At 55.3% G+C, this 57,301-nt stretch carries 54 protein-coding genes, 1 tRNA gene and 2 pseudogenes (1 of these 57 running past the window's edge); 28 read left to right on the plus strand and 29 right to left on the minus strand.

All coding sequences use genetic code 11. The annotated features are described in order from the left end of the window. Positions 1-145: 145 nt before the first annotated feature. Positions 146-802, minus strand: a complete 657-nt coding sequence (gene lipB / locus DK510_RS10520; RefSeq protein WP_109312033.1) for a lipoyl(octanoyl) transferase LipB — start codon at positions 800-802, stop codon at positions 146-148. Positions 803-841: 39 nt separating this feature from the next. Further along, positions 842-1,501: a DsbA family oxidoreductase gene (locus DK510_RS10525; protein WP_109312034.1), complete on the minus strand. Its 660-nt coding sequence runs from the start codon at positions 1,499-1,501 to the stop codon at positions 842-844. Positions 1,502-1,645: 144 nt separating this feature from the next. On the opposite strand from DK510_RS10525, the gene DK510_RS10535 reads away from it, so the two are divergent. The 3 genes from DK510_RS10535 to DK510_RS10545 all read left to right on the plus strand — a co-directional run bounded on the left by DK510_RS10535 (position 1,646) and on the right by DK510_RS10545 (position 3,525). After that, positions 1,646-1,732: transfer RNA gene (locus tag DK510_RS10535), tRNA-Leu, on the plus strand. Between the two features lie 100 nt (positions 1,733-1,832). Next, the gene (locus tag DK510_RS10540; protein WP_109312036.1) at positions 1,833-2,348 is read left to right on the plus strand and encodes a hypothetical protein; all 516 of its coding nucleotides are present in this window, start codon (positions 1,833-1,835) and stop codon (positions 2,346-2,348) included. Positions 2,349-2,736: 388 nt separating this feature from the next. Next, entirely contained in the window at positions 2,737-3,525 is a 789-nt protein-coding gene (locus DK510_RS10545; RefSeq protein WP_109312037.1) for a nuclease-related domain-containing protein, read from the plus strand. Positions 3,526-3,786: 261 nt separating this feature from the next. On the opposite strand, the gene DK510_RS10550 is transcribed toward DK510_RS10545, so the two are convergent. Both DK510_RS10550 and DK510_RS10555 read right to left on the minus strand, forming a co-directional pair. Then, a complete protein-coding gene (locus DK510_RS10550; protein WP_109312038.1) occupies positions 3,787-4,587 on the minus strand; it encodes a hypothetical protein in 801 nt (266 codons plus the stop codon). Positions 4,588-5,315: 728 nt separating this feature from the next. Then, the gene (locus DK510_RS10555) at positions 5,316-6,749 is read right to left on the minus strand and encodes a cell wall metabolism sensor histidine kinase WalK (RefSeq protein ID WP_109312039.1); all 1,434 of its coding nucleotides are present in this window, start codon (positions 6,747-6,749) and stop codon (positions 5,316-5,318) included. 383 nt (positions 6,750-7,132) lie between these two features. Between DK510_RS10555 and DK510_RS10560 the strand changes: the two genes are divergently transcribed. Further along, entirely contained in the window at positions 7,133-8,383 is a 1,251-nt protein-coding gene (locus DK510_RS10560) for a cytochrome P450 (protein ID WP_234999026.1), read from the plus strand. A 69-nt stretch (positions 8,384-8,452) separates the two neighbouring features. Here DK510_RS10560 and DK510_RS10565 read toward each other — a convergent pair whose 3' ends face one another. Together DK510_RS10565 and DK510_RS10570 are read right to left on the minus strand one after the other, a co-directional pair. Next, positions 8,453-9,622, minus strand: a complete 1,170-nt coding sequence (locus DK510_RS10565) for a two-component system response regulator (RefSeq protein ID WP_160116499.1) — start codon at positions 9,620-9,622, stop codon at positions 8,453-8,455. 352 nt (positions 9,623-9,974) lie between these two features. Beyond that, positions 9,975-10,715 (minus strand): acyl-homoserine-lactone synthase, encoded by a 741-nt coding sequence (locus DK510_RS10570; RefSeq protein ID WP_109312042.1) that lies wholly within the window; start codon positions 10,713-10,715, stop codon positions 9,975-9,977. 557 nt (positions 10,716-11,272) lie between these two features. Here DK510_RS10570 and DK510_RS10575 point away from each other — a divergent pair. Beyond that, entirely contained in the window at positions 11,273-12,214 is a 942-nt protein-coding gene (locus tag DK510_RS10575; RefSeq protein ID WP_109312043.1) for a two-component system response regulator, read from the plus strand. A 361-nt stretch (positions 12,215-12,575) separates the two neighbouring features. Here DK510_RS10575 and DK510_RS10580 read toward each other — a convergent pair whose 3' ends face one another. The 6 genes and pseudogenes from DK510_RS10580 to DK510_RS10595 all read right to left on the minus strand — a co-directional run bounded on the left by DK510_RS10580 (position 12,576) and on the right by DK510_RS10595 (position 15,184). Further along, positions 12,576-12,842 carry a MafI family immunity protein gene (locus DK510_RS10580; protein WP_109312044.1) on the minus strand — a complete coding sequence of 89 codons (267 nt, stop codon included), beginning with the start codon at positions 12,840-12,842 and terminating at the stop codon, positions 12,576-12,578. Next, positions 12,839-13,255: a transposase gene (locus tag DK510_RS23295; RefSeq protein WP_234999027.1), complete on the minus strand. Its 417-nt coding sequence runs from the start codon at positions 13,253-13,255 to the stop codon at positions 12,839-12,841. The genes DK510_RS10580 and DK510_RS23295 overlap by 4 nt, the downstream gene beginning before the upstream one ends. After that, positions 13,141-13,977, minus strand: a pseudogene (locus DK510_RS23630) (IS66 family transposase). Before DK510_RS23630 ends, DK510_RS23295 begins: the two are co-directional and overlap by 115 nt. A 24-nt stretch (positions 13,978-14,001) precedes the next feature. Beyond that, positions 14,002-14,364, minus strand: a complete 363-nt coding sequence (locus DK510_RS23310; RefSeq protein WP_234999031.1) for a transposase — start codon at positions 14,362-14,364, stop codon at positions 14,002-14,004. 72 nt (positions 14,365-14,436) lie between these two features. After that, a pseudogene (tnpB, locus tag DK510_RS10590) lies at positions 14,437-14,783 on the minus strand (IS66 family insertion sequence element accessory protein TnpB). Next, positions 14,780-15,184 carry a transposase gene (locus tag DK510_RS10595; RefSeq protein WP_109312045.1) on the minus strand — a complete coding sequence of 135 codons (405 nt, stop codon included), beginning with the start codon at positions 15,182-15,184 and terminating at the stop codon, positions 14,780-14,782. Before DK510_RS10595 ends, tnpB begins: the two are co-directional and overlap by 4 nt. 587 nt (positions 15,185-15,771) lie before the next feature. On the opposite strand from DK510_RS10595, the gene DK510_RS10600 reads away from it, so the two are divergent. The 5 genes from DK510_RS10600 to DK510_RS10620 all read left to right on the plus strand — a co-directional run bounded on the left by DK510_RS10600 (position 15,772) and on the right by DK510_RS10620 (position 21,887). Continuing rightward, on the plus strand, positions 15,772-16,755 hold the full coding sequence (locus tag DK510_RS10600; RefSeq protein ID WP_109312046.1) for a glycosyltransferase family 2 protein: 984 nt from the start codon (positions 15,772-15,774) through the stop codon (positions 16,753-16,755). Between the two features lie 5 nt (positions 16,756-16,760). After that, positions 16,761-17,705, plus strand: coding sequence for a hypothetical protein (locus tag DK510_RS10605; RefSeq protein WP_109312047.1), 945 nt, complete (start codon positions 16,761-16,763; stop codon positions 17,703-17,705). Then, positions 17,702-19,699, plus strand: coding sequence for a hypothetical protein (locus tag DK510_RS10610; protein ID WP_109312048.1), 1,998 nt, complete (start codon positions 17,702-17,704; stop codon positions 19,697-19,699). Before DK510_RS10605 ends, DK510_RS10610 begins: the two co-directional genes overlap by 4 nt. A gap of 174 nt (positions 19,700-19,873) precedes the next feature. Next, a complete protein-coding gene (locus DK510_RS10615; protein ID WP_109312049.1) occupies positions 19,874-20,872 on the plus strand; it encodes a glycosyltransferase family 2 protein in 999 nt (332 codons plus the stop codon). Between the two features lie 31 nt (positions 20,873-20,903). Next, positions 20,904-21,887, plus strand: coding sequence for a hypothetical protein (locus tag DK510_RS10620; RefSeq protein WP_109312050.1), 984 nt, complete (start codon positions 20,904-20,906; stop codon positions 21,885-21,887). A 3-nt stretch (positions 21,888-21,890) separates the two neighbouring features. On the opposite strand, the gene DK510_RS10625 is transcribed toward DK510_RS10620, so the two are convergent. After that, positions 21,891-22,196: a DUF6476 family protein gene (locus DK510_RS10625; RefSeq protein ID WP_058277654.1), complete on the minus strand. Its 306-nt coding sequence runs from the start codon at positions 22,194-22,196 to the stop codon at positions 21,891-21,893. Here DK510_RS10625 and DK510_RS10630 point away from each other — a divergent pair. Continuing rightward, positions 22,195-23,229: an RluA family pseudouridine synthase gene (locus tag DK510_RS10630; protein ID WP_109312051.1), complete on the plus strand. Its 1,035-nt coding sequence runs from the start codon at positions 22,195-22,197 to the stop codon at positions 23,227-23,229. The genes DK510_RS10625 and DK510_RS10630 overlap by 2 nt on opposite strands. 146 nt (positions 23,230-23,375) lie before the next feature. Further along, a complete protein-coding gene (gene rpoH, locus DK510_RS10635; RefSeq protein ID WP_058273882.1) occupies positions 23,376-24,272 on the plus strand; it encodes an RNA polymerase sigma factor RpoH in 897 nt (298 codons plus the stop codon). A gap of 41 nt (positions 24,273-24,313) precedes the next feature. Here the strand turns inward: rpoH and DK510_RS10640 are convergent, their stop codons facing one another. After that, complete coding sequence (locus DK510_RS10640) at positions 24,314-25,384, minus strand: fasciclin domain-containing protein (RefSeq protein WP_109312052.1); 1,071 nt, start codon at positions 25,382-25,384, stop codon at positions 24,314-24,316. Between the two features lie 224 nt (positions 25,385-25,608). On the opposite strand from DK510_RS10640, the gene DK510_RS10645 reads away from it, so the two are divergent. Genes DK510_RS10645 through DK510_RS10655 form a run of 3 tightly spaced genes read left to right on the plus strand, consistent with a single transcriptional unit; the run spans position 25,609 to position 27,812 of the window. Beyond that, positions 25,609-26,583: a Gfo/Idh/MocA family protein gene (locus DK510_RS10645; RefSeq protein WP_109312053.1), complete on the plus strand. Its 975-nt coding sequence runs from the start codon at positions 25,609-25,611 to the stop codon at positions 26,581-26,583. A 58-nt stretch (positions 26,584-26,641) separates the two neighbouring features. Continuing rightward, entirely contained in the window at positions 26,642-26,911 is a 270-nt protein-coding gene (locus tag DK510_RS10650) for a DksA/TraR family C4-type zinc finger protein (protein WP_108858884.1), read from the plus strand. 13 nt (positions 26,912-26,924) lie between these two features. After that, a complete protein-coding gene (locus DK510_RS10655) occupies positions 26,925-27,812 on the plus strand; it encodes a DMT family transporter (protein WP_109312054.1) in 888 nt (295 codons plus the stop codon). On the opposite strand, the gene DK510_RS10660 is transcribed toward DK510_RS10655, so the two are convergent. From DK510_RS10660 to DK510_RS10670, 3 genes are all read right to left on the minus strand, one after another. After that, complete coding sequence (locus DK510_RS10660) at positions 27,813-29,633, minus strand: M3 family oligoendopeptidase (RefSeq protein ID WP_109312055.1); 1,821 nt, start codon at positions 29,631-29,633, stop codon at positions 27,813-27,815. Positions 29,634-29,707: 74 nt separating this feature from the next. Further along, positions 29,708-30,685, minus strand: a complete 978-nt coding sequence (locus DK510_RS10665) for an alpha/beta fold hydrolase (protein WP_109312056.1) — start codon at positions 30,683-30,685, stop codon at positions 29,708-29,710. Then, positions 30,685-30,975, minus strand: coding sequence for an SCP2 sterol-binding domain-containing protein (locus DK510_RS10670; protein WP_058273875.1), 291 nt, complete (start codon positions 30,973-30,975; stop codon positions 30,685-30,687). Before DK510_RS10670 ends, DK510_RS10665 begins: the two co-directional genes overlap by 1 nt. A 69-nt stretch (positions 30,976-31,044) precedes the next feature. Between DK510_RS10670 and DK510_RS10675 the strand changes: the two genes are divergently transcribed. From DK510_RS10675 to DK510_RS10700, 6 genes are all read left to right on the plus strand, one after another. Continuing rightward, positions 31,045-31,614 (plus strand): tetratricopeptide repeat protein, encoded by a 570-nt coding sequence (locus DK510_RS10675; protein ID WP_233494683.1) that lies wholly within the window; start codon positions 31,045-31,047, stop codon positions 31,612-31,614. Between the two features lie 22 nt (positions 31,615-31,636). Beyond that, positions 31,637-34,435, plus strand: a complete 2,799-nt coding sequence (locus tag DK510_RS10680; protein WP_109312057.1) for a helicase-related protein — start codon at positions 31,637-31,639, stop codon at positions 34,433-34,435. A gap of 6 nt (positions 34,436-34,441) precedes the next feature. Further along, positions 34,442-34,807 (plus strand): RNA-binding S4 domain-containing protein, encoded by a 366-nt coding sequence (locus tag DK510_RS10685; RefSeq protein ID WP_109312058.1) that lies wholly within the window; start codon positions 34,442-34,444, stop codon positions 34,805-34,807. Positions 34,808-34,873: 66 nt separating this feature from the next. Continuing rightward, positions 34,874-35,212 carry a ferredoxin FdxA gene (gene fdxA / locus DK510_RS10690; protein WP_058273871.1) on the plus strand — a complete coding sequence of 113 codons (339 nt, stop codon included), beginning with the start codon at positions 34,874-34,876 and terminating at the stop codon, positions 35,210-35,212. A gap of 285 nt (positions 35,213-35,497) precedes the next feature. Next, on the plus strand, positions 35,498-36,016 hold the full coding sequence (locus DK510_RS10695; RefSeq protein ID WP_058277666.1) for a CarD family transcriptional regulator: 519 nt from the start codon (positions 35,498-35,500) through the stop codon (positions 36,014-36,016). 116 nt (positions 36,017-36,132) lie between these two features. Further along, positions 36,133-36,900, plus strand: coding sequence for a potassium channel family protein (locus tag DK510_RS10700; RefSeq protein ID WP_058277667.1), 768 nt, complete (start codon positions 36,133-36,135; stop codon positions 36,898-36,900). On the opposite strand, the gene cobS is transcribed toward DK510_RS10700, so the two are convergent. Next, positions 36,897-37,661, minus strand: a complete 765-nt coding sequence (gene cobS, locus DK510_RS10705; protein ID WP_109312183.1) for an adenosylcobinamide-GDP ribazoletransferase — start codon at positions 37,659-37,661, stop codon at positions 36,897-36,899. The two genes, DK510_RS10700 and cobS, sit on opposite strands and share 4 nt — an antisense overlap. A 79-nt stretch (positions 37,662-37,740) precedes the next feature. On the opposite strand from cobS, the gene cobT reads away from it, so the two are divergent. Next, positions 37,741-38,754, plus strand: coding sequence for a nicotinate-nucleotide--dimethylbenzimidazole phosphoribosyltransferase (gene cobT, locus DK510_RS10710; RefSeq protein ID WP_109312059.1), 1,014 nt, complete (start codon positions 37,741-37,743; stop codon positions 38,752-38,754). Between the two features lie 28 nt (positions 38,755-38,782). Here the strand turns inward: cobT and DK510_RS10715 are convergent, their stop codons facing one another. Both DK510_RS10715 and DK510_RS10720 read right to left on the minus strand, forming a co-directional pair. After that, positions 38,783-40,663, minus strand: coding sequence for a monovalent cation:proton antiporter-2 (CPA2) family protein (locus DK510_RS10715; protein ID WP_109312060.1), 1,881 nt, complete (start codon positions 40,661-40,663; stop codon positions 38,783-38,785). Positions 40,664-40,682: 19 nt separating this feature from the next. After that, a complete protein-coding gene (locus DK510_RS10720) occupies positions 40,683-41,138 on the minus strand; it encodes an Lrp/AsnC family transcriptional regulator (protein ID WP_109312061.1) in 456 nt (151 codons plus the stop codon). Positions 41,139-41,284: 146 nt separating this feature from the next. Between DK510_RS10720 and hppD the strand changes: the two genes are divergently transcribed. Beyond that, entirely contained in the window at positions 41,285-42,382 is a 1,098-nt protein-coding gene (gene hppD, locus DK510_RS10725; protein ID WP_109312062.1) for a 4-hydroxyphenylpyruvate dioxygenase, read from the plus strand. Between the two features lie 66 nt (positions 42,383-42,448). Here hppD and DK510_RS10730 read toward each other — a convergent pair whose 3' ends face one another. Further along, positions 42,449-44,605: a hypothetical protein gene (locus tag DK510_RS10730; RefSeq protein WP_109312063.1), complete on the minus strand. Its 2,157-nt coding sequence runs from the start codon at positions 44,603-44,605 to the stop codon at positions 42,449-42,451. A 164-nt stretch (positions 44,606-44,769) separates the two neighbouring features. On the opposite strand from DK510_RS10730, the gene DK510_RS10735 reads away from it, so the two are divergent. After that, positions 44,770-45,465: an SIMPL domain-containing protein gene (locus DK510_RS10735; protein ID WP_160116500.1), complete on the plus strand. Its 696-nt coding sequence runs from the start codon at positions 44,770-44,772 to the stop codon at positions 45,463-45,465. A 2-nt stretch (positions 45,466-45,467) separates the two neighbouring features. Here the strand turns inward: DK510_RS10735 and DK510_RS10740 are convergent, their stop codons facing one another. The 3 genes from DK510_RS10740 to DK510_RS10750 all read right to left on the minus strand — a co-directional run bounded on the left by DK510_RS10740 (position 45,468) and on the right by DK510_RS10750 (position 48,542). Next, complete coding sequence (locus DK510_RS10740; protein ID WP_109312066.1) at positions 45,468-46,178, minus strand: GNAT family N-acetyltransferase; 711 nt, start codon at positions 46,176-46,178, stop codon at positions 45,468-45,470. 3 nt (positions 46,179-46,181) lie between these two features. After that, entirely contained in the window at positions 46,182-47,474 is a 1,293-nt protein-coding gene (locus DK510_RS10745) for an O-acetylhomoserine aminocarboxypropyltransferase/cysteine synthase family protein (RefSeq protein ID WP_109312068.1), read from the minus strand. 72 nt (positions 47,475-47,546) lie between these two features. After that, positions 47,547-48,542: a hypothetical protein gene (locus tag DK510_RS10750; RefSeq protein WP_109312070.1), complete on the minus strand. Its 996-nt coding sequence runs from the start codon at positions 48,540-48,542 to the stop codon at positions 47,547-47,549. Positions 48,543-48,709: 167 nt separating this feature from the next. On the opposite strand from DK510_RS10750, the gene DK510_RS10755 reads away from it, so the two are divergent. From DK510_RS10755 to preA, 4 genes are all read left to right on the plus strand, one after another. Next, positions 48,710-49,342 carry a cupin domain-containing protein gene (locus DK510_RS10755; protein WP_109312072.1) on the plus strand — a complete coding sequence of 211 codons (633 nt, stop codon included), beginning with the start codon at positions 48,710-48,712 and terminating at the stop codon, positions 49,340-49,342. Positions 49,343-49,501: 159 nt separating this feature from the next. Then, a complete protein-coding gene (locus DK510_RS10760; protein WP_109312074.1) occupies positions 49,502-50,836 on the plus strand; it encodes an NAD(P)-dependent oxidoreductase in 1,335 nt (444 codons plus the stop codon). Between the two features lie 46 nt (positions 50,837-50,882). Then, a complete protein-coding gene (locus DK510_RS10765; RefSeq protein ID WP_109312076.1) occupies positions 50,883-51,719 on the plus strand; it encodes a methyltransferase domain-containing protein in 837 nt (278 codons plus the stop codon). A gap of 18 nt (positions 51,720-51,737) precedes the next feature. After that, positions 51,738-53,042: an NAD-dependent dihydropyrimidine dehydrogenase subunit PreA gene (gene preA / locus DK510_RS10770; RefSeq protein WP_058277679.1), complete on the plus strand. Its 1,305-nt coding sequence runs from the start codon at positions 51,738-51,740 to the stop codon at positions 53,040-53,042. 103 nt (positions 53,043-53,145) lie between these two features. On the opposite strand, the gene DK510_RS10775 is transcribed toward preA, so the two are convergent. The 5 genes from DK510_RS10775 to DK510_RS10795 form a co-directional block, all read right to left on the minus strand. Next, on the minus strand, positions 53,146-54,405 hold the full coding sequence (locus tag DK510_RS10775) for a TRAP transporter large permease (protein WP_109312077.1): 1,260 nt from the start codon (positions 54,403-54,405) through the stop codon (positions 53,146-53,148). Continuing rightward, positions 54,402-54,935, minus strand: coding sequence for a TRAP transporter small permease (locus tag DK510_RS10780; protein WP_109312079.1), 534 nt, complete (start codon positions 54,933-54,935; stop codon positions 54,402-54,404). The genes DK510_RS10775 and DK510_RS10780 overlap by 4 nt, the downstream gene beginning before the upstream one ends. A 63-nt stretch (positions 54,936-54,998) precedes the next feature. Further along, positions 54,999-55,973: a TRAP transporter substrate-binding protein gene (locus DK510_RS10785; protein ID WP_109312081.1), complete on the minus strand. Its 975-nt coding sequence runs from the start codon at positions 55,971-55,973 to the stop codon at positions 54,999-55,001. 24 nt (positions 55,974-55,997) lie between these two features. Continuing rightward, on the minus strand, positions 55,998-56,540 hold the full coding sequence (locus DK510_RS10790; protein WP_109312083.1) for a 3-hydroxyanthranilate 3,4-dioxygenase: 543 nt from the start codon (positions 56,538-56,540) through the stop codon (positions 55,998-56,000). Positions 56,541-56,635: 95 nt separating this feature from the next. Beyond that, on the minus strand, positions 56,636-57,301 hold the 3' portion of the coding sequence (locus tag DK510_RS10795; protein ID WP_109312084.1) for a dihydrodipicolinate synthase family protein. It continues 288 nt past the right edge of the window; only the last 666 of its 954 coding nucleotides appear in the window; its start codon lies off the right edge, out of view; it ends in the stop codon at positions 56,636-56,638.

Raw genomic sequence — 57,301 nt, forward strand, 5'->3', positions numbered from 1 at the left:
GTATCCATTTGAGTGAGTTTTTCACCCATTTGCCCTATTTGTACCGTAGCCATTGGGAAATTTTGGCTCAGTATGGAAACAGCGGGGTTAAAAATTAAGGGATTGTTAACAGCGCATTGATTCTGAACGATTCGCAGGTATCGATTTAGCCCCCATTGGGGGCAAAAACCTCTGAGAAGGTTTTGCGCAGGGCTGTGTCCACGTCCACCAAGGTAACCGGCAACCCTAGATCGACAAGCGACGTAACCCCATGTTCGGTGATGCCGCAGGGGACGATGCCCGAAAAATGTTCGAGGTCAGGTTCGACATTGATCGAGATGCCGTGGAAGCTGACCCATTTGCGCAAGCGCAATCCGATCGCGGCCACTTTATCCTCGGCAGGTTGGCCCGAAGGCGTCAGCGGTTTGTCATTGCGCCGCACCCAAACTCCAACGCGACCGTCACGGATTTCACCATGCACGTTGAACTCGGCAAGCGCTGCAATCACCCATTCTTCCAGTTGCTTGACGAAACGGCGCACATCCTTGCCGCGTTTGTTCAAGTCCAGCATCACGTAGGCCACGCGCTGGCCGGGGCCGTGATAGGTATATTCGCCACCACGCTTGGCCTCAAAGACCGGAAAGCGATCTGGGTCGGTCAGGTCTTCGATCCGGGCTGAGGTGCCGGCCGTGTAAAGCGGCGGATGCTCCAGCAGCCACACACATTCATCCGCTTCTCCGGCCGCAATTGCGGCCACGCGCGCCTCCATGAAGGCGACGGCATCTTTGTAATCGGTCAGCCCGTCAGTGATCTTCCATTCCATAAATGCTCCTTACCGCCGGGGCAGGGCGAAGAAAAGAGGTCACGCAGCCTCGGTCAGGCACCGTTGCAGCAGGTCAGAATAGGTTTCGGCCCCTTGCGCACCGGTCACCAGGTACTTGCCCTCAAACACCATTGACGGGACACCTGAAACACCACGGCTGGTCCAGAACTGCTGCTTTTGGCGAACCGGCGCAATGTGATCGCCCGAAGTCAGAGCCGCATGGGCAGCGTCCCAGTCCAGACCCGCCACTTGGGCCGCATTAAGCAGGACCTCGGATTGGGATACGTCCTGTTGATTGGTAAAGTAAGCCTCGAACAGGGCCATCTTCAACGGATGCTGGCGGCCTTGCGTTTCGGCCCAGTCCAGCAGTTGATGCGCGGCAAAAGTACTTACCATCCGGCTTTCGTCATTGAAATTGAACGTGAAGCCAAGCTCGGCGCCGATCTGGGTTAGCCGATCACGAGCCTGCTGGCTCTGCTCAGCCGTTGAGCCATACTTCTCCATGATATGTTCGCGCAGGTTCTGGCCCTCTGGCGGCATATTGGGGTTCAGCTCAAAAGGATGCCATCTGAGATTGGCGAGCACATTTTGTTCTTTCAAAGCCAGGTCCAGCTGGCGAAACCCCACGATGCACCAGGGGCACACAACGTCTGAGACGATATCAATCTGGACAATTGGGCGGGGATCTTGCGCGGTCATGGGCAGGCTCCGGGGAAGGGGGAAATATTCGCTATCTGCAGTACAGATAAGGATGGCACCGCGGAATTCAAATCCGCGTGTTTTTTGCCTCTTCACATCCTGTTCGCCACCGTCTATATGCCCCTCTACCAAGTCATTGGCAGTGCGGTCGTGGCGGAATTGGTAGACGCGCAGCGTTGAGGTCGCTGTGGGGTAACTCCCGTGGAAGTTCGAGTCTTCTCGACCGCACCAGAACTAACTTGATCCGTTAGTTTTTGGCCACATAAACAAGGGCATTCAGCATTTTCCGAGTGTGTCGCATAACGCAAACAGCACACACGGACAGCACACAATGGCCCTTAGAATGAAGATCAGTTACGTCGACGCAATCAGCGAAACTCAGTGGCGGTTCCGTAGAAGGTGGCCCAAGCGAGTGCTTGAAATTCGTGGTGAGGATGCCTATCAGAAGCACATTAAAGCGCGTGATGGGGCAGCTTTTCAGCGCGAGTACCAGTTTCACCTGAGGAATTTTGACGCCATCGTTGAGGATACCCTTAGGCGGAACCCTGAAGTGGACACTCGGTCAGCAACTCAGAAGTTCATCGACGCGCAGCGCCTTGCAGAACATTACGTAGCAGGTGTCCAAGGATTGGACCCCGACGACAGTTGGACGCGCGGGGTAGTGGGCCACAGTCTGGCTGCCCGTGGCGAGAACCCCGATGTCGTGGCTGCTGTCCTGAACCCCAACCTTGAACCCCCTAAGCCGTCGCTGGCCGACATGCGGAGCACCTATGCGAAGGACAAGGGTCTTGCCGAAAACCGAAAGGCGATGGTGAGAATTGACCGCACCTTTGAGGGAGTTCGCTAGGTGGGGCGTTAAGGGTGGGCTTTAAACCCTGCGACACAACAGACCTTCCACCTAATCGACGTGCTGACACGTCTGAGTTTGGATATTGAGGCGGTCCTTATAAGCGTCCAGCACACCAAAACTGGCTTGCAGGCCGAACAGCGCGGGCGACAGTATAGGGCATCTGCAGGGCAAGTAGAGTTGCAGCTTACACGTGCGTCATTTGGTTTATCCTGCCAATTCCTTTAGAAATTCAGCCAATGAATGGCGGAAAACTTGTATGTTGGACTGCTGGCGACATCGAACGGGAGCGGGCACTATCATTCACCACTGCTTAACCCAAGTGATTGGAGGTTGATGACAATATTACACTTCGCCCAAAAAACCGACGATAGCTTCGAGTGAGCCTATGTATAAGTATCTGCTGAAAACCGCGGTCCGGTCTGCAATTCGTGCTGCTGAAAACAGTTACAATACACCTGAAAGAAAGGGCGCCCGGGGCGAGCGTAAGGTGCACAACGCGTTGGCGTCCGTCCTTGATGAAGGAGAATATCGTGTATTGTCGGATTTGATATTGCCCATCTCCGGTGGGACTACTCAGCTAGATCATCTCGTGCTGTCCCGTTATGGGGTTTTCGTAATCGAAACCAAAAACATGTCAGGTTGGATTTTTGGAGACGTCGACCAGAGGCAATGGACGCAGGTTCAAAAGGGTGGCAAGAAGCGCAGCTTTCAGAACCCACTCAGACAGAACTACGCTCACGTTAAGGCTGTTCAGCAAACACTCGGCATCGACCAAAAGTTGCTACACAGTTTTGTAGTGTTCATTGGAACCGCAGAACCCAAGACAGCCCTACCGGAAAATGTTGCATGGGGGTTGCATGCGCTTGATAGACTGATCGGCGTACGCAAACAGCAGGTAATCTCGGATGTGCAAGTGAGCGCCTACGCACAAAAGCTGCAAAATCTGGCGTTGGAAAATACGAGGGCCGTGCGCGATGAGCATGTGCGGTATCTTGAAAACAAGGCTACAGCCAAACTTCTAGCGCCTGCGTCCAACCATGCAAATGTTGCAATTTCGGTTAAGTGCCCCAAATGCGGTGGGGAAATGGTCAAACGGAACAACAAAAAGTCGGGCGCTTCCTTCTGGGGATGTGCGAGTTTCCCGACCTGCAGGGGCAATAGAAAGATAGGATAGCCACCGCCTCAGGGGGCACTCTCATGCTGGCTCAGTGGCTGGGTCGGTCGGCCCAAGGGGCAAGCTGGTTATCAATCCAAACAAGACCCTGAAGGGTTCGTGCGGTTGACCTTAGGCGTATCGTGAACGCTTGTCGCTTGTTTTAGACGGCGAGCAACCTACGGGGCTTCTGATTGAACTTAACTGTACAATGGCGGTCACTGAACTGGTTGCCGAGTAAGATGGCCCCCCCGTTCTTGATAAGTTGACCAGCCGCCAAATTTATCGGCACGCGCGTCTGAAAATGAGTGATTTAGTGTGAAGTGCTGCGTCCTCGTCAAACATGTCCAAAGAGTCGAACAACTTTTCGTCGAACTTACTGTCAAACAAAAGAAACGGCGTCTCAGTAGCATCGATGATCACCGGTGTTTTTAGATGAGCCTGTGACAAGTGACGATAGTCGATGGCTGTGTCATTTTGCTCTCTGCGCCAATCAAGCCAATCTGCCCCAAGCTGTCTCAGATACTTTTGCCTTTCGGCCATTTTAGGGCGGTCACAAACTGCTTTGTCACCCTTCAGCACATTGACGGCATGCTTCAAAATCTCATCGTAGCTTGGCAATCCAGATTTAGAGAGTGCGCTGTTCACCCAATCAATCGGCGTTTTTTCATCGTCCCATTCAGGTGCGTTCATACAGATGCACATGAACGCAAACGGTCTACTCTGTGTTTTTGTGAATGCTGATACGCGCGCTCCCCAGACTTCAAGTATTTTGGGTGTGTTGAGTTTTCTGAAGTGAGAACCCACAAGGTTCAAGCATACCAAAGCAAGAAGTGACCCCAGGTGGTACGCTAGCACAGAATTCTTAACGTTTGCATAGTGCGCCAATAGGTGAACAGGCGCAGAGTACAACGATAACTCAGGCGTGTAGAGGCGCTCACCGTATTCTTTTTGCAAGAGAAATTCTTCGACCATCTTCTGGTCTGTATCTAGTGCCGACACAGTTTGGAACTGAGTTGAAAGTTCTGAAAAAGTTGCGGTTGTCTCCAGAAGTGCTGCTATGCTCAGAGGCTGGCGAACCAACTGCTGTTCCGTGTAGTGGTCGCCAAACTTTACAAAGATTATGGGTTTGTTCTCGTCAGGCCGCCCTGCAGAATAATACTCAACCCCACATGAGAAATTGATTTTCCACGGTGTTGTTAGCGAATGCTTGCACCATTATCTTCAACCGTCCGATAATAATCTGAATAGGAGAGGCGACGATCGCTGTCATGTAAATCAACGAAACGATGGAAGAACTGTCACGTCCATCCAATATGAGTTGGGCGGCAAAGTTTGCATGAATTAGTTCAAATAGAGTGTGCCGAATCGATGAAGAAGCCGAAACTGTTGACAGTTTGGTGGTGATTGGCTTCTTTGTTTCCGATTTCCATCATTTAGAGCAATTGAAACGAGCAAAATACAGGATATTCTCGGTGCTTGGATAGTTCATCCTTTAGAGTGGGTGTTGTGATATCGTGGCCTGCAAGTAGGAGGCCTTTTTGCCGAAAGTTGTAAATCTACTGCATCTTCGGAAGTGTTTTGGGTAACGAGTGTGCTGTTCTGATCGTATGATCGGGACAGCATTTTCTATTTTTGGAGTTGCATTGGCAATATGCAGGCTCCCTCTTTTTACCACAGGCGGTTTCGAGTTTGCCATGAGGGCATGTAATTTTGAGGCTAGCTTTACTGCGGAAGACCCGCTCTGAAACCGTGGGATTCCTTCGAAAAAGTATGGTGATATGCCATCGAACTTGCCCAGTGGGATTCGGCTAAAGTTGCTTGGATTGCATGGCACAGGGTGGTGAGGTGTGCTCGTCTCCGGCGGAACCTACTTCATGCCCGTTTATCGCGGGAAGCATAATAAAAAACTCTGTGCCTTCACCAAGTTTGCTTCTATAGTCTATTTCTCCTCCAAAATGCTCCACAATTTCCTTTGAAATGTGCATCCCGAGCCCTGTACCGCCTGCATGACGTTCATCGGAAGAGTCGATCTGGGAAAAGCGATCGAAGACTTTGTCCTGACACCCCTCGGGTATCCCGATGCCGTGGTCTTTGACGAAGAGGCGAATCTTCCCATCGACTTTTTCGCATCCGACGGTAATCTCGCCTCCATCAAGGGAAAATTTGGCTGCGTTGGAGATCATGTTGGCCAACACCTGAAGAAGGCGGGACGCATCACCTTTAACGAACAGATCTTCGTTTCCCCTTATGTCCTCCACAATTTCTACGTTGTGAGCACTGGTGTACCCAGTGTTAACGGAAATCGCTTCCTGAACTAGCGTATTTATATCAATAGTTCCTTCACGATAGTTCATTTCACCGGCCTCCATTTTTTGTATGTCCAGCACATCATTGATAAGTGACGCGAGCCGTTCGCTGTTTTTGCATGCTAAATGTATGAGGCTTTGCATTGAATCTGGAACTTCACCCAAAGCGCCTGTGTTGATTAGGTCAAGTGACCCCTTGATCGATGTAAGAGGCGTACGCAGCTCATGGCTGACTGTCGATATGAACTGAGTTTTCGCAATGTAAGCCGCTTTTGTTCTTTCGTGCTCTGCTTTGAGTTTTTCGAGTTGTTCCAAATTCCTGCGGTAGAGCTTCAGAAACACCATCGAACAGTCGATCAGAAAATACATTACAAAGATAACGGTGAAGAAGTGCAGCCAGAGTTCAGATGAAAGCTCGGGGCGTTCGATCCAGATATCCTTGACGACAATCAACATGAACGAAACGCCGTACATGGCCAAACGGACAATCATCGCCCACAGAAACTGATGGTTGTTCATTGCTGCAAACAACGCCGCAGCAAACAAGAAGAACATTGGCGTAAAGTGACCACCGGCGGGCTGTGCGAAAGCAACTGAAACTGCGTACAGGCAGATTGCGGCTGAGCTCAAGACCGTGTTCAACAGAATCCAAACAACCATCATACCTATTGCTTTGTGCTGGTCTGGCTTTAAGCGCGGTACGCGTTTGGCCAGCAATAAATCTTGCACTTCACAAATGAGGATCGTCCCATAGAACAGCATGGCGTTAAAGGGATCGAAGAAGAACGCAGTCAAAATGGTCGTGGCCAGATAAATAGCCTGCCGCTGCCACAGAAGCGCAAAGCTCATGGCAGTATAATCTATGATGTTTTGCAGAAGCCGGTTTTCCGTTTCACCGGAATCCCGGTCCGGCAGATTGGCGTCGATGGCTGTCATCCAAATGTCTTCGTTTTTCGCGCTTGGAAAGCACCAATACCAGTATAATGAGGACTTAGTTGGTCCAAATTGGGTTCACAGTTTGGCACCAATCCTTTGAAGCCTATCGCGATTGTTGGGCGATTCACGCAAGTTTTTGGTATAGGAGACCGCAAATTTTTTGCACAATTGCAGAGCAGGGTACCCAAAATAGAGGATCTCGTTGCTAAGTGGGAATTTTTTCACCTTAATGTGTCCGAAAGAAGGAATAATTCTAAAAGGGTTGGGGTTTGACTGCAGTTGAAATTACAAAGTTGAGGCAGAGTACTGTCGCTCCTGTTACCGCTAGGCTTGCGACAAAGCCGGTGACACTGCTTCAGTTTGCAAGGTCAGCTGGCCGCAACATGTTTGAAGTCATCCCGGCAGAAACTCTGCGTGAAACTTATGTTCGTGGGCCTTTGAACATACACTATATCTGCGATCCTGAAATGGTAACCGAATTACTCGTCGGCCAGGGCCGTTCGTTTCCCAAAGCCAAGTTCACCAAAGACATTATTGGATCGGCTGTAGGCAACGGTTTAATACTCTCAGAAGGGGAAAAATGGCGTCAGCAGAGGCGAAGGTATTCTCCATTGTTCGCCGCCAGAAACCTCCCGGTTCTGGCTCGGCATTTTGCAGAGACTGGTGTCGAGATTGCAGACTCATTGGCGGAACACGAAGGCCCTGTAGATATTGCACAAATTGCGCCTGCATCAACATTGACGAATATTTCTAGAGTGATTTTTTCAGATAATAAGGAAGTCAGTTCAGAGCAGGTACGAGCGGGGTTGATCAAGTATTTCGAGTACATTTCTGATCTGTCCCTTTTCGATTTAATGGGTTTGCCAAAGTGGTTGCCGCGCAAAAATTGGTTACGCAGCATGGCCCCGGTTACTAATATGCGGGACCTCGCCAGACAGGTCATAGATCAGCGTCGCACCGAAGGCCGCAGCGATCCATTGGACTTCCTCGATTTTATGATTGAGGCATTGAAAACCGATTTCGAGGATGAAGCGACGACCGTTGACAACCTTTTGACTTTTGTCGTCGCTGGTCATGAAACTTCCGCTAACGCTTTGGCCTGGGGATATTATCTGCTGGCATTGCACCAAGATATGCAAGCTAGGGTTAGACAAGAAATTCGATCTGTTCGCCCAGAAGGCTTAGTGGAATTTTCGGACTTGGAGGCAATGCCACTCTTGCGCGCGCATGTTAAAGAGACATTGCGGCTTTTCCCTTCCGCCGCGTTTTTTGCCAGAGACGCAACTGCGGACCTTGAAATTAAAGGGATTAAGATTGAAAAGGGCGACGCGTTGTTCTTCCCAGTTTACTCTTTACACAGAAATGAAAAATTATGGGATGCTCCTAACCACTATCGGCCGGAACGGTTCCTGGGATCTACGCTGCCTCGAGGTCAGTACATTCCGTTCGGAGATGGTCCCAGAATCTGCATTGGCGCTCAGTACGCTGAAACTGAGATCATGGTGCTTATGGCTTCGGTGCTCCGTAGAATAAATTTTTCGATTACTGAATCAGAAATGCCGGAACCAGTTTTGACGTTCACCATGCGTACCAGTGGCCCACTCATCCTCAATGCCGAACGGGTTCGCAGCTAAATTGAATATCTAAACTCTAGTGCTTGAACACTGGTCGAGGTCGGTATTTGCTAAAGACGGCAAAGCTTGCTACCGGCGAGTGAGGTAAGTGTCATCGCCGTACAGTTCACGCAGGACTGTATCAAACAATCTATTGTTGACCATTCTTTTGCGATGTGGCGTATGCTCTGAAAACGCGGGGCAGGTTGTAATCAGGCCCTTTCTGAGATTGGTCTCGCGAAAATTCACTATTTTGACAGCCATGTCCAAAGATGCGAATGCTCCAACCTTTGTAAATGAACGAAGCGATACCGGTGTACTCTTCACCGCTTTAAGGTGGACAGAGGCGCAACGGTTTCTGAGAACGGTCCTTAGTTCTTGGTTTAGAAAAGCTTCGGTTGGAATATTCTGGGTACGTTCCCGTCCATGTGTAATAACGAGAAAAACGCCGCTCCCTCGATAGGAATAGATTCCTCCGGCTGCCTGTGTTGTCTTTTGAATGCAAAATCCAATGTCGGAAACAGCGCGCCGAAAATCACCAAATTCCCTCAGATCAAAATGGTACTCCGCATCGCGAAATTTGAATGCTGTTACCCAGGAGTCAAATCGGCGCCCCCGTGAAAGCTGCTCCACATAGTTGTCGAACTCGACATACCCCAAGCATTGTTCCTGCTCGTCGATGGACAGGGGGTCTTCAAAACTGAATTTCTGATTAAAATCCAGTTTACAACGAAGATTTTCTATCGACGCTGAAGAGGATTGGGTTTTCTTTCTCTCCATCATAAGAAGATGGGCGGCGTTCATACGGCTACGCAATTCAAAGAAGTCGAAGGGCTTAGTTATATAGTCAAACGCGCCTTCTAAAAATGCCCTCTCTATGTTCTGCCTGTCATCTAGAGCAGTTAACATTATGACAGGGGTTTCCAGATTGTCCGGCAAGTTTCGGATTTGTGAAAGCAACTCAATCCCAGTGGTTCCGGGCATCTGAATGTCAACAAGCAGACAGTCGAACGGGGATTCCGCTGCTTCTATCTGCCGAAGTGCTTCATCAGCTGAACTGGCGGCAACCACTTTGCAGTTTTCGAGTTCAGGAAGTGCTGATTGGAGCAATTTCAGAATGTCAGGATCATCATCAACCGCCAGTACAGTAAGCGCGGTCTTTCTTTGTGCTCTAAGCTCCAATTTTTTTTGAAACCGATCACTTTCGAATGTAGAATGTCTCATAACTGGTGAACCGCCGATATCCTCATAACGGGTCAAACTTATGAGGCAAGTGGGTCGAAACAGCGGCAAAAATGGAGAAAATCGTCGAAGAAAGGGGTTTTTTCTTGACCTTTATTTGGCGCCAACGGCCTCAACGACGAACTACCAGTTATTGTTGTGAACTGCCGTCGCATTCTATAAGTGTTATCTTTCAGCATTTTTTTTGTGCCTAAGAGCAGTCTACGATCGCAAAATAACGGATGGAAGTCTGAGCATCAATTCTGGAACCCCGCTAGCATGCAAAACAGCCGCGGATTCCCAATAGTCTGGAAACCAATGTCGGTTGCAATGAAATCTGCGTCGGGCGTTCAAGAATACAACAGGCACTCTAGTGGCGGAGTTGTTCCATTTACTTGTGGACGTTGAACAAAACCGACTGACTGACGGTGCCATCGATGGAAAACTTTGCGCCGACAGGCGAGGCATTGATGCCCAATCGCCGTGACCACCGTGCCCAGACCGAGGGTACGATGCCCAGTATGCTAGAGGCACCACCTTCGGTCGCTACTCTAGTCATCTGGTGAAACAATTCCTGTTGAACCAGGAGCCTGCGTGACGATGCAACATCCTTCGCCACGAAGAAACGGGATGCTTCCCAAACAGCGGGTTTTACCGGGGCGTCAAAAAACAGAACGTCAGATGGAATTCCTTTGAGAATACCTCTTTGCGCGTCGCGCAACATATAACTGTATATTCCGCATTTTGCAGTACTGGGCAGAAGTCGCACACCTCCTAAAACTTCACCGAATTCATGCAACACAACCCATCGACAGGCTGGCGTGTCGTATTGGTCGAATTCCATTCCGTCAGCTTCGCCGACTTGCCAATTTAACTGGTCAATGAATATAGACTTTCTGGTTTCGAGGTATTTTGCCAGCAGTGTGCCATACTCGTAAATATTGCGAAAATTAAGTGTGGTCGCGCGAATATTGCCAATGTCACCACGTGGCGTTGGCAGGCTGCTTTTGACAGCAAAAATTTCTAGCCGCGCCAAAGTATTTGGTGCGCCTGAAGCACCGTTAGCAGGTGTCAGATCCGGAAATCCCTCCGGGACAGGGTATGTCTGCTTATACCTGAGTGGTTGGTCCATATTTTACTCATATTTTTGACACACTTATGGCAAGATTTGGCTCAACAAGTCCACAACCCTATGCGGTAGTTGTCCGAATAGATGGATAGGTGTGTCTAAATCTCCTCCCTCCCTTTGTTTGAGGTCGCTGACAGACCCAAAACTATAGAAAGTTCTTGGCTTTTATTTTCTCCGCAGCCTTCCTTCATGTTTCCGTGTCTGGCAACATTCTGAAAAAAGACAACTTCTTTTGCGTTTTCCGTTTGAATTCACGTTGGGTCAGGCGCAGCGTTGTTGTCCGATAACAGTTCGAGGCAGCCCTGACGGCAGATAGGAGGAACTTCAAAATGGCATCAAGAAATGCAGGGATTTACCTTTCTATATGCGCCTTCGCGCGGGGAAAACTGTACAATGTAAAAAAAACTGTTCAGACATAAGGAAGCCCGCCTTACGTCACCGTTTTGCCGCCTTCGTAAGAGAAGATGAGTAAATCCTAAGTGTTTTATGCGCCAGTTAACCGTTGCCTTGAGTCTGCAATGCCCAACGGTTGGTGAGGTGCAAAAGGTTGGTGAAAAGTTATGCGTATACTTGCTGTAGACGATGATCCGAGCATTCTGGAGTTGCTAGATAAAGTTCTGGGCGCGTTCGGTTATAAAGATGTCGTCACCGCCAGAAGTGGCCGGGAGGCCATTGAAATACTGTCGAGACCTAACGAAGCGTTCGACTGCTTGCTACTGGACGTGCAGATGCCGCAAATGAACGGCATTACTCTTTGCGAAGAAGTGCGAAAATTACCAGAACACACGTACACGCCCATTATCATGGTGACCGCCATGGTACAAAAAGAGTACATCGACGAAGCATTCGGAGTTGGGGCCACGGATTACGTTACAAAGCCCTTTGAGTTCTCTGATCTTAAGCATAGGTTGTCTAACGCTTATAGGATGGCAGCGGAACGCAGGGCCGCAATTGAGGTGCTCGAAGCTGAAGCGGATTTTGAGCTGTGTTTTGACAATAGTCCGGACGTTCGCTTGAGCGATCCGCAATGTTTCGGAGATTTGCCCGGTTTCATTGGGTTAGCTGAATTTGAGAACTACGTAATTCAGCTTTCAACGATGCACTCCATGGCTGCAAAACTTGTGGCCGTGAAATGCACAGGCGCCGAAAAAATCTATAAGACGAGCACGGTCAGTGAATTCCGTAGTGCCATGACTTTAGCTGGTACAGCGGTTCTGTCAGCTAATCAGGAAGGGCGTAAAGTAGCGACCTATTGGGGAAATGGCGTGTTCTTGGTGATCTACGACAATCAAATTAATTTGAGTGTGGACCAGTTGGGTGCCCCGCTTCCGGATGCAGTGAAAGATATTTCCGGTGACGCCATTTCAGACCGGTCAATTGGCTTCCAGGTGAGCGAAGAAGTCATTCTTAAAGCCAAAACCAAGATGGAGGCGGTGTTCTTGATAGACAAGGCCGTGGAAATGGCTGAAATGTCGGAAGGTCGAGCGGCGAGTATCGGTTGAAAAACTGGATAAATCGATGGTGATTAAGACCAGGCTAATGGCGGAAGGAGCACGTCAAAACGCCCTGAGTTCTTCATTTTGCGGGTTGAAGCAAACGCGCGCTTTCATTCATCAGACGGTCAACCTTTGTGCCTTTGGCCTACTTTGTCCGATCTCAGTGTCCACCCGGCGGCAACAATTCGGAGAAAGAACCCGTCAGCCTCTTCTCGAAATCTGATCTGATGCGATACTTGGAATCTTCGCCTTTCTTTCATTTCTTGAAGGTTTCATTCGCGACCACGGTCAAAGTGTGATCGGTTTTAGCAGCATCCTGGCGTGCATCCTTGTATCCGTCCGACGATCTCGCTGGTTTAGGGCTTGATCACTTTGCTTTCCAATGTTGCCAATATTTTGGGTTGATCCCGATGTCATGTCCCAGCCTAGCAATCGTGTTTAACTCTTCCTCGGTTGGAACAATGTCAAACTCAAATAATTGGTCACAGAGCATTTCGAACGCGACGCCCCATTCAAGATTGACTGCCAGATCCGCATAGTCGTCAAGCCACCGATCTTGCATACGCCCTCGGAAGACATTGATGAGAGTTACTGTTCGCTTTTCCAGGTCGCGTTGTTTCTTTAAGGAGATCATCGACCTGCATCCTCTGAACGGCCGAAGCACCACGGCATGAGTTCGTCAATACGATTGATCTTGTGATCTGGCAGGCGTTCGAGAACCCAAGCAAGCCATTCCTCTGGATCTACACCATTCGTCTTAACCGTTTCGATGAGGGTGTAGGCGATGGCGGCAACTTTGCCGCCACCGACGGATCTCATGAACAGGTAGTTCTTGCGGCCAAGCGCGATGGGGCGGATCGAGCGCTTACACATATTGTTGTCGAGTTCTAACCGTCCGTCATTGAGATAGGCGCGCGCTTTGGGCATGTGGCTCATTGCATGGCGAATGGCCCCGGCCAGTTTGGTTTTGCCCGAGATTTGGGGGGGTTGGGCTCGCAGCCACGCTTCCAGTTCATCAAATATCGGCTTGGCCTTGGCCTGCCGCAAGGCAACCCGTTCTTCGGGGGATTTTCTCGGGCTTCCTTCTCCACTGCACAAAGCTCTGCGATCTGCGCGATGGTATGTTTGGCGATATCCGCGCCGGTGCGTTCGAGCTCGTCTACAAACTTGCGGCGCACGTGCACCATGCAGGCCTGTCTGTCAGCTTTACCCTCACCATACAACCCATTGAAGCCTGCAAAGCCATCGGCATGCACGGTGCCAGTATAGCCGGAGAGATGATTGACCGGATGCTCGCCCTTGCGATCCGTGCTGAACTGGTACCACGCGCAGGGCGGCGCATCCCCACACTACGGGCCCTCATTGCGTACATAACTCCAGAGCCGCGCGGTCTGCGTCTTCTTCGGCTTCAGTTTGCTTTGCAGCTTGACCGGCGTGTCATCGGCAAAAAGTACAGGGCCTGCCCTGACCAGCTTGCCGATATGATCGGCCAGTGGTTCCAACAAAGCCGTGCTGCGTCCCACCCAATCGGTCAGGGTGGAGCGGCGCAGGTCGACCTTTTCGCGGGCGAAGATTTTGGATTGCCGGTCCAGCGGCATATGATCGCAGTATTTGCCAACCAAGATATGGGCCAGAAGCCCCGGGCCGGGGCGGCCCCGTTCAATCGGTCGCAACGGTAATGGAGCCTGCGCAAAAGCCTCACAGCAAGTGCAGGCCATCTGTGGGCGGATAATGCGGCGCACGACAAAGCGGCCGGGGATATACTCCAACTCTTCTGTGAAATCTTCACCGACCTAGTACAAAGAGCCGCCGCACTCACCGTATTCCTCTCCGGCAGACAGTACTTCATCCTGCCGTTCCAAATGATCGGGCAATGGTTTGCGGCTGTGCTGACGCTCGGACGGTTTGCTGTCAGCCTCAGCTGTTTCACTCTTTTGCGCCTCAGCCGCAACTTCAATCTCGGCGTCTTCCGCCAGATCGAATGCCAGTTGATCAAGGCTCTCGGATTTGGAGCCAAACCGCGCCTTGCGATCGCCATGAAGTTCGGCCTTCAGCTTCTCATTCTGGTAGGTCAGCGATTGCACCTCAGCCATCAAACGCTCAGTGACGGCCCGCAGTTCAGCGGGGTCTTCCGGCAAGGATTTGAGGGCATCCAACGTGGGGTCGGATATAACCCATTGCAGTAAAAAGGTGAATCGTCAAACGCCAGATCGCGCAGATAAATGGGCCTACCCGGTGCTCAAGGGACGCCATGTCTTCTGAGGCATCCGCCAGTCAATCCCTTCGAGCAACATCGACAATTGCGCCGCTGTCACGCTGACTTTACCATCCTTGGCCGCAGGCCACACGAACCGCCCGCGTTCCAACCGCTTGCTGAACAGACAAGCCCCTGGCTGTCCCACCAGATGATCTTGAGCAAATCGCCTCGGCGTCCCCGGAACACAAACAGATGCCCGGAATAGGGATCGAGTTCCAATACGTTCTCCGCCTACGCGGCTAGCGTATTGAACCCACGCCGCATGCCCGTAACCCCGGCGGCCAGCCATACCCGTGTATTCGATGGCACTGGGATCAAGGTATCAGTCCCTCGACCAAAGACAGCACCGCCGACAGGGCCGTTGTGCCCTCCACCAATATCCGCCGCCCATCTGACAGCGTGATGTCCACGCGTTGCGCCGAGACTGGCTCAGTCAATGGTGGCGCGGAAACTCGTATATCGGAAGGGGACGGGACCGGCATCGCATCCGCAATCTCGACAGGCACAAACCCCGCCTCGGTGGCATCCAGCACCTCACCGGCCTCTTCTTCAGACGCGAAACGAAGATTACGAAGCAACTTGTGGATCAGATTGGCATTCATCGAATTCCTGCGCGCCACTTGCGCAACCGAAACCCCCGATGCCCTTGTCTGCGCGCAGATCGAACGCTTCTCATCATCCGACCAGAACCGCTTCTTCTGGCCCTTCTTACCCGCCATAGAGTGCCCCATGTTGTCCACTATCGATGGTGGACACTATCAACCACTCCATCACGCCGTTAGAGTGGGGAGGCCGGACGGATACGCATCCTTCAGCTTTACGGTTGACAGAGCGCCCAATCCAGGCTTCGAGCGACGCCCGTGGACATGAACCCGAATATACCACTTGCCAGCGTCACCGTCTTGTTTAGGAAACCTGAGGTCCCCGCCATCTGAGTACTAGCCGGGTTGAGCGTTCTTCACTTGCAAAGATGAGGGTTCGTTGATTGCTAGAATTGGTCCACCCAACGGCCCACCTTCTTCTGTGAGACATAGTGATTCATTTTGGGGTGAATGGAAATCTTATTGTATTGTTTTAAATAAATTTTCTGGTTTCTCGAGGTGTCTGGAAACGTCCGAAGACAGGCGTGTTGAAGTTTTCAATGCATCTCGACCGCACCATTATACTCCCGAAACAAACGAATTTCAGCGCCTTTGTCGTGTAGAGTTGCACCAGTTTGCGTTGGAATGACCGCTTCACTATTTCCTGTCTCGCCCACGCGGATCGGGATGTGTATGAGTGGGCAAGACTTTTTGGGAAGGATAATATGTCTCAGTCCATCACCGTGTTCACAACGATGAAGAACGAAGGCCCGTATATGTTGGAATGGGTTGCGTTTCACAAAACACTGGGCGTCGACCACTTTGTGATTTTCACCAACGACTGTGATGACGGAACGGACAAGATTGCTGCAAGGTTGCAAGAGTTTGGCTTGGCCACTCATGTCAGCAATGAAGTGAAGGAGGGGGGTAATCCCCAACACCAGATGATGCACCGTGCGCGCCGCCAGCCCAAGGTCAAAGAGGCCGATTGGCTGCTGTGTTTGGATGTAGATGAGTTTTGGAATATTCGCTGCGGCGACAACGGATTTCACGACCTTATTGCCGAGGTCGAGCAAAAAGCAGGGCAGCCAGTCGATGCGATATCTTTTGCGTGGAAGTTGTTTGGAAGTTCGGGAAACATCAGTTTCGAAGACAGGCCAGTGACCGAGGTTTTCTCGATGGGGGATCAGGAATTTCCCTATCATTCAAGCCGCGCTTTTGGGCTGAAAACGCTGTTCCGAAATAATGGCAAATTCACCCGGTTTGGTCCGCATCGCCCAAAGGGCATTGACGAGGAGGTAGCGCCTGACATCGCTTGGTCAGATGCTGGCGGAAAGCTGTTTCCAGCCGATAAAGTCGGTTGGCGGGCGTGGCGCGGGTTCGAGCATTCCTTGGGACGCATCCACCACTATTCAGTCCGGTCCATGGACGGGTTTCTGGTCAAGCGCGACCGGGGACGCACAAACCACATCAAGGTAGATCAGGGACAAGCCTACTGGCAGGACATGAATGCCAACAAAGAGGCCGACCAATCCATCTTGCCTGCCGCACGCCGCGCCGCACCTCTGCTGGCCGATCTGAAGGCGGATGAAGAGTTGAACGAATTGCACGCGCAGGCCTGCGACTGGCACCGAGCCAAAGTGTCCGAAATCAAGATGCGCCCGGAATGGGTAGAGTTTCGCGTCTGGCTCGCCGATAACCTGATCTGATCATTATGCCCGAAGACCTATCGAAAGAGCAGCTAAAACCGGAACACCCTGATCGCAAGACAGGGTATGAGCGTATCCTGACGGATCCCGCTCCGCCTTGGTTTGTCGAGCTGTACCCCGGCGGCGACGGCACTGGATACTTTCAAAAGCTGGAACGCCACTCGATCCTGTTCCATCAGCGCTACCCGAAGCGTCTGGTAGTCAGCTTCGACAATATCGCCAACGCCAATGACCTGTCCTTCGCACGCGAGCCGTGGGGCTGGAAATTCTTTCGGGACGAAGGGTGGTCCCACATGGGCGTCTTCGCGCGCACCAAGGCATGGTATCGCGACCCCGAGATCATTTCCTATTTTGAAAACAAGGTCGCCGAGGGGTTCTTTGACCGGTTCGATCAGGTGGTTTTTGCAGGCGCATCGATGGGCGGATTTGGGGCATTGACCTTTTCGGCGCATGTACCCGGTGCGCACGTGATCGCGTTCAACCCTCAGACAACACTGGATGAACGGCTGGTGCCTTGGGAAACCCGCTATAGGTTCGGCCGCGTACAGGATTGGGATTTGCCGATGAGCGATGCGGCTCAAACTGTTCAGACAGCTGGTAAGGCCTACGTCTTTTACGACCCATTCTTTGTTTTGGACCGGCAGCAGGTTCAGCGTCTGCAGGGCGACAACGTGATGTTGCTCAAGACCTGGTTTTCAAACCATTTCGCGGCGCCCATGCTGCGCAAGCTGGATATCCTCAAGCCCGTGATGCTGGGGGCGATGGACGGCTCACTGGATACGGTTGGGTATTACAAGATGATGCGCGCCCGACGTCGCCTGCCTATGTATATTCGGGGGATTGAGGCCATCGGCGCCGAGCGGCACCCTGACTTGGCGGAAAAAGCCCGGCAGCGGTTCCGCCGACTGCGCCGGCAGGCCATGGCCGAGAAGGAAAGGGACGCCTCGTGAGCGCCGCCAAAGGTGTGTTTGTCGGTCAGCGCAAGGACCGCATGGGCGCGCGGTTGCTGATGATGCTGACCTGCATCCGGCTGGCCGAAGATTTCGGCACGACCTACCGGGTGAATTGGTTCCCGCAGGGCGCGGACGCGCCCGAGCTTGACCACCCACAAGAGTTGTTCGCGCAGGATTGGATGGATGAACATTTCCTTACTCCTAAGGAGTTCGGAGCTCTTTCGCAGAATGCCTTGCCGATCTGGTCCTTCCAGAGCGACACCTCGCCCGACCGCCTGATTGCCCATCTCAACGCCGGACGGTCGGTGCTGGTCGAGGAAGGTTTCGAGGTGCTGGCCTTCCCGTGGGAGGACGTCGAGACCATCCGGCCAAGGTATCGCGACTTCATTCACCGGGTCGGGTTCACCGAAGAAATACGTGAAATCATGGATTGCGCGGATGCTAGACTGTCAGGGCAGGGCGTATCTGCCTATCACATCCGCCGCGGTGATATTCTGAATGGGTTGCCGTGGAAGCACACGACCTGGCCCGCAAAGATCGAACCCGAAGAACTATATGAGGCACATCTGGCGAAGAACGCCGATAAAGCGGCCATTATGTTCTCGGACCAGCCGGAACTGATTGCTCGGTTTCAAAAACGGTATCCACGGCTGATGCAGATGCAGGACATTGCCGATGTTTCCGGAATGACGCGTGCGCAGCGCGACTTTCTTGAATTGTACGCTATGTCCCGTGCCAACTCAGTTATAGCCCCTCCTGTTTCTGCATTCTCAATGGCTGCCGCAAGATTGTCTGGTCAGCAGCACATGACATTTCGGGAAGCTCTAACATATGAAGAACGCAACGCCGCTAACGACAAAGCGATTGAACGGCTGAAATCAGGACCTAACAAATTCCTGAACTCGTCAGAAGCGGCCCATATTTATTCCAAAGTTCTGTTCCACCTTCACTCATTTCGGTTTGAAGATCGTTCAGTAGAGGCCGTCGAAATCGCGGAACCGTTACTGGCATCTGGTGCAGATAACGCCTTTTTGCCCAGACTTCAGGCCCTCAATTTGTTCTACCAAAAACGTTGGAGAGAGGCTTTGGATTTGACCGAAAAATCGCTGGCCGACCCGAATGTTTGGCCTGAAGACTGGGCGGCGCTCTGCGCTTTGCGCTGCGCTATTCTGGGTCAGCTTGGCAATAGATGGCGGGCAGCCCAATCCTTTTGCCAAGCCATCTGGTCAAAGCCACTCAGACCCGATGTGGTTGTCCTGTCTTCTCGCGCATTTTATCGGGATCAATTGTCTTTGCGGTTGCTTCCACCGACCGATTGGATGTTGCAAAGATCTATGCGCCGTCCCTGGTATAGCTTCAATTCGTTTATTGCACAGCGTAAAGTGATTTCCCGGCTTCCTTGCAATTTCGACGCACTTTTGTTGGACTGGGCGGACTTAGCCATAGACCAGAAAGCACGAAGGTTGCTGACCAGTTCCAAGCGGCTAAGAACACTTGAGTGGGGTCTGAACAGACCAAAGGATATAATCGATGAAGATCTCTCGGTTGTCAGTTTTTCGACGCAACTTAGATTGTACCTAGGCGACCTGGGTCGAGCGAACGCGATCGACATATCACGGGACATTGCTTCAAAGCAGCCTGAAAATCCTTTGTATCACAAAAGGCTAGCTGACCTACTTGAGGCAGAGGGTGATGCTTCGCGCGCGCGCCTTACTATGGCTGAGGCGCTTGCATGCGATCCTGATAATCCGTTTCTGATTTTTGCGATGGGCAGGTTGCTGGAGCGAATAGGGGCAACAGAGCAAGGTGAAACCCAAATTATTAGGGCTGCGGAGCTGGACGTTGCAACTGCATCAATCCAAGGCATGGCCGGACAAATATATCTTCGGCGAGGAAACAAGGCGAAGGCACGGCGCTTTTTGCAGAAAGCGCATAATCTATATCCATCCTACAAGAGGTTCAAAAACCAATTGAAACGCGTGGAACGTTGATGCGGCACGCCTTTTTCGCACGCGTGATCAAAGTGTTTCGCGGTAACACCGGGTAAAAAAAATCCCTGCACTTTTTCTGGATTGTCCTTGGTTGTATGAACCCACGCAATTAGGCTGCAGCTCTATATCCAGCGTGACGTATGCGCCAAGGGAAGAATAACGAGGCAACAGGCTATGGCTGAACAAGATCCGCGCTATGTCAGCGTGACTCCAATGAAAAATGAGGGGCCATTTGTACTGGAATGGGTTGCCCATAATCGCGCGATTGGTGTCGATAAGACTGTCGTTATGACCAATGACTGTACTGATGGCACGGATGCATTGCTACAGCGATTGGATGATCTCGGCATTCTGAAACACGTAGACAATAATTCAGGTAAACAAAGCAGCCCGCAAAAGCGTGCGTATAGAAAATTTCTAAGTATGGACTTCGCCCAGCCAAATGATTGGGTCATCGTCATCGACGCGGATGAAATGATAAATGTTAAGACTGGTGATAATACTCTGCGTGCTTTGACGGATGCCATACCAGACGCAAAAACAATTTCAATGACCTGGCGTTTGTTCGGGAATGCCGGAAGAGTTGGTTATGAAGACCGGTTCCTCTCGGATCAGTTTCGGCGCGCGGCGGCTGAAAACGCAAAGCGTCCGGCCCAAGCTTGGGGATTCAAAACAATGTTCAAGCGCGGGCTGTGGGACAGGTTGGGTGTGCACCGGCCACATCGGGCTACTGTTGAGACCATGGAAGAATGCCATTGGTACAACGGGTCAGGGCAGTTGATGCCAGATCGCTATTTTACCAAAAGCTGGCGGTCGATGGGGGATTCCGTTGGGTACGATCTGGTTCAGGTAAATCACTATGCTCTAAAATCCTGCGAAAGCTATCTGGTAAAAAAGATGCGGGGGCGCGCGCATCACCTTGGCGATAGCCTGGGCATGGAGTATTGGAACATGATGAACCAAAACGCAGAAGAGGATGGCTCGATCGACGCCACCCTGGACCGCAAGCGCGAATATTTTTACGAAATGCTCTCTGACCCCGAGGTTGCGCGTCTTCATCATGCGTCTTGCGATCTGCACCGCCAACAGATCGCGCAATTGCGTGACCTGCCCGAGATGCAGGACCTCATGCAGCAGATGACCGCAGGTTTCACGGCCAGCCAGCAGGCATGACGCAGCACAGTTCGGGGACAGGAGCTAGGTAATGCTTTGGCTGCACATGGGGATGCCCAAAACCGGCACGACTGCCTTGCAGGGATTTCTGCGCCGGAAACATTCGGTCATGAACGAGATCGGCCTGCATTATATGGAAACCGGCCGACGCCGACTGGATGGCGGCACACGTCTGGCGATAAGTCACAACATCGTCGCCTTTCACATCAACCAGAGCGCTGATCCGATGGATCCGTTTCGGTCTGCCATGACCACTGAATACGACGCGCATGCGGATCAGACCTGTGTTGTCTCTTCCGAGATGTTCTATGGCTGCAATCTGAATCGGCTGGCCGAGGTTTTTGCTGATATCCCCTCGCGTGGATTGACGATCACTTACTATTGCCGCCGGTATTCCGATTTCTTCGAGGCTGATTACAAACAGCGGGCCAAGGCAGGGCGGCTGTCCAACGGCGGGACAGAATACATCCGCCAGCAACTTGATCTTATCCGCAATCACCCGGAACGGTTGAGCTTTTCTGCCAAGCTGGCCGAAATCCGCACTGCCTTTCCCGGCGTCACCGTTGCTCCGCTTTTATACGAACGCGCGGGCATGGTGCGGGGGAATGTCGTCGATGACTTCCTGTCTCGGATCGGTACGCCATTGGCTGAGGAAGTTTCAGCAGGAGCCGTTTCCAACCCGTCGCAATCCCGCGCGGCGAGTGAAGCTTTTGGTGTCATCTCCCGTGCGCTGGGGCGTAAGAAGAGCCGCCAGTTACGCCGGATATTTGTCGATGATCCTGTCATGGTGCGCAGGAATGATGTGCTGGAACCCGATGAGCGCGCTTGGCTAGACGAATTCGTGGCCAAGCAGGATACCGCCTTTCAGCAAGAGTTCTTTCCCGACCGGCCCGAACTGTTCACCCCGACAAAACTAAGCGATGAGGACAAGATGTTTCGCCGGGATACGCCCGAAGAGTATGAGGCTTTGCGTAAAGCCTCTGAGATTGTGTTTCGGTTGGCTTTGGACGTCTGATCGTTATTCCTGAACGGCGATTTCCTGACGCTGTTTTCCGGTCGTCTTGTCAAAAATTAGGATGCGGTTGTCGTCGGTCACGACCGCGTACCAGTTGCTGCCGATGGTCACGGCCTGAGCTTTGGCCCCGTCCGGCAGTTCGATTTGATCGGGCAGGGTAGGGGTTCTGTCCGATAGCCGGATGACAATCAGTGCGAATGTCACTAGAACCCCGCCAATCATCACCGCGGTCAGCAGCATGACCATGCGCCGCAGCAAGCGAAGCTGCGGTGTTTCCTGCGGTTCTTGGGGTTCGGAAGGGACAGTCATGGGCACCCGCCAGATTGAATTTCAGATCGCGGCCGATCCGCCGCCACGCCTTGATAAGGCGCTTTCACGGGATGTACCAGCGGATGAAAACCTGTCGCGCACCCGCCTGACCCGGTTAATCGAGAACGGCGAGGTGACCATCGAAGGTGTCGAAGTTAGGGATCCAAAGGCCAAGGTGACCGAAGGCGCCTTGGTGTCAATCTCCGTCCCCGAAGCCGAAGAAAGCCACATCGGTCCAGAAGATATCCCGCTGAACGTCGTCTATGAGGACGCGGACCTGATCGTCATCAATAAACCGACAGGCATGGTCGTTCACCCTGCGCCGGGCTCGCCCAACGGAACGCTGGTCAATGCGTTGCTGCATCATTGTGGCGAGGACCTGTCAGGTGTGGGGGGCGTCAAACGCCCTGGCATCGTGCACCGCATCGACAAAGAAACCAGCGGCTTGCTGGTGGTCGCCAAGTCTGACGCGGCCCATCACGGTCTGGCGGCGCAGTTCGAGGCGCATAGCGTCGAACGCTATTACCGCGCGATTTGCTACGGCGTACCGGATGCGAATGACCCACGTTTGCGCGGCATCAAGGGTGTCAGCTTTGAACCGGGCAATATCATGCGCCTGACCACGCAATTGGCGCGGCACAAAAACGACCGGCAGAAACAAGCGGTTCTGTTCCACGGTGGTCGGCATGCGGTAACTCGTGCGCGGTTGGTCGAGACATTTGGCAACCCGGCAGGCATCGCGCTGATTGAATGTTGGCTGGAAACCGGCAGAACCCACCAGATCCGTGTCCATATGGCCCATGCCGGGCATGGGCTGGTTGGCGATCCGGTGTATGGGGGCAAGCGAAAGCTTGCGGCGAAAGCCTTCAACCCGGCCGCTGCTGAGGCTGTGCGCAGTTTTCCGCGACAGGCGCTGCATGCCGCAGTTTTAGGCTTTGAGCACCCTGTGACAGGCGAAACCCTTCGGTTTGAGGCCGATTTGCCAAAAGATATGGAATTTCTGATTGAACAACTGCGCGCGCCGCTGACATAATACGCAAACATACGTGAGTAACGCGTTCTTAGCTTTCCTTTATCAATCGTTAATTTCAAACTGTTAACGGTACCTCTTGAATGGATCGGGACTTATTCCCATATCCCATGTTAACGAAGTAAACATTTGTCGGAGGGACATGAAACATGGCAAATTACGCAAATCTCCCCGCGCCGACGCCCGAGGGCGGCCTGAACCGCTATATGCAGGAAATTCGCAAATTTCCGCTGCTTGAGCCGGAAGAAGAGTACATGCTCGCCAAGCGTTGGGTCGAAGAGCAAGACACTGAAGCTGCACATAAGATGGTCACGTCGCACCTGCGATTGGCGGCCAAGATCGCTATGGGCTATCGCGGCTATGGCCTGCCACAGGCCGAGGTGATTTCCGAGGCCAATGTGGGCCTGATGCAGGCGGTCAAAAAGTTTGATCCGGAAAAAGGTTTCCGTCTGGCGACCTATGCAATGTGGTGGATTCGTGCCTCGATCCAGGAATACGTTCTGCGGTCGTGGTCGATGGTCAAGCTGGGCACGACATCGGCACAGAAAAAGCTGTTCTTTAACCTTCGCAAAGCCAAAGCCCGTATCGGTGCACTGGAAGAAGGCGACCTGCGTCCTGAAAACGTCAAGCGGATCGCTACTGATCTGGGCGTGACCGAAGCTGAAGTCATCAGCATGAACCGCCGGATGTCTGGTGGTGATGCCTCGCTGAACGCGACCGTCGGGTCCGAAGGCGAAGGCACCATGCAATGGCAGGACTGGCTTGAGGACGAAGATGCAGATCAGGCCGGCGATTACGAAGCTCGCGACGAGCTTGACGCCCGCCGCGAGCTTCTGGCGGCTGCGCTGGATGTCCTGAATGACCGGGAAAAGGACATCCTGACTCAGCGCCGTCTGATGGATCAGCCCGTCACGCTGGAAGAGCTCAGCACGCAGTATAATGTCAGCCGCGAGCGTATTCGTCAGATCGAGGTTCGTGCCTTCGAGAAGCTGCAGAAAAAGATGCGCGAGTTGGCCCGTGAAAAGGGCATGCTGGGTACTGTCTGACCCAATTGGTTCAGCCCGCCACAACGGCGGGCTGATTTTCTTTAGGCGAAAATAAAGCTGTCTTCGGTCAGATGTCCGGCTCCAACGCCCGTAAGGACAATACTGTCCCCGTCCCCTAGTTCGATGGTGGTCTGGAAGAAGCCACCGGAGATATCATCCTCGATATCTTCAAATCCGGCGATGCCTTCGTAGCCGGACAAGTCAATCTTGTCCTTTCCGACCCGGAAGTCGACGATCCAATCATCGCCATCCCCGTTTTCAATGACAAACATGTCTTTGCCACGTCCGCCGAACATGATGTCATCATCGGCTCCACCGTCGATCACATCGGCCCCTCTGCCGCCGAATATCGTATCTTCGCCTTCATCACCGCGCAGAATGTCTTTCCCGCGACCGCCAAAGATCACATCGTGTCCAGCGCCTCCAAGCGCGACATCATTGCCTCGGCCGGTATTGATGACATCATTTCCGCCACCACCATGAACGAAGTCCTGACCGCGCCCGGTAAAGTAGAACTCGTCCGAGTCGTCGCCGAGGATGAAATCGGTGTTCTTCTGACCCAGAATGTCCGTAACCGATACAGGCAGAAGGACTCCGTTTAGGGCGTGAATGATCCCGTTTGTGGCTTCAATATCGGTTTGGATGATACCCGGATCGGTGATGCCGTCATCCGCATCGCCCAGACTTGGTGGGGCGCTTTGAAGGTTCAATTCAACTGACGAACCCTGCAACGTTTCGATCTGCGCGCCGTCGCCCAGGCCGGCAACGGCAGCCAGGTCGAATTCCCCGTTCACCACGTGGTATTTCAGAACCTCTGTCAGCAGGGGGATGGGATCCCCTCCGCCCAACAGAGTCAGCGCCTTGACGATGTGCCCCAACGCGCCTGCTTCGTCCGAACCTGCATAGCCCAATGCCTGGGCAAGTCCGATAAAGGCGGCGTCGGTTGGGGCGAATACCGTAAGGCTGGCCTCGGGGTCATCCAGTGCACCAGCAAGGCCAGCGGCAACAACGGCCTCGCGCAGGATGTCAAAATCTCCGTTGTTGTTATCGAACGAGCCGACGGCTCCGCTCATCAACACGGTTCCGGTAATTGTCTCTGTCGGTGTTGGCATGTCTGGCAATCTCCCACCCAGTTGGTCACAACATCAATCCCGGGTGCTTTGAGCGGACAATGCCGACTGCCCGGTGACATAGCTGCTACGGCGCAGACAATGAAACGGATCAAGAAATTCTCAGGTTTGCGTGCGGTAATGGGCGAAAAACACCACGAAACCCCTGACTTTAAAGCGATTCCCTGATAGAGACGGCACTAGCTAACAAAGGATGAGGCGGCGGTATGCAGCAACCTGTTCAATGGGGCGTTCTGGGCGCCGCGAAATTCGCACGACAGTTCATGGCGCCGGCAATTCACGCGGCGGACGGGGCCCGGTTGGCAGGTCTTGCCACGTCGGACGCAGCCAAGGCTGAGCCGTTCCAGCAGTACTGCCCTGATCTGACGGTTTATGGCAGCTATGACGCCCTTTTGGCCGATCCCAAAATCGACGCGGTCTATATCCCGCTGCCCAACCACCTGCATGTCGAATGGAGCCTCAAGGCGTTGGACGCCGGTAAGCATGTTCTGTGTGAAAAGCCCATGGCCATGTCCGCGCCTGAGTTTGATGCGCTGATCGAAAAGAGGGATCAGACCGGTTTGCTGGCGGCCGAAGCGTACATGATCGTGCACCACCCGCAGTGGCAGTTCGTGCGGCAACTGATCGCGGATGGGGCGATCGGAAAGCTTGTGCATGTGACCGGCGCGTTCAGCTTTGACAATCGGGCGGACACCGGCAACATCCGAAACCGGGCCGAAACCGGCGGCGGTGGGCTGCGCGATATCGGCGTCTACGTGATTGGCAGCGCCCGGTTCGCCACTGGGCAAGAACCGGTTTCGGTGCAATCCGCGATCCGCTGGGAGGATGGCATTGATGCTTTCACGGAAATACGCGCGCAATTCCCCGATTTTACCTATTCCAGCTACGTCTCGATCAGGATGCATCCACATCAGGAAATGGTGTTCCATGGCGAGGGTGGCGTTATCCGCCTGACCGCGCCTTTCAATGCGCGTGTTTTTGGTGAGGCACGGGTGGAACTGCACCGTCCGGGTCTTGAGGTTCAGGTCACGCGGTTCCCGGGTGACGATCACTACAAGCTTCAGGTCGAGGCATTTTGCCAATCAGTCCGCGACGGGGCTAACTACCAATGCCCGCTGGAATTCTCGCGTGGAACGCAAGCAATGATTGACCAAGTGTTTGAGGGCGCGGTCGCCCTCTGACTTGCCACGCAGCGCTCGGCTGGACTAATCTTGCTGTCACCTGATCAGGAGGGAGACCATGGCAGGCGGTTGGGCGCGTGATGGCGCGGTGAGCGAACAGATTGAAGCGTCCATTACGGACGAACTGGCCCGGATGCAGGCGCAAAAGCGGCCTGTCGGGGAAAGCCGGACCCATTGCGCCGAATGTGAAGAGCCGATTCCAGAAAAGCGGCGAGCTGCCATTCCCGGTGTTAAACTCTGCCTGGATTGCCAGCAGGATCGGGACGGGGCCTTCAAGGGCCGTTCCGGCATCAATCGGCGCGGTTCTAAAGACAGTCAGTTGAAGTAAGCGGGGCACAAGGATGCCCGACACCAAAGAGAAGCAGCCACTCTTGCAAAACGGGCTGGTTCTTGGGTTTCTTGCGGCTTTCCTGTGGGGCACGCACAGCGTCATAGTCCGCTACCTGACCAGCGATCTGGGAGGGCTGCAAATTGCGGTAACGCGCCTGTTCATCGCAGCCATCGCCATCTATTGCATGCTGCGCGTGATGCGGGTCGCTGTTTCAATCCGGTTGAATGACTGGAACTTTCGGCTGGCCGTTCTGTCCACTGTGGTCAACTACATCCTGTTCCACATCGGGCTTGAACATACCGGTGCAGCCAATGCCATGGTTCTTGAGAACACGGCGCCATTCTTTGTGCTGATCTTCTTGTATTTCTTTGCCGACACGCCCGTTACGCGCACAGACATACTTGCTACGGGGTTGGCGATTTTCGGCGTCTTCCTAACGGTTTATCAGGATTTCCAAGGCGGTGGAGAGCCCCTGTTCGGGGACCTGCTTGAAATCGGCGCAGGGCTAAGCTGGGCGGTTTTCCTAATCTCGAGCAGCCGGGCGATGCGAAATTCTGAAACGACCGGAGAACGTCTGAACTTCCTATTTGGGATATTCTTGTGCTCGGGTGTGCTTTTGGTCCCGCTGGCCGCATTTTCACTGCAAATACCAACAGCCAACGATGTCGTGTTCCTGATTTTGTTGGGAGTGCTGCCGACCGCTTTGGCCTACTACCTCTGGTACGAGGCCGCCGCGCGGGTCTCGACGTTGACTGCGACCTTGATGTTCGCCGCATCCGTGGTGTTTACGTTCATCAACTCAGCCCTGTTTCTGGGGGCCGCAATCACGCCGGTCGCGGCCCTAGGGGCTGTGTTGATTGTGGTCGCCATTTTCCTGACGACCAAAAGCCAGAAGTGACTAGTTTTCCATCGCTTCCAGCTCGTCGATAAAGCCGGAAATCATCGACAGACCCTTGTCCCAGAATTTGGGATCGCTTGCATCCAATCCGAACGGGGCCAGCAGTTCCTTGTGGTGTTTGGACCCACCTGCACGCAGCATCTCGAAATACTTGTCCTCGAACCCATCCGCACCGCTTTCGTAGACGGAGTATAGCGCGTTCACCAAACCGTCACCGAACGCATAGGCGTAGACGTAGAACGGTGAATGGACGAAGTGCGGGATATAAGCCCAGAAGGTCTCGTACCCATCCATGAATTCAAATGCGGGCCCAAGGCTTTCGGCCTGAACGCTCATCCACAAAGCGTTGATGTCATCCGGGGTCAGCTCGCCCTCGCGTCGGGCCGCATGCAGCTTGCATTCGAAGTCGTAAAAGGCGATCTGGCGCACGACCGTGTTGATCATATCCTCGACCTTGCCGGCCAGCAGCACCTTGCGCTGTTCCGGAGTTTCGGCCTTGTCCAACATCTTGCGGAAGGTCAGCATTTCACCAAAGACCGAAGCCGTTTCTGCCAGTGTCAGTGGGGTCGAAGACAGCATCTCGCCCTGATCGGCCGCCAGTACCTGATGGACGCCGTGCCCCAACTCATGCGCCAGTGTCATCACGTCGCGCGGTTTGCCCAGATAGTTGAGCATCACGTATGGATGAACCTCGGTGACGGTTGGATGCGCAAATGCGCCCGGAGCTTTACCGGGCTTCACGGCCGCGTCGATCCAACCCTTTGAGAAAAACGGAGCCGCGATTTCACCCATGCGGGGATCGAAGGCAGTATAGGCGTCCATGACCGTCTTCTCGGCTTCATCCCAGTCAACAATGCGCGTGTCTTCCATCGGCAGGGGTGCGTTGCGGTCCCAAATCTGCATTACGTCCAGGCCCAGCCATTTGCGTTTCAGCTCGTAGTAGCGATGGCTGAGCTTGGGGTAGGCGGCCACGACCGCCTCGCGCAGAGCTTCAACCACTTCGGGTTCCACGTCATTGGACAGGTGGCGACCGGTTTGCGCCGTTGGCATGTTGCGCCAGCGATCAACGATTTCCTTTTCCTTGGCCTGTGTGTTGTGGATACGAGCGAAGGTTTTGACGTTGTCCTGAAACACAGCGGCCAACTCGCGCGCGGCCGCTTCGCGTTTGGCACGGTCCTGCTCTGTCAGAAAGTTCAGGGTGCCTTCAATGTTCAGCTCTTCGCCATCGACGGTGAAGGTTAACCCGGCAATGGTTTCGTCAAAAAGACGCTCCCACGCGTCGCCAACAACGCCGAGGTCGTGCAGGAATTTCTCAAGCTCGTCAGACAGTTGATAGGGTTTCATCGCGCGGATGCGGCGGAAGACTGGCTCGTACCGCGCCAGATCGGCATTCACATCGAAATGCGCCTTCAGGACATCGTCGTCGATGCGGTTGATCTCGAGTGTGAAGAACACCAGCGGGGTGGTGAAGATGGTGATCTTTTCCTGCATGTCGGACAGGAACTTGGCACGCTCGGCATCTGTGGTCAGCTGATAGTAGCGCAGGCCTGCAAACGACATGATGCGCCCGGCAATTGAATTGATCTTCTCATTGCGCTCGACGCAGGTCAGCAGACCTGCAGCATCCAGATCAGCCAGCTTACTCTCGTAGTCTTCGGCAAACGAGGCGCATTCCTTTTCCAACCAGTCCAGATCGCGGGACAGTTCGGGCGCGTCTTCTGAGGTGTAGAGATCGGTCAGATCCCATTCCGGCAGGTTGCCCAGATTGCCGGCACCTCCGGCAGCATTTGCGTCTCGGATGGGAAAGGGAAGGTCGCGCATGGATCACCTCGATAATAGCTTTCGCCAACATCTAGGCGCGCGAGGCGGGGATCACAAGCGGTGCGTGATCGGACTTAGGAAGACAGGACCGGTTCCGGCACCGCGTCAGTTTGCGCGGCTTTGAAATGCGTGGCCAACTGGTCAAAGACCGGCCCGCGTACGTCGGGTGCCTCCATCAGAACTTCGTGTTCGCCATCTGGGATTTCGACCAAAGTGCCGCTGGGCCAGTTCGCCATTCGGGCGCGGATGGCCTTGCGGTCGACGATCTGTTCATGGCTGCCCAGAAAGGTCAGACATGGCGTATCCGGAGCGGTCTGGTCCATCAACCAGGCGCATTCATCCAATGCTTCGCGCAGCCAGATGGTCGAAGGCGCGCCAAGCGCCAGTTCGGGCTGTGCAACCAGTTGATCCTTCATCATCTGGAACATGTCCGGATCGCGGGTCAGTACATTCCCCTCGAACGGTTGGGAGGCCACATAGCTTTCCAAGGACGTCGTCGGTGGTGTTTTTTCCCCCAACCCGATCCTAGGCCCCCAATAGGCTGTCAGACGGCTGAGCGGTTTCATGATCGGGGTAAAGAAAATGCCCCACATCGGCCCGGTAAAGGCACAGGCGGCAAAGCAGTTCTTTTCCAAGGCCGCGCGCATACCAATAGCCCCGCCCATGGAATGTCCGATCACGAACCAAGGCTTGGGCAGGTTCAGTTCGGTTGCCAGGTCCAGCGTGACCTGAACGTCCTGTTGATAGTCCGTGAACTGCTCGACATGCCCGACGCGCGGGTCATCCAGTAACCGGTCGGCCAGGCCCTGGCCGCGCCAGTCGACGGCCAGAAAGGCAAATCCGCGATCCGTAAACTCGGCCGCGCAATTGCCGTACTTTTCGATATATTCGGTGCGGCCGGGAAACATCATCACCGTGCCGCAGGTATCGCTTTCGGGCAGCCAGTGGCCCACCCGAATGCGTGTGTTGTCCGCTGTGTTCAGCCAATGAGCCTGACCACCGGCGGGGACGCCGGCCATGTCTGCAAAGAAAGGGGCCGGCGACAGGTCCATCAGGCCAGTGCCGATGCCAGTTGCATGGCAACGCCCATGTCACCGTCCACGGTCAGCTTGCCTGACATGAACGCGCCGGTGGGGTTCAATTCACCGCTGAGTATTTGTTCGAACGTATCCGCATCGGCGTTCATGGTGACGTCTGTTTCCTCGTCACTGACGCGCGCGCCGCTTGCGTCCAGAACGATTGAGCCCAGATCTGCGATGGCAAATTTTGCCGACGCGGTAAAATCGCCGCCAGACAGTTTTTCGTTCAACGCGGCTGCCGCTTTTTCCAGAGTGTCGCTCATGATTCTCCTCACTATGTTTGTGCGCCGGGAATGGACATCCGCGGGCGCAGCGCTACACTGAACGTTGTTATGAGCATTGCAAGCACCAATCTCAAAGGTATCGTCGCGGCAACAGCGCTTCTAGTCACGTTTTCCATTCCTTCTTTCGCCCAAACGGCGGATTCCAAGGATGAGGAACAGCTATTGCTGCAACTGTCGGAGGCAACCCCCGAACAGGCGATGAACATAGATCGTCAGCTCAAGGCGCTGTGGGCTCAGTCTGGTTCGGCCTCGGCGGATCTGTTGCTTGAGCGCGGGCGCGAGGCGCTGGAGGATGGCGACTCGCTGGCTGCGATCCAGCATCTGACTGCGCTGACTGATCACGCGCCGCAATTCGCCGAAGCCTGGCACGTGCGGGCATCGGCCTTTTTTGGGATCGAACGTTTCGGTATGGCTGCGGCTGATCTGGAATACGCCCTGACGCTGAACCCCAACAACTACGAGGCTATCTACGGATTGGGACTGATTTTTGAGATCGTCGATCGACCCGACAAAGCGCTGGACGCTTATGAGCGTGCTTTAGCTATACATCCCCATCACGAAGAAGTAACCAATGCCGTGAATCGACTGAAGCCCCGGGTCGAGGGCTCGGCCCTCTAACAAGCTGGGGCAGGGGGCAAAGGTGAGCGGGTCATCCCGAATCGTGGCCGTACTGGGCCCGACCAACACAGGCAAAACCCATTACGCGATTGAGCGGATGCTGGGGCACCGGACGGGTGTGATCGGCCTGCCGCTGCGTCTGCTGGCGCGCGAGGTCTATGACAAGATCGTCGCGATCCGCGGACCGTCGGTCGTTGCCCTTGTAACGGGTGAAGAGCGGATCGTTCCGCCGCGTGCAAAGTATTGGGTTTGCACTGTTGAGGCGATGCCCGAAGGTATGGGCGCAGATTTCGTAGCCATCGACGAAATCCAGCTGTGTGCAGATCCCGAGCGCGGACATGTTTTCACCGACCGTCTGCTGCGGTCGCGCGGAACGAACGAGACGCTGTTTTTGGGCTCTGACACTTTGCGAGGTCCGATTGCGGCGCTGGTGCCCGAAGTGCAGTTCATTCGCCGTGAACGAATGTCTCAGCTGGTTTATTCCGGCTCGAAAAAGATAAGCCGCATGCCCGCACGTAGTGCCATTGTCGGGTTTTCGATCGATAACGTCTACGCCATTGCCGAGCTGCTGCGCCGCCAAAAGGGCGGTGCCGCCGTCGTTATGGGCGCGCTCAGCCCGCGCACCCGGAATGCGCAGGTCGAGCTGTATCAGAACGGTGAGGTGGACTACCTCGTTGCAACTGACGCCATTGGGATGGGTTTGAATCTTGATGTGAACCACGTGGCGTTTTCGTCGCTGACCAAATTCGACGGTCGTAGGATGCGCCACCTGGCCCCCAATGAACTGGCCCAGATCGCAGGCCGGGCAGGGCGCGGGATGTCCGATGGTACATTTGGCGTGACGGGTGAGGCCCCTCCGCTGGACGACGGGGTCGCGCAGGCGATCATGGACAGCCGGTTCACGCCGATGAAAAAGCTGAATTGGCGGAATGCTGCTTTGCGGTTTGGCTCGGTTGAGGCCCTCATCGACTCGTTGGAAGTCAGCCCGGACAGCGAACATCTGATCAAGGCCCGATCCGCAGACGACCTGAACGCTCTGAAATCGCTGTCTCAGGAGGCCGAGGTCATCGCCCGCGCCAGCGATGGGCCGTCCGTCCGATTGCTGTGGGATGTGTGTCGAATACCCGATTTTCGCGGTATCAGCCACGCAGAACACGCCAGCCTGCTTGAGGTGGTCTATGGTCATCTGCATGAACGCGGCGCTATCCCTGACGAGTTCATGGCGCGGCAAATCCGCCGCATCGACAAAACAGATGGGGATATTGATGCACTGTCCAAAAGGTTGGCATATATTCGCACCTGGACATATGTTGCGCAACGAAACGGATGGGTGCGTGACGAATCACATTGGCGCGCGGAAACGCGCATTGTAGAAGACAGGCTGTCGGACGCTCTGCATGATCGTTTGACTCAGAGATTTGTGGACCGGCGCACGTCAGTGTTGTTGCGCCGGCTCAAACAGAAGGAGGCCCTTTTGGCCGAAGTAAATGACAAGGGTGAAGTGACCGTCGAAGGAGAATTCGTCGGTCGTCTGGAAGGGTTCCGGTTTACCCCGGACAAAAGCGCACAGGGAACCGAGGCGAAAGCTTTGAAATCGGCCTCTCTGCAAGCACTCGCACCGCAATTCCATCTGCGTGCAGACCGCTTCTACAACGCGCCCGATACCGAAATTGATTTTACCGATCAGGGTGGCCTGATGTGGGGTGAGTATGCTGTGGGCAAGCTTGTTGCCGGGGCAGAACCCCTCAGGCCGATGGTCGAGGTTTTTGTGGATGAGGCCGCAGGCCCGGATGTCGAACAGAAAGTGCAGCGCCGTTTGCAGCACTTCATAGACCGCAAGGTTGCGGCGTTGTTCGAGCCGTTGCTGAACCTGTCGCGCGACGAAGAGTTGTCAGGTCTGGCCAAAGGGTTCGCCTTCCGCATGGTTGAAGGGCTGGGCGTTCTGCCCCGCGCAGGTGTTGCGCAAGAGGTCAAAGATCTGGATCAGGACGCCCGTGGAGCCCTGCGCAAGCACGGTATCCGGTTTGGTCAGTTCACAATCTTCATGCCGCTTCTGCTGAAACCCGCGCCTACGCGTCTGCGTCTGGTTCTTTGGGCGCTGGCCGGTGGATTGCAGGAATTCCCTGACGCGCCGCCTCCGGGTCTGGTCACTGTTCCGGTCGCCAAAGGTGCGCCCGAGGGCTACGATACCATGTGCGGTTACCGCGATGCCGGCGAGCGTTCGATCCGCATCGACATGCTGGAACGTCTGGCAGACATGCTGCGCGCCGAAGACAGCCGGGGTGGTTTCGAGGCCAAGCCCGATATGCTGTCGATCACCGGCATGACGCTTGAGCAGTTCGCGGATCTGATGCAAGGTCTGGGCTATAAGGCCGAGCGCGGTGAGCGTGAAAAGGTCAAAGCCGCACCGGTCGAAGCCGAAAAGCCCGCGACCGATGTGACGGAACAGCCTGCCGCCGAAGAAACCCCGACACCCGAGGCGCCAGCCGAGGCCACCGAAAGCACCGAGGCGGTAGCCGAGGCTCCGGCAACCGAACCCGCCTCAGACGAGACCGAAGTTGAGCTGTTCTACACTTTCACCTGGGGTCGTCAGCGTCCAGCCAATCGCGCTCCGCGTCGTGAACAGCGGCAAGGGCAGGGGCCGGGCAAAGGCAAGCCGCGCGGTAAACCGCAGGATGGTCGCGGCAAGCCGCAAGGTAAGAAGGGTGGCAAACCGCAAGGTGGCAAGACCTTCTCGTCGCGTCCGCCCCAAAAGGAAAAGGCGATCGATCCCGATAACCCGTTTGCAGCAGCGCTTATGGGTTTGAAGGACGGCAACTGATCTGCGATGGCCGAGGCCAAACTGCGGATCGACAAATGGTTGTGGCAGGCGCGGTTCTTCAAGACCCGCAGCCTGGCCGCCAAACAGGTCAGTGGCGGCCATGTCCGATTGAATGGAAACCGGGTTCTGAAACCGGCGCAGGCCGTCGGACCCGGTGACGTTCTGACCTTCCCCCAAGGCCGTATCGTGCGCGTAGTACGCGTCGAAGCACTGGGGGAAAGGCGTGGTCCGGCGACCGAGGCACAAACGTTATACTTCGATATGACGGAAAAGAAGGACGTGCCTCCTAAGAATCCGGGATTTGAGGGAAAGGGTCGTCCAACAAAGAAAGATAGGCGCGCGCTTGATCTTTCTCGCCCCCGGGATGGTTGATCCTACCTTGAAGAGAAGGCCAGACTGAATTAGCTAGACGCCCAAACCGAGAATGGGAATCCCACAATGACCTATGTCGTCACCGAAAACTGCATTGGCTGCAAATACACCGACTGCGTCGAAGTGTGTCCGGTGGATTGTTTTTACGAAGGTGAGAACACATTGGTCATTCACCCCGACGAATGCATCGACTGTGGTGTGTGTGAACCCGAATGCCCTGCGGACGCCATTCGTCCCGACACTGAGCCTGGAATGGAACAGTGGGTCGAGTTCAACCGAAAATTCTCGGAACAATGGCCCGTTATCGTGACCAAGAAAGACCCCTTGCCTGAAGCGGAAGAGCGTGACGGCGAAGAGGGTAAAATGGAGAAGTATTTCTCCGAAGCACCTGGCGAAGGCGGTTAAGCGATTCGGTAACTGAACCGGGTGGTTTGAATAGCGGTCTTCAGCTGTATCGCTTTGAAAAGTCTGGGGTTTCTTCACCATTGTGGGGGGCGGACTTTCGGGTGTCGCAATTTTGTGATATACTCATAAACTGAATGATGAATGAGATGGGGATGACTCCGTAAGTATGTACGCTTTGGAGTTCTGATTTTTTGACAAACTTAACGCCTGACTGGGCCAGATAGTGGCGCGGTTTGGGGTCTTTTGTTGTCTCTGCCTCTCTCTCGTAACCAAGGATGAACCTGTATGTCTAAGTCGAAAAAGCTTGAGTTCCGCCCGAACGATTATGTTGTCTACCCCGCCCATGGTGTGGGCCAGATCATCTCGATCGAAGAGCAGGAAGTCGCGGGATACTCGCTCGAGCTGTTCGTCATTTCTTTTGAAAAAGACAAGATGACCCTGCGGGTGCCGACCAACAAGGTTACCGAATCCGGCCTTCGGTCCCTTAGCTCTCCTGACGTTATAAGCCAGGCGATGAGAACGCTGAAGGGTAAGGCCAAGGTGAAACGCGCAATGTGGTCGCGCCGCGCGCAAGAATATGAACAAAAGATCAATTCCGGTGATCTGATCTCGATCGCTGAAGTTGTGCGCGATCTGCACCGCACTGATGACCAGCGCGAGCAGAGCTATTCTGAACGTCAGCTGTACGAAGCCGCGCTGGAACGCCTGACCCGCGAAGTCGCGGCTGTGTCCGGCGCAGGGGAAGTATCGGCGGCTAAGCAGATTGATGAGGTTCTGACCTCGCGCGCGGCCGCGGCTGCCTGATCGCTTTTCAAGTCAATTTTGTGGCCGCTCCCGAAAGGGGGCGGCTTTTTCACGTTGGTGGCTTGGTGAAAGCGCCGTTTACGGCTAATTTTCCAGCAAGAAGAGGCGCGTAGACAGTGAACCTAAAACAGACAGTTAAATATTTATATATCGGCCACGACCCCATTTCCGTCTGGTTTCGCTATGGCTTGATCCTGTTTGACGCGATCACCATCGTTTTCTTTGTCGCTACGGCAAATGGCGAACACGGCACGGGATTCACCGTTGCCAGCCTGATCATTGGGTTCTTCATCGTGCTGGATTTCTCGGCGCGGATGTGGATTTCGAAGGATCGTTGGAAACTACTGCGCCAAGTCTACACGATGGCCGACATTGTTGTGATCGTCTCGCTGTTTCTTGATCTGTTTCTACCTTGGAATCTGGCGTTCCTGCGTATCTTACGAGCGCTACGCCTGATCCATTCCTATCACCTGCTAAGGGATCTGCGACGGGACAGCGATTTTTTCCGGACGCATGAGGACGCAGTGATCGCGGCGATCAACCTGTTGGTGTTCGTGTTTGCCACGTCCACCGCAGTTCTGGTGTTCTTCATCCCGGAAAACAGCCCGCACGCCTATATCGATGCGCTTTACTTCACCATGGCAACCCTGACGACCACCGGATTCGGAGACATCACACTGGCGACCCCGGGGGGCAAATTGTTTTCGGTCTTCATCATGATCGTCGGGGTGGCGTTGTTTGTCCGGTTGGCGCAGGCGATTTTCATGCCGCAGAAAGTGCGTCACAAATGCTCAAACTGTGGCCTCTACCGTCATGACCCTGACGCAGTTCACTGCAAGCATTGCGGCGAAACCCTGAGGATCGAAACAGGCGGGACGACTTAGAGCGTTGCAACCAATGCCAAAAGGAACGCAAGCTCTGCCAGTTGCTGCGAGGCACCAAGGACGTCCCCCGTTTGTCCATTGATTTTGGCCTTGGCGACGAGTGCCAGGATTCCAACGATCAGCGCTGAAAAAACCGTTGCCATCAGTGTGCTTGGTCCAATCAGCAGCAGCGATAAGATGACCGCAAGGCCAAAGCCTGTCGCCACAGTCTCGGCCTTTGGGCCGCCGACCGAATGGCTCAACCCGCTGTTTCTGGCGTTGGGTAAAGCTGCCATGAGGATGGGCATGACTGCGCGTGAGATGATGCAGGCCGCCAGAATACCCGCAAATGCGTTGGCCGACAGAAGCGCCGCGATCAGCGCGACGCGCAGCAGTTGGGTAAAGGTCAGAGTTAGAACGCCGTAAGCACCAATATGGCTGTCCTTCATGATTTCCAGGCGGCCTTCGGTGGTGAACCCGCCCCAAAATCCGTCAACCGTGTCCGCAAGCCCGTCTTCATGCATCGCGCCAGTGGTGATCACTAGCACCGCCGCAAGTATTACGGCGCTGGCGAATGCAGGTAGGCCGAATGCACTGGCCGTCCAACCGACGGCACAGGCCAACGCCCCGACGACCAGCCCCACCAAGGGAAAAGCCCAGGTCGCATTGGCCTGCCGCGCAAACAGGTATTCCGGCAGGCGCGGCATCGGCAGACGCGTCAACAGGACCAGCGACAGCGGAAAATCCCACGCGGAAAACAGTTTGGTGTCGTTTTTGTTCACTCCCGCGCCTTTCGGGGTCTTGTTGGATCGGACGCTTCGGTTAAACACACAGGACCACTCTGATGCAACGAGGCTTTGGATGCTGCCGGAATTAAAAGACCTGAATACCCTTCGCGAGGCCCTGAGTAACGCTCCGGGACCGGATGGCAATGCGCTGCAAGGTGCTGCTGAGCGTAACGGACAACTGACTAAACCTCCCGGCGCATTGGGCCGGCTTGAGGATTTGGCAATTTGGTATGCGAGCTGGCGTGGGGATGCCCGGCCGCAGATCTCTGCTCCTCAGGTCATCGTATTTGCGGGCAATCATGGCGTCACAGCGCAAGGCGTGTCGGCCTTTCCGCCCGAGGTGACCGTTCAGATGGTCATGAACTTTGAACATGGCGGCGCAGCGATCAATCAGCTGGCCAAAGCGGCGGGCGCGACGATGAATGTGCACGCGTTGGATCTGGATCGACCGACCGCGGATTTCACCGCTGGTCCCGCGATGTCCGAAGAAGAATTGCTTGAGGCCCTGCGCGTGGGCTGGACCGCCGTGGACCACAATGCCGATTTGCTTGTGGTTGGAGAGATGGGTATCGGCAACACGACCCCGGCGGCTGCCATCGCATGCGCTTTGTTCGGTGGCGACGCCGCAGACTGGACTGGGCGTGGCACTGGGGTAGACGATGCCGGTTTGGCCAACAAAATACGCGTCGTGGCCGAAGGCATCGCCTTGCATGGCGGGTCGGGTGACGGGTTGGAAATCCTGCGCCGTCTGGGCGGGCGTGAAATCGCGGCCATGGCCGGGGCCATCGCCGCTGCGCGTGCCTTGCGTATCCCGGTTATTCTTGACGGCTTTATCTGCTCGGCGGCTGCGGCCTGTCTGGCAAACATGTCCGAGGGCGCATTGGATCACACGATTGCAGGCCACCAAAGTGCAGAAGGCGCGCACGCAGCGGTATTGGCCAAGTTGGGCAAAGAGCCATTGTTGAGCCTTGGATTGCGTTTGGGCGAAGGCTCGGGCGGGGCGCTGGCGATCAACATACTTAAAAGCGCGGTCGCGTGCCATTCCGGCATGGCGACATTTGCCGAAGCGGGTGTTTCGGACGGCTGATCACACCGCCTGATCCGGCAGGGCCGGGTCAGGCTGATCTCTTTGCGTGTTTCTCGGCCAGTTCCAGCAGCTCGGTTTCCAGGTCTTTTTCAAGCTGCCGCGCCCGTTCGATGTATTTCTTGTTGTCACCGGTCGGCATACCAGGGATCCACAATTCTGCCAGATCACGCACAGAGGCGCGGTCGTGGTGGTAGAACGTCTGCTCGGCCTGAGCCGCCTCGTATTCGCTCAGACCTACGTTTTCCAGGACATAGCGACCTGCCCGTAGTGATCCGTCGAACATCTCGCGGACAATGTCATTCGCTCCGGCCTGATACAATTGGTAGACATGGGTACGATCTCGTGCGCGGGCCACAATGTGCAAATCCGGTCGCTGACGCCGGGCAAAGCCGACCAAACGTGTGACTTGCTTGGGGTCATCCATCGCGGCAACCAGAACAGAAGCTTTTTCAAGCCCGGCGGCACGCAGCAGTTCTGGCCGCGTGGGGTCACCCAAAAACCCCTTGACGCCGAACCGTCGCATCAACTGGATTGTCTCGATATCATGGTCCAGTACGACGGTCTTGAACCCGCTCGCGCGGACCAACCGGTTCACGATCTGACCAAAGCGCCCAATGCCAGCGATGATGACCGGGCCTTTTTCGTCGATCTCATCGGGCTCGGCCTCGGGGACGCCATCACCCATACGGCGCGACAGCAGATCGAAGATGATGAACAGCAGCGGGGTGATCAGCATTGTAAGGGCAATAATCATCAACAGTTTTTGCGATAAATCAGGTGGGATGACGTTTTGTTGCGTTGAAAAGGCCAACAGCACAAAGCCGAATTCGCCTGCCTGCGCCAAACCCAATGTGAACAACCAGTGATCTCGACCGCGCAGCCGGAACGCGCGACCGACCAGATACAGGATGATCCCTTTAGCCAGTATGACCAGTAGTGCCAGACCGATCAGGTCCAGTGGGTCGTTGAAGAAATAGCCAACGTCAATCCCGGCGCCGACCGTGATAAAGAACAGCCCCAGGAAAAGTCCCTTGAACGGTTCAAGGTCGCTTTCCATTTCGTGGCGGAATTCTGAGCTTGCCAGAACAACACCCGCTAGAAACGCGCCCAGAGCAGGGGAGAGTCCGACTAGTGTCATCAGGAAGGAAATGCCCACGACGATCATCAGCGCCAGCGCCGTATACATTTCGCGCAGCCTAGTGGCGTGGATGAACCTGAACAGTGGACGCGTCAGGTAGATGCCAGCCAGAATGACGAAGGCAACTGCGCCGATGGTAACCAGCGTAACGGCCCAGCCGGGCAGACCCTCGACAAGTGACAAGCTATGATGTCCGGCCTCATGCAGCGCATCCGCGCCGCGGTCGATTGAGCCGTCGTTTTCGATATGAGGCATTGCAGGCAGCGCCAAAAGCGGCAGCATCGCCAAAATGGGAATGACCGCGATATCCTGCGTCAGAAGCACCGAAAACGTCGCCCGACCTCCATTTGTCTGCATCAACCCCTTTTCCGACAACGTTTGCAGAACAATTGCTGTGGATGACAGAGATAAGGTTAACCCGACGGCTAGTGCGACCGACCAAGGGTGATTTGCATATATGGCAACTGCAGCGATGACTGCGGTGGACAACAACACCTGCAGACCGCCCAGTCCAAGAAGCCGGTCTCGCATGTCCCACAAAGCGCGCGGCTCAAGCTCTAGCCCGATCAGGAACAGCATCATGACCACACCGAATTCCGCTACATGCTGCAGGCTTTCGGTCTCGGCCCCCACAAGCCCGAACACAGGGCCAATGACGATGCCAGCGGCCAGATAACCAAGAACTGAACCCAACCCCAGACGTGCCGACAAGGGCACTGCTATCACGGCGGCAGCCAGATAGATTGAAGCCTGGTAAAGGAAATCGTCCATGTTTGTCCTCTCGGTCCGGTCAGGTGGGCAATGGCGCGTCGCGTTTGAGTTGGTCCATCACGATCTGGCTGTGCACACGTGCCACTGCAGGATGCGGCAGTATCACCTGGTGAAGCAAGCAGTTGAGCGCGGAAAGATCGTCGCAATAGACGTGCAGCAGGTAATCTGCCTCTCCGGTCATCGTCCAGGCGCTGGTGATTTCGGGGCGGGTGTCGACCATGCGGGCAAAACTCGCGGATTGTTCCGGGCCATGTGTGCCTAAATGCACCTGAATGAACCCTTGGACCTGCAGGCCAAGTTTTAGGGGATCCAGCCGTGCCGCATATCCGGTGATATAACCTTCGGCCTCAAGCCGCTGACGGCGGCGCCCGGCCTGGCTTGGTGACAGGTTCAGCATTTCACCCAATTGATGCGCGGTCAGATGTGCGTCCTTTTGCAGGGCAGACAACAGTCGCGTATCGGTGGAATCCAGCATATGCGGAATTTCTCCAAATTTTCCCAAGTTCATGCGTGATTTACGCATATGATTATAGTTTACACGAAAACTATGCGCAGAAACAGCGCTCGGTAAGGCGTATTTTGGAATCAGCAAAGAAATTCCTGTTTTTACGGAGACGCGCCATGGGTCCTTTCCCGCACAACGCCCCGAAATCTGTCATCAGCCCTGAAAATCCAGCCGGAACCGATGGGTTTGAATTTGTCGAATTCGCCCATCCCGAGCCGCAAGAACTGCGCGATCTTTTCACCAAAATGGGGTTCGAGTTGGTCGGACACCACACGGACAAGCCTATGGTTGAGCTGTGGCAGCAGGGGGACGTGACCTACATCCTGAATGCCGACCCGGAGAGCTTTGCCGCCAAGTTCGTGGCCGAACACGGCCCCTGCGCCCCTGCCATGGGATGGCGTGTCGTGGACGCGCAGAAAGCCTATGAACACGCGGTGTCAAAAGGGGCCGAACCTTATGACGCGGCGGACAAGACCATGAATGCACCGGCGATCAAGGGTATTGGCGGTTCGCTGATCTATTTCATCGATCAGTATTATGAAACATCGCCTTACAATCAGGAATTCACCTGGGACAAACAGTCCAAACCGCGCGGCGACGGGTTCTATTACCTCGATCACCTGACGCACAACGTGTACAAAGGCAACATGGACAAGTGGTTCAAGTTCTACGAGAGCCTGTTCAACTTCCGTGAAATCCGCTTTTTTGACATTCAGGGCAAATTCACCGGGTTGTTTAGCCGCGCCCTAACATCGCCCTGTGGTCGTATCCGTATTCCGATCAATGAGGACCGTGGCGAAACCGGGCAGATCGTATCATACCTCAAGAAGTACAAGGGTGAAGGTATTCAGCATATCGCCGTGGGTAGTGAAGATATCTACGCCTCGACCGATGCGATTGCGGAAAAGGGCCTGAAGTTCATGCCGGGTCCGAACCAGGCCTATTACGACATGTCCAAGGAACGTGTCGTGGATCATGATGAACCTCTGGACCGGATGATCAAGCACGGCATCCTGATTGACGGCGAGGGTGTGCTGGACGGTGGCGAGACCCGGATCTTGCTGCAAATCTTCTCGAAAACCGTGATCGGCCCGATCTTTTTCGAGTTCATTCAACGCAAAGGTGATGATGGGTTTGGCGAAGGGAACTTTAAGGCCCTGTTCGAATCCATCGAACGGGAGCAGATCGAAAGCGGCGAAATTTCAGCTGCTTAACGGCGTAAGTTAAGTCACCAAAGGGCGGTCGGGGATATTCCTCGGCCGCTTTTGTTTTTTGAACCGTCAGCTCCGCGGCATTTTCAGCGTCAGGTTTCTTCCGCGCTTTTGGTAGCGCAATTCGCTGTCGCCAATGGCGATAACATTGCCGCCGTCCAGCCTGTCTCCGACTTTCAGTTTTTTGTAACGACCGCTGGGCAACCGGACCAGCGCGCGCCGATTGGCCGGGGTCCCGTAAACCCCAATCAGGTTCAGCTTGCGCAAGTTAAGCGCATTGTCGATGGTCGCCTGCCGCGCAACCGAGGCGGTCGACGGGATTTTCGGTGCCACGGCCTTTGGTTGGAAAGAACCAGCTTCGTCCGAGCTTTGATCGACCGCTGCAGTCGATCCAAGGTTGGCGGTGCTTGTGTTTGTACTTGCCGGGCGGGCAAGTCCGGCTGGTCGTGTTTTGGGGCGCGGAACGCGAACGACTGCCAAAGCCGTCGGCGTTTCGTCGATTTGAGGGCTGCTTTGCAGGGACTTGGGGCGCAGTTTAGGACGCAGAACCGCCAGTTCTTCGCGTGTGCGTCCGCCAAGTTGTTGCCGTTCAAAGCTTTCCAGCAAATTGGCGGGGCGGGGATTCGGGCGTTTCTGCGCTAAGCGGGCTGTTGGATCTTCCTCAATCGGCTCTTGTTCGAACCGAACCGGAACTGCAGGGGGAACCTTGGCGGGCCGGCCAAGGTAAACGACCACCCCGTCAGGGTTCAGGGTCCCTTCGGCTGAGGGAGTAACGAGGCCGCGTTCGTCCAGATCAAACTGGACTCCGGCCTGAGCGGGCAGGGCGTTTTGTTCAAACGGCAGGTCAGTTTCAAAGCTGCTGACGGGCGGAAGCGCCACCGCGTCCTGCGACAAATCAGTGCTGTCCAGGGATGCTAGATACAGGTCCTCTGGCGGCTCCAGGACCGGATCGGGCAAAGGTTCGGGGGCGAAGATCTGGATGCCTGCTCGTGACGAGATTTCCGCTGGTTCTGGCTCTTGTCCCACCGGTTCGACCTGGGTCGGTGCCACGTTCAGCGCTTCGAGGATTGCAGCATCGGTCGCGCTGAGATCAGCGGCGGTTTCTTCAACAGGTTTGGTTTGCGGCTCTTCCTCTGGCGCGGTTGCGGCCGCCTCAGGTTCGAATTCAAGCTCGGGATCGCTGTCAACCTCCTGTGTTTGGGCGATCTGTTCGTCAGGTACGAGGTTTGGCACAGTTTCTTCAATCGAAACCGCCTCGGCCACTGAGGATTCGGTGTCGTCAGATCCAGTCAACGACCACACGGTCAGGGCAATACCAGCAACGAGAGCGGCCGCCGCGGCTGGAACGGCGTAGCGGTTGATTGGGGGTGTGGATTTCGTTTTGCCAGCAATATTCGCGAGGGGCGCTGAACGAAACTCCGTCGGGGTCTCAGTATCAGCGATCGCGTGAATGGTAGGGCCATCATCTTCTTGGGCAGGTTCTTCACCCTCAGCGGGTTCCACTGCTGCAGTCGCATCGGGCGCGGAAGGAACCTCCGTTTGGTCTTGGGTTTCAGCGATCGCCCGATCGGCAGCAGCTTCATTTTCTTTTGCGGATTCTTCTACTTCAACCGTTTCTACTGCGCGGGTCGTGTCGGGAGCTGAAGGAAACTCTGTCGGGGTCTCGGAATCTGCAATCGTGTCTGCGATTGGGCCTTCATCAGTTTTGGCAGAATCCTCAACCTCGAACGGTTCCGCAGCAATGACCGTGTCTTGGGTATCGATCTCGAACCGAGGTTCAGACGGATATTCCTGACCCTCGATCGGGGTTGAATACTGCACCGGAACAAACCCGTGCTCGGCGGCAAATGTCCGGGCCTCATCCAGGGTTTGCCTGGCGACAGCAGCAATATGGGTTGTCGGACCGATGGTTGCGGTGTCAAAGGCGAGCTCATCCAGCGCATAGGGAGTTGCCTCGGTCAGTTCCGCTCGCACTTTTTCAGCGCTTTCCTCGAGGCTTAGGCCCTCTGTTGATACGGACAAAAACCGCACCTGATCCGCTGGTATCACCAGCTTGCAGTTCAGGTCGTTTTCAAGGGCAAAGCCCTGATCCCGCAATGCGATGATCTGCGTATTCAGGTCGGGCGCATCCGGAGCAACCTCGCCAATGCAGAACCAGTCACCATCCGAATGGTGGTGCAAGGATATTCCGGTCGAAGAAAAAGACAGCGCAAAGGCGGGTTTCATAATCCGGAAAAACCATAGTTGTCAGCATCTGTGCAAACGATCATTCGTCCGCAGAGTGACACTAAAGCAGGATCCCGCCGAGGGAAAGAAAAAGCCGGTCTTTCCCCTTGTTCGGCAGACCCTCGCCACCCCATGTTGGGAGAAAGAAAATTGGAGGGAAGACCTTGAATAAAATCGCTTTTCTAGCTGCAGTTCTGACGATGTCAATTGCGGGCATGACCCATGCGGAAGAACGTCGCATCACCGTTGACGCGGCGGGAACCGTGCAGGCCGCGCCTGATATGGCGACTATTACTCTGGGCGTGACCAATGAAGACGCGCAGGCTTCGAACGCGATGAAGGCCACTTCGGAATCAGTGTCTCAGGTCCTGAGCCGGTTGCAGGAGCTTGGCATCGAAACGCGTGATGTGCAGACCCGCGACTTGTCTTTGTCGCCGGTCTGGAACAATCGTAACAGCGCAAGCGGCGACCGGCCCGAAATTTCGGGATTTGTCGCCTCGAACCGAGTGGTGGTGCGCGTGCGTGACCTGACACAGCTTGGTACAATCATGGACGCAGTCATCCAGGACGGGGCCAATAACTTTGGCGGGCTAAGCTTTGGCGTACAGGATCCGAAACCGCTGCAAGCGCAGGCGCGCGCAAACGCCGTAGCCGAAGCGACCGCCAAGGCCGAGCAGTTGGCACAGGCGGCTAACGTGACACTCGGACCAGTTCAAGAGATCAGCGAACAGGTCGGTGGCGCGCGCCCCGTGGCCATGATGCGGGAATTCAGCGCTGCGGATGCAGGTGGTGTACCGGTCGCAGGTGGCGAGGTGTCCGTTTCGGTCACCGTCACAATGGAATTCGAAATCTCTGAGTAACCTCAGACGCTTGCGCGGGCCTTCAAAGGTTGCCTTTGTTGGCCCGTCTGGTCAAAGTTGTCCGGCGAGAGCCAATCCTCAAAGGCGCTGCGGATGCGGGGCCATTCGCTGTCGAGGATGGAATACCACGCCGTATCCCGGTTGCGACCTTTGTAATGGGTGGCCTGTCGGAAAATACCTTCAAAGGTAAAGCCCAAACGCTCGGCCGCGCGACAGGACGGCGCGTTCAGCGTGTCGCACTTCCATTCGTAACGGCGATAGCCCAACTCATCGAACACGCGCTGCATCATCAGGAACATAGTCTCGGTCGATTGCGGGCTACGCTGCAACAAGGGTGAGAAGTGGATGTGTCCCACCTCAATCGCACCCGCCGCCGGGTCAATCCGCAGGAATGAAGCCATACCCACGGGCGTATCGTTGCTGTCCAGTACCGTGTGGAACATCGGATCGGAATCCATGCAGGTCTCACGGGTCCAATCCTCAAACTCGCGCTCGCCGTCGAACGGCCCATAGGGAAGGTACGTCCAGTTGTGGCCATCCGTGTCGTTGGCAAACGCCCGGAATAACCCGGGCGCATGCCTATTCACATCAAGCGGGACAACGGAACAATATCGGCCCTCCATCGGCGTGTAAGGTGGTGTCGGGCGAGGGAAATCGCCCGTTACCGGCAATCCGATGGGTTGGCCCAGATCATTGGTGTTGTGCCCGCTCATGGATTAGGCCGACGCTTTGGCCAGCGCCTGATCAAGATCGGCGATCAGGTCATCTGCGTCTTCGATACCAATGGACACCCGCACAACGCCGGGGCCAGCGCCTGCGGCCTCTTGCTGTGCTGGGGTCAGCTGCCGGTGCGTGGTCGAAGCCGAGTGAATGATTAGCGACCGTGCATCACCCAGGTTGGCCACGTGGCTGAAAATCTCTAGCGCGTTGACCAGTTTGATACAGGCGTCATAGCCACCTTTGACCGCGAAGGTGAACAGGGCACCCGCGCCCTTCTTGTAGTGCGCTTTGACCCTGTCACTGTAGGGCGAAGACGGCAGCCCGGCATAAGTGACGTATTCCACGCGGTCATCTGCCTCGAGCCATGCGGCGATCTTTTGAGCGTTTTCGACGTGACGCTCCATCCGCAGGGACAGGGTCTCGATCCCCATCAGCGTGTAATGCGCCGCCTGCGGGTTCATGGTCATGCCCAGATCACGCAGGCCAATGGCGATGCCGTGGAAGGTGAACGCCAGTGGGCCAAACGTCTCATGGAATTTAAGCCCGTGATACGCCTGCTCCGGTTCGCTGAGCGAGGGGAACTTATCATTTGCGGACCAGTCGAACTTGCCCGAATCCACGATGCAGCCGCCGGTGACGGTGCCGTTGCCGGTCAGGTATTTGGTAGTCGAGTGCACCACCAGCGTCGCGCCATGCTCGATCGGGCGGCACAAGTAAGGCGTGGCCGAGGTGTTGTCGACGATCAGCGGAATGCCCGCCGCATCGGACACATCCGCCAGCGCGCGGATGTCAGTGACATAGCCGCCGGGGTTGGCAATGGATTCGCAGAACACCGCACGGGTGTTTTCGTCGATAGCGTCTTTGACGGCGTCCAGATCGTCGGTGTCGACAAACTTGGCGGACCAGCCAAAGCGTTTGATGGTCTGGCTGAACTGAGTGACCGTACCGCCATACAGACGGGTCGAGGCGACTACGTTGCAACCGGGCCCCATTAGCGGGAATAGCGCCATGATCTGTGCCGCGTGGCCTGATGAGCAGCACACGGCACCGACGCCGCCTTCCAGCGTGGCGACACGTTCCTGCAGAACGGCCACGGTGGGGTTGGTCAGGCGGGAATAGATGAAACCAACCTCTTGCAGGTTGAACAGGGCAGCCGCGTGATCCGCGTCGCGGAACACATAGGCTGTTGTCTGATAGATCGGTGTCTGACGCGCGCCAGTTGCGGGATCGGGCCGGGCGCCCGCGTGAATTTGAAGCGTATCAAAACCGTAGGTGGGGCCGTCAGACATCTTGGAAATCTCCTGTTGGAAAGTGCGTTGCTGAATCTCTAGGCGATTGGGCGCGCGCAGACAACATTCCTGTCAGCGCATCCAAAGACCATTCTTGCGTATCGTGTTGCGAATAACCTGCTCGCGTTTGGGAAGGTTCTCGCGGTCGAACATATCCCTGATTTTGTGACCCTTCCGTTGCAGAACCAGCTTCTTGATCGGGTCATATCCCTTGAGGACCTTCTTGACCCGGTTTGGCGCAACCACGGTTTCCAGCACCTCTACAGCGTGATCGCTTTCACGGGCGTAGAGTAGGGGGAACAGGCGGTAATGACAGCTGACCGATCCGTCCAGAAGGCCCGCAGGCAGGGCATCGCGACCGCCGTCGAACGAATGGATCACTAGCGGCAGTGCAGCCTGATCCAGCCATGGGTCAAAATTCTGTCCAGCCATCTCGGAGATTTCGCCGTCGCGGATCGTGCGGGCATAGTCCAGAAAGCGCTTTCCGAAGGTGTGAGGGCAGGAATGAAAGAAAAACCCGGCATTGAAGTACAGATAGCGCCGCCAGTAATCCACAGGTTGGCTGGTATCCAGCGAGCTGTCGAAATCCAGTCCGAACCTTTGATAAAGCGCCTTCCAGATCCCATCCAGTCCAGGACCATACAAGGTTGGTTTGGGCCAGGTTCCTTCGACCATTAGCGATGCGCCGGGGCGGTCAAAGTCGAAGGGGACGCTGGTCAGATCGCCGGTGATCAGTGTGTCACTGTCGAAAAACACAAAGGGCTCACCCTCGGGCATGGCCAGCAAAGCTTCGATCTTGTTGCCATAAGGGTAGCTGGCGCCGAATATTTTGTTTTCGAACGGCAAGATCTCGGCATCCAGCTGACGGAGTGCTTTCAGCAGATCCTCGTTCTGGATTGTAGGGTCCTGCGGCCAGCGTGGACCGGGTTGTGGAACAGCCACGAACAGTCGACCGGAAAAATCAGGGCTGCTGTGCCGCAGCGAGGCGGCAAACAAAAGGGCTTCGTATTGCAGACGGTTGTTTTGCCCGATGATAACGATGTTGAATTTCGGGGCGCTGGCCTGCATCCGGTGACTTTCAGTACTTGTGGGTGCCGTGGTCCGGCGCTGCTCGGGTTTCTTGTCGGACGTACAGTATGCAGGCGCGCCCGTCAAAACCAGATGCGATGCGTGCAATTTGAAAAATGTCGGCGCAATCCCATGTTAGGGACACGTCCCCGTTCAGGAGTGCCCCCATGAGGATCAACGCAGATTTCACCAAACGTGTTGCAGTTCATTTCGACCAGAATGAATGGATCGCGTCCCCCGCCGCCGGTGTCGAACGCAAGATGCTGGATCGCATCGGCGAGGAGGTTGCCCGCGCAACGACAATCGTACGTTTTGCTCCGGGCAGCGCGTTTTCGGCCCACACACATGACGGGGGCGAAGAGTATCTGGTTCTGGACGGCGTTTTTCAGGACGAAACCGGAGATTTCCCGGTCGGCAGTTATGTGAGAAACCCTCCGACCTCGTCGCATACACCTTCGGCTAAAGAGGGGGCGACGATCTTGGTGAAGCTGCATCAGTTTGACCCGGATGATCGGACAGAGGTACGCCGCTCGATCAATGGTCAGGGGAATACTCAACTGTTCAAAGACGCGCATGAAGATGTCCGCGTGTTCAATCTTGCGGCGGGCGAGGCGTTGGATCTGGACGCGTCGCACGGAATGGAGCTGTTTGTGATCGAAGGCTCGCTGAGGGAATCTGACGAGGATTTCACGACCTGGGACTGGCTGAGGTTGCCTCCGGGCGCGCGATCTACCGCCGTGGCGGGTGCTTCGGGAGCGCGTGTTTGGACGAAAATAGGGCATTTGGCTCAGATGGTCTGATACGTTCGCTGCAAGAAAAACAGGCAGAAACAAAGGAAAACCGGGTCGATTGGTCCGGTTTTTTCATTTTTTGACCAATTGGCAAATTTTACCATTTGATAAAAAATTACTTTGTGGCAAGCTGAGGCCACAACAAACATATCTACAGGGAGTAGAGTGATGGCACAGGGCCAGATTGCCCCCGGCATTGTCTCCGGGCGGCTGTCCAGCGATGAGCTGACCTCGAATTTCACGGATTTGCATCCGCCACTGGCCCCTCATGAGGCCGCCGTGGCAGCGGATCGGTGCTATTTTTGTTACGACGCACCATGCGTCACAGCCTGTCCGACAGACATCGACATTCCGCTGTTCATGCGCCAGATTCAGGCTGGTCAGCCCGAAGCGGCGGGTGAGACCATTTTGGCGCAGAACATTCTGGGCGGCATGTGCGCCCGCGTTTGCCCGACTGAAACGCTGTGCGAAGAAGTCTGCGTGCGCGAAACCGCCGAAGGTTCACCGGTCGAAATCGGTCGTCTTCAGCGCTATGCAACAGACAGTGTGATGGTTGGCGGAAGTCATCCGTTCCAACGGGCCGCACCAACCGGCAAAACAGTTGCCGTAATCGGGGCAGGGCCTGCGGGTTTGGCCTGTGCGCACCGGCTGGCCATGTTTGGGCATGACGTGGTGATCCACGAAAGCCGCCCCAAGCCGGGTGGGCTGAACGAATACGGGATCGCAGCGTATAAATCGACCAACGATTTTGCTCAGACCGAAGTCGACTGGCTGCTGAAAATCGGCGGAATCTCGATTGAGACCGGTTCAGTTCTGGGCGAGGGGATCTCGCTGAAAGGGCTGGCCGAGAACTATGATGCAGTGTTTCTGTCTATTGGTCTTGCCGGGGTGAATGCCTTGCGCGCCGACGGGGTGGAAAAAGATGGTGTTCGCTTCGCAGTGGATTTCATTTCGGACGTGCGTCAGGCCTCTGATCTGGTTGATTTGCCCGTGGGTCGCAACGTGGTCGTCATCGGCGGCGGCATGACTGCAGTGGACGCTGCGGTGAAGTCGAAACTGTTGGGTGCCGAACATGTCACCATTGCCTATCGCCGTGGACGCGACGCAATGGGGGCCAGCCGGTACGAACAGGACCTCGCAGCCTCGCACGGCGTCAAGATCATGACCAATGTGCAACCTGTGGCCATCCATGGAAACGGGGCCGCGGTCGAGATCGAGTTGGAGTATACTGCCAGCCATGATGGGCAACTGACCGGCACCGGGGAAATGATCCGCTTGCCTGCAGATCAGGTACTCAAGGCCATTGGCCAAAAGCTGGACGGCGCGCCGGAAGGGCTGAAGCTCGACGGCAACAAGATTGCTGTGTCTGGTGCCGGGCGTACCTCGATGGCGGGTGTCTGGGCTGGGGGCGACTGTGCGGCGGGAGGCGAAGACCTGACCGTGACCGCAGTGGCCGAGGGCCGTGATGCCGCGATGGACATCCACGCAACTCTGGTTTCGTGATAGGGTGGGGTATTCACCCCATTCCTTTCGCTGCTGAGGTATTCCCATGTCCCAGATCGAACAAGCCGTTGCCCAACACTATACCACCGGAGCCTTGACTGACCGCGTTCGCGCGGCGCTTGAGGCCAGTGGGATTGACCCGGACGCGGCCACTGTGGCCGATCTGAAGGCGGGGGATGAGTTCCACACCGGCGGCGTTCTGGCGACAGACAACCTGTTTGCGCAATTGTCACCGACCCACGCGACCCGTGTGCTGGATGTCGGCTGCGGCATCGGTGGGACGTCGCGGTACATCGTGGATCGCTATGACTCGACCGTGACCGGGGTCGACCTGACGCCAGAATTCGTTGAAACAGCTACCGCCCTCAGCGATCTGGTCGGGCATTCCGACAAGGCCAGTTTTCACGTCGGAAGTGCTTTGGACATGCCGGTGCCGGATGCAGGGTTTGATCTTGCCGTCATGTTGCATGTGGGCATGAACATCAAAGATAAGGCCGGGCTGTTCGTAGAAGTTTCGCGCGCGCTGGCCACAGGCGGGACATTTGCCCTGTTCGATGTGATGGGCGGGGATGTGGACGAACCGCTGTCCTTCCCGCTGCCATGGTCAACGGTGTCCGAAACCTCGTTTGTACATGCACCGCAGGTCTACAAGGACGCCGCGGGTGCCGCCGGTCTGGAACTGGCCGCCGAGACCGACCGCACAGAGTTCGCGCTGAAGTTTTTCGAGGATGTCTTCGCGCGCATCGCCGAAAGCGGCCCGCCGCCCCTGGGCATCCACCTGATGATGGGCGAGACGGCGCCCGAAAAGTTTCAAAACTACGTCACGAACCTCAAGGCCGGGCGCATTCGTCCGACCGAAATGATATTCAAGAAAACCGGCTGAGCCGGGAAGGGAGAAGCTATGGCCGATCTGACAACAAACTTTCTGGGCATTTCCAGCCCCAATCCTTACTGGCTGGCCTCAGCGCCGCCGACGGACAAGGAATACAACGTGCGCCGCGCTTTCGAGGCCGGATGGGGCGGAGTCGTCTGGAAAACGCTCGGGTCCGAGGGGCCGCCGGTTGTTAACGTAAACGGGCCGCGCTACGGCGCGATCTATGGCGCGGACCGTCGATTGTTGGGTCTGAACAACATCGAACTGATCACGGATCGCCCGCTTGAGGTGAACCTCGAGGAAATGGCGCGGGTTAAAGCCGACTACCCGGATCGCGCGCTGATCGCCTCGATCATGGTGCCCTGCGAAGAAGAGGCCTGGAAAGCCATCCTGCCGCGTGTCGAAGAAACCGGCGCGGATGGGATCGAACTGAACTTTGGCTGCCCGCACGGGATGAGCGAACGCGGAATGGGCGCAGCAGTAGGGCAGGTGCCGGAATATATCGAGATGGTCACCCGCTGGTGTAAGAAATACTATGACCGGCCCGTGATCGTGAAGCTGACGCCAAACATCACCGATGTTCGGAAGCCTGCTGAGGCGGCAAAAAACGGCGGCGCGGATGCAGTGTCACTGATCAACACGATCAATTCAATCACCAGCGTCGATCTGGACACGTTCAGTCCGGAACCGTCGATTGATGGCAAAGGCAGCCACGGCGGGTATTGTGGCCCAGCGGTCAAGCCAATTGCCCTGTCGATGGTGTCCGAGATCGCGCGCGCCGAAGCCACCCATGGCCTGCCGATTTCCGGCATCGGGGGCGTGACCACATGGCGCGATGCGGCAGAGTTCATTTCGCTGGGCTGTGGTAACGTTCAGGTGTGCACGGCTGCTATGACCTACGGCTTTAAGATCATCGACGAACTGACCGCAGGTCTGTCCAAGTGGATGGACGAAAAAGGGTACACAAACGTGTCCGAGATTGTCGGTCGTGCGGTTCCAAACGTGACCGATTGGCAATACCTGAACCTGAACTACGTGGCCAAGGCCAAGATCGATCAGGACGAGTGCATCAAATGCGGTCGCTGCTATGCCGCGTGCGAAGACACCAGCCACCAGGCGATTTCCATGTCCGATGATCGGGTTTTCGAGGTCATGGATGACGAATGCGTCGCCTGTAATCTGTGCGTGGATGTTTGCCCGGTCGACGGCTGCATCTCAATGGTGCCAATGACGGCCGGAGAGGTCGATCCGCGGACCGGTCTGGAAGTTCAGCGTGATTATGCCAACTGGACGACGCATCCAAACAATCCGATGGCCAAAGCTGCCGAGTAACTCGGGTACTGAAAACATGAAGGGGCCCGAAAGCACGGGCCTCTCAACAGTTGCAGACCGGCCAATACGGGGCATTCAAAGCCGCGTGACGGCAACTGTTATGCTAGATCAAGTAGGTCGACAGGCTTGGGACATAGCTTAGCAGGATCAAGACGGCGGCCACCGCAATCAGGAACGGCCAAAGTGATTTCAGAATTGCTCCGGGGGTCGTGCCGCTCATGGATGAGGCGATATAGAGGCCAATGCCGACGGGTGGCGTAAGCAGGCCAAGAACAAGGTTCAGGCATACGACAACTCCGAACTGGTAGGGGCTGATGTCGTAGGACCCAGTGGCAATTGGCAACAAAATGGGCGTGATCAGGATGATGGCGGCGATCCCGTCGATCACCATCCCCACCAAAAGCAGTGCAGCATTTACGATCAGTAAAAACATGAACGGATTAGATGTGATCGACGTGATCAACCCCGCCAGCTGCTGTGGTATTTCTTCGTAAATGATGACCCACCCAAAAACGCTGGCCGCCGCAATCATGAACAGGATCATCGATGCGTTTGCGGCTGTTCGCTTGAACATCTCGCCCAGATGTTGCGGCTTTAGCTCTCCGTAAATGAGCCACCCGACCAGAAATGCGATCAGCGAAGCGATGGCTGCGGATTCTGTCGGCGTAGCGATGCCAAACAGAATACCGCCGATGATCGAAACCGGGATCAGCATGGCAGGAAGGGCGGCGATCAGGGCCTGCAGAGCATCGCGGCGGGACATCCAGACGCCCTTTGGGAATTGCTGAAACCAACCGACAAGCGTGATCACCAAAGCAAAGGCTCCTGCCAGCAGCAGGCCGGGTATGATCCCGGCGATGAACATGTCGCCGATGGGAATCTGCGCCAAAACGCCAAAGATAACGAACATCATTGACGGCGGGATGACCGGCGCCAAAAGGCCACCGGCGGCTGTTGTGGCAGCGGCGAAGCCCTTGCTATAGCCCTCTTCCTCCATCGCGGGGACCATGGCGCGGGACATCACAGCGATCTGTGCGGTCGCCGAACCGATGATGGCGGCCATGAACATGTTCGCCAGCAGGTTGATATAGGCGAGCCCGCCCCGGAATCCGCCCACGAATACACGCGCCAAAGCGACCAGGCGGCGTGTCATGCCGCCTTCATTCATCAGCTCTCCGGTCAGCATGAACAGCGGGATTGCCAGCAGGCCGTAGTTTTCCAACCCGCCAAACATTTTCTGCGCGAAACTGTCGTACAGAACCGTGTTCCCGCTTTCCCAGATGTACCAGATTGCGCTGATAGCCAACACGATGGCAACGGGCACCGACAACAGCAGGGTGGCTAGAAAGACAATCGGGCTCATACCGGTGACCCTTGTCCGGGACACGTCAGAAGATGCATCGTTGAATGTAGCGTTGCCCCCAAGGCAAACAGCCACATCACGAACCAAAACAAAAACTTCGGAAGCCCGAGGGTTGAGGTCGGTTCGGCATAGATGAAGTTGAACGTATTGCCTTGAAACGCCACGGCGTCGAACCCTGTACGAGCGATGTCCAGTGGCAAAAACCACCGCCAGCAGAACCACAGCATCGCGATTGCAAACGCGAAGACAACGATGTCGACTGCTTTTCGGATTATTGCCCGGACATGAGGTGGAACCAGATCGGCAAGGATCGTGATCGAGACCGAATTGCGGTGGTGCAACGCGGCTGACGCGCCAAAGAATGTCATCCAAACCATGGCGTAGATCGCCAATTCATCCACCCAGAACAGGGCGTTACCCGCCGTGCGAGTCACGACATTCAACAAGATCAATAGGGTGACGCAAACGGCCAGTGCTGCGGCACACCATAACTCAACCCACGCCCACGCTGCAGACAGCCGGTATAACATCGCCGATCCCCTATGAAAAAGGGCGCAGGATTGACCTGCGCCCTTTCCTTGAAACGTTCAACTTTATTTGGTTTCTGCCGCAGTCTCGCGCAGCGCGTCAAGGGACGAGGTTTTTTCAGACCAGATGCCGTTCCATTCCTCAATCGCATCGCCAAAGAATGAGGCATCGACTTTCTTGTAGGCCTTGCCGGTTCCCTCGATCTGTTCCAGCCACTTCGCTTCGTTGGCAACATAGGCATCGATGGTGCTGTCGACATGCTTGGCCATCAGCTCACCGATCATCGCGCGGTCATCTTCGGACAGTCCCGCCCAGACTTTGGCCGAGACCAGCCCGACCATCGGGAACATCATGTGGTCGGATTGAACGATCGTGTCGGCGTGATCATAGTATTTCAGCACCCAGATCAGTTCAGCATCCATATCAATGGCGTCGACCTGCCCATTGGCCAGCGCGTCATAGACTGCAGGCAGCGGCATCGGTGTTGGTGCAGCTCCGACCGCGTTGTAGAAATCCAAAATCGGCGTAAACGGCGTGATCCGCAGTTTCAGACCAGACAGGTCCTCCGCCGAAGACACATCGCCCCGGCTGACGATCTGGCGCAGCCCGGCCATACCGTAACCTAGGCCTACAACGCCCACCTGACCAGGCAGGGGTTCCAGCATCGATTTTGCGGTATCCGAACGTAGGATGCGCCCCGCGTGGCCGATATCATCCGCGAGATACGGTGCATAAAACGCACCCAGATCAGGTGCGCGGTTCGACACTTCGGCCACGGTCATGAATGCCATATCCAGCGCGCCAGTCTGCAATTGTTGCAGCATCTCTGCCTCGTTGCCCAACTGACGGGCGGGGAATACAGATACGGTATGGGCACCACCGCTGGCTTCGTTCAGCTCGGCCCCAAAGGACTCGGCCGCCTTGGTCCAGATATGCGGAGGTGGCGTGATCAGGCCCAGACGGAATTCATCTGCATGGGCAGCTAGCGATGTCACAGCAAGCGCTGCAGCCGAAGCGGCGATCTTAGCAAAATGTTTCATGTTCTTCCCTGTTGTTTGTTCATCTCAGAGTGTGACCCAGCCCTCTGGCGGCTCTTTTCCCGGATGCACGGTCTGGCAGTTCGGGCATGTTCTGTCTTCTTCTGATGAATAGAATTTTTCGTAGACCGGCGGCAAGTCCTTGACGATAGACTGCAATTGCATCTCGGCCCGATGAACGCGGGTGCCGCATTCAAAGCAATACCATTCGATCGCGTCCAGCTCGCCTGTTTGCCGTTTGGGTTCGATCACCAATCCGATTGAGCCTTCCTGCGGTCTTTGTGGTGAATGGCGCACATGCGGCGGCAGCAAGAAGATCTCACCTTCGCGGATCGGAACGTCATAGAAATCCTCTCCGTCATACAGCTTCAGCACCATGTCGCCTTCTAGCTGATAGAAGAACTCTTCAACTGGATCGTCGTGATAGTCGGTTCGCTTGTTCGGCCCGCCGACGACGGTGACCATCAGGTCGGCATCCTCCCACACCTGTTGATTGCCGACCGGCGGCTTCAGCAGGTGACGGTGTTCGTCGATCCATTTCTGAAAGTTGAATGCACTTAACTTCGACATGTCCCACTCCCTGTTAGTAGGAGTTTGGCCGGTTTTTTCATAACCGCAAAGAAATTATCCGCATCTAGATATCCGATTTGCTTATATCGATGTGGCTATGGCTTCAGGCCGCATTCCGCGAACCCTTTGCGGATGATCTCTTTTTCCGCCTCGGTCAGTTCCAGCATTGGGGGCCGTACGCGCCCTCCGACCTGTCCCAGCAGCTCTTGCCAGTATTTTCCAAAAGCGGTGGGTTTGCCTGCAGGTTTGGTTCGCTTCATCGCGTCCCGCACCGGGTTCAGGCTGTCAAACACCTTGCGCGCCTCATCTGCTTTGCCGGCAAAAGCCAGCCGCGTGTATTCGTTCATGCGCTGATCATTCTTGGTCTGTAACTGGTAAGGCGGCGACGAACACAGATACAATTTCCAATCCAGTTCCAGAATATTGTCCAGCCATTCATGTTCAGCCGATGTCGAGACATGAATTTTGTCGCCCACCATATGCGTCAGTTTCACATACATCTCACGCGGGACGGAGTATTTGATGGCCACGATGTTAGGCAAATCAGCAATCCGTGCGCATTCTTCAGGCTGCATCAGGTATCCGCTGTCCGGGTGGCTCCACATCGCGATCCCGATATCCAGCTCATCGCAGAACCGTTTGTAGTACTGGTACAAAACCTCTCCACGATCCTGAACAAAGCTTAGAACAGGGGCATGCAAGACGATGTAATCGGCCCCACAATTCTGCGCATGGCGGGCCAGTTCCAGCGCCGTGTCCAT

This window comes from Ruegeria sp. AU67 (assembly GCF_900312795.1).
GTDB classification, from domain to species: Bacteria; Pseudomonadota; Alphaproteobacteria; order Rhodobacterales; family Rhodobacteraceae; genus Ruegeria; species Ruegeria atlantica.

Excerpts from the sequence above, each read along its gene's own strand:
- lipB (WP_109312033.1), bottom strand. The coding sequence starts at position 802 with ATGGAATGGAAGATCACTGACGGGCTGACCGATTACAAAGATGCCGTC.
- DK510_RS10525 (WP_109312034.1), bottom strand. The coding sequence starts at position 1,501 with ATGACCGCGCAAGATCCCCGCCCAATTGTCCAGATTGATATCGTCTCA.
- DK510_RS10540 (WP_109312036.1), top strand. The coding sequence starts at position 1,833 with ATGGCCCTTAGAATGAAGATCAGTTACGTCGACGCAATCAGCGAAACT.
- DK510_RS10545 (WP_109312037.1), top strand. The coding sequence starts at position 2,737 with ATGTATAAGTATCTGCTGAAAACCGCGGTCCGGTCTGCAATTCGTGCT.
- DK510_RS10555 (WP_109312039.1), bottom strand. The coding sequence starts at position 6,749 with ATGACAGCCATCGACGCCAATCTGCCGGACCGGGATTCCGGTGAAACG.
- DK510_RS10560 (WP_234999026.1), top strand. The coding sequence starts at position 7,133 with ATGTTTGAAGTCATCCCGGCAGAAACTCTGCGTGAAACTTATGTTCGT.
- DK510_RS10570 (WP_109312042.1), bottom strand. The coding sequence starts at position 10,715 with ATGGACCAACCACTCAGGTATAAGCAGACATACCCTGTCCCGGAGGGA.
- DK510_RS10575 (WP_109312043.1), top strand. The coding sequence starts at position 11,273 with ATGCGTATACTTGCTGTAGACGATGATCCGAGCATTCTGGAGTTGCTA.
- DK510_RS10580 (WP_109312044.1), bottom strand. The coding sequence starts at position 12,842 with ATGATCTCCTTAAAGAAACAACGCGACCTGGAAAAGCGAACAGTAACT.
- DK510_RS10595 (WP_109312045.1), bottom strand. The coding sequence starts at position 15,184 with ATGGCGGGTAAGAAGGGCCAGAAGAAGCGGTTCTGGTCGGATGATGAG.
- DK510_RS10600 (WP_109312046.1), top strand. The coding sequence starts at position 15,772 with ATGTCTCAGTCCATCACCGTGTTCACAACGATGAAGAACGAAGGCCCG.
- DK510_RS10605 (WP_109312047.1), top strand. The coding sequence starts at position 16,761 with ATGCCCGAAGACCTATCGAAAGAGCAGCTAAAACCGGAACACCCTGAT.
- DK510_RS10615 (WP_109312049.1), top strand. The coding sequence starts at position 19,874 with ATGGCTGAACAAGATCCGCGCTATGTCAGCGTGACTCCAATGAAAAAT.
- DK510_RS10620 (WP_109312050.1), top strand. The coding sequence starts at position 20,904 with ATGCTTTGGCTGCACATGGGGATGCCCAAAACCGGCACGACTGCCTTG.
- DK510_RS10630 (WP_109312051.1), top strand. The coding sequence starts at position 22,195 with ATGGGCACCCGCCAGATTGAATTTCAGATCGCGGCCGATCCGCCGCCA.
- DK510_RS10625 (WP_058277654.1), bottom strand. The coding sequence starts at position 22,196 with ATGACTGTCCCTTCCGAACCCCAAGAACCGCAGGAAACACCGCAGCTT.
- rpoH (WP_058273882.1), top strand. The coding sequence starts at position 23,376 with ATGGCAAATTACGCAAATCTCCCCGCGCCGACGCCCGAGGGCGGCCTG.
- DK510_RS10640 (WP_109312052.1), bottom strand. The coding sequence starts at position 25,384 with ATGCCAACACCGACAGAGACAATTACCGGAACCGTGTTGATGAGCGGA.
- DK510_RS10645 (WP_109312053.1), top strand. The coding sequence starts at position 25,609 with ATGCAGCAACCTGTTCAATGGGGCGTTCTGGGCGCCGCGAAATTCGCA.
- DK510_RS10650 (WP_108858884.1), top strand. The coding sequence starts at position 26,642 with ATGGCAGGCGGTTGGGCGCGTGATGGCGCGGTGAGCGAACAGATTGAA.
- DK510_RS10655 (WP_109312054.1), top strand. The coding sequence starts at position 26,925 with ATGCCCGACACCAAAGAGAAGCAGCCACTCTTGCAAAACGGGCTGGTT.
- DK510_RS10660 (WP_109312055.1), bottom strand. The coding sequence starts at position 29,633 with ATGCGCGACCTTCCCTTTCCCATCCGAGACGCAAATGCTGCCGGAGGT.
- DK510_RS10665 (WP_109312056.1), bottom strand. The coding sequence starts at position 30,685 with ATGGACCTGTCGCCGGCCCCTTTCTTTGCAGACATGGCCGGCGTCCCC.
- DK510_RS10670 (WP_058273875.1), bottom strand. The coding sequence starts at position 30,975 with ATGAGCGACACTCTGGAAAAAGCGGCAGCCGCGTTGAACGAAAAACTG.
- DK510_RS10675 (WP_233494683.1), top strand. The coding sequence starts at position 31,045 with ATGAGCATTGCAAGCACCAATCTCAAAGGTATCGTCGCGGCAACAGCG.
- DK510_RS10685 (WP_109312058.1), top strand. The coding sequence starts at position 34,442 with ATGGCCGAGGCCAAACTGCGGATCGACAAATGGTTGTGGCAGGCGCGG.
- fdxA (WP_058273871.1), top strand. The coding sequence starts at position 34,874 with ATGACCTATGTCGTCACCGAAAACTGCATTGGCTGCAAATACACCGAC.
- DK510_RS10695 (WP_058277666.1), top strand. The coding sequence starts at position 35,498 with ATGTCTAAGTCGAAAAAGCTTGAGTTCCGCCCGAACGATTATGTTGTC.
- cobT (WP_109312059.1), top strand. The coding sequence starts at position 37,741 with ATGCTGCCGGAATTAAAAGACCTGAATACCCTTCGCGAGGCCCTGAGT.
- DK510_RS10715 (WP_109312060.1), bottom strand. The coding sequence starts at position 40,663 with ATGGACGATTTCCTTTACCAGGCTTCAATCTATCTGGCTGCCGCCGTG.
- DK510_RS10720 (WP_109312061.1), bottom strand. The coding sequence starts at position 41,138 with ATGCTGGATTCCACCGATACGCGACTGTTGTCTGCCCTGCAAAAGGAC.
- hppD (WP_109312062.1), top strand. The coding sequence starts at position 41,285 with ATGGGTCCTTTCCCGCACAACGCCCCGAAATCTGTCATCAGCCCTGAA.
- DK510_RS10730 (WP_109312063.1), bottom strand. The coding sequence starts at position 44,605 with ATGAAACCCGCCTTTGCGCTGTCTTTTTCTTCGACCGGAATATCCTTG.
- DK510_RS10740 (WP_109312066.1), bottom strand. The coding sequence starts at position 46,178 with ATGAGCGGGCACAACACCAATGATCTGGGCCAACCCATCGGATTGCCG.
- DK510_RS10745 (WP_109312068.1), bottom strand. The coding sequence starts at position 47,474 with ATGTCTGACGGCCCCACCTACGGTTTTGATACGCTTCAAATTCACGCG.
- DK510_RS10750 (WP_109312070.1), bottom strand. The coding sequence starts at position 48,542 with ATGCAGGCCAGCGCCCCGAAATTCAACATCGTTATCATCGGGCAAAAC.
- DK510_RS10755 (WP_109312072.1), top strand. The coding sequence starts at position 48,710 with ATGAGGATCAACGCAGATTTCACCAAACGTGTTGCAGTTCATTTCGAC.
- DK510_RS10760 (WP_109312074.1), top strand. The coding sequence starts at position 49,502 with ATGGCACAGGGCCAGATTGCCCCCGGCATTGTCTCCGGGCGGCTGTCC.
- DK510_RS10765 (WP_109312076.1), top strand. The coding sequence starts at position 50,883 with ATGTCCCAGATCGAACAAGCCGTTGCCCAACACTATACCACCGGAGCC.
- preA (WP_058277679.1), top strand. The coding sequence starts at position 51,738 with ATGGCCGATCTGACAACAAACTTTCTGGGCATTTCCAGCCCCAATCCT.
- DK510_RS10775 (WP_109312077.1), bottom strand. The coding sequence starts at position 54,405 with ATGAGCCCGATTGTCTTTCTAGCCACCCTGCTGTTGTCGGTGCCCGTT.
- DK510_RS10780 (WP_109312079.1), bottom strand. The coding sequence starts at position 54,935 with ATGTTATACCGGCTGTCTGCAGCGTGGGCGTGGGTTGAGTTATGGTGT.
- DK510_RS10785 (WP_109312081.1), bottom strand. The coding sequence starts at position 55,973 with ATGAAACATTTTGCTAAGATCGCCGCTTCGGCTGCAGCGCTTGCTGTG.
- DK510_RS10790 (WP_109312083.1), bottom strand. The coding sequence starts at position 56,540 with ATGTCGAAGTTAAGTGCATTCAACTTTCAGAAATGGATCGACGAACAC.